Origin of the sequence: Pedobacter cryoconitis, assembly GCF_014200595.1 — a bacterium.
In the GTDB taxonomy this organism is placed as follows: Bacteria; Bacteroidota; Bacteroidia; order Sphingobacteriales; family Sphingobacteriaceae; genus Pedobacter; species Pedobacter cryoconitis_C.
In genome coordinates this window covers 692,059-749,729 of the sequence record NZ_JACHCG010000002.1, presented here as the reverse complement: position 1 = coordinate 749,729, position 57,671 = coordinate 692,059, and the positions used below count along the sequence as shown (strand labels likewise).

Here is a 57,671-nt window from a genome sequence, read left to right as displayed (position 1 = left end):
ATTTGTACCTATGTTTTAACGATGACAAGCTTTCTTAGCTTTGGAGGTTAGACAACACTGGCCCGCTCTTGTTACAAAAAACGAAATTACTTATCCAGTATTTTCGGGACAAGAAAAAAGTCTTCGTTGTGCAAGGCAGAATTTTTCAACCCTTCACTTACAGTAATGTCTTGCTGAACAACATCTTCTCTCCATACATTCACTTCAGGGTTCATATACACAAGCGGCGCTACAGCTGTAGTATCCAGCTCATTTAACTTCTCCATAAAAGTCAGAATTTTGTTCATATCAGCCTGCAAAGTTCCCACTTCCTGTTCCGCAATCTCTATTCTTGCAAGGTCTGCTACCTTATAAATCGTTTCTTTAGCTATGTTCATCTCTTTTAAAGCGTATTAATACCAATTTCTGCCTGTTAGGACAGGAATTCAAAAATACGCTTTTACAGGTAATATTCCACGCTAAAATACAGCGGCACCAATCCAGGTAATACACTTAGGTTTTCTAACATTATATGGGTCATACACAGTCTGTTCATACATAAAAATCAATTATTAAACCTTCGGATGAGTGTTTTTTCTTAATTTTGACCTTCAGAAACCTATACTGGCAGGAATCAGACCAGCCAATTAACATTAATCAATAAAGGTTTCAGCAAAAAAATCCAGCAAAATGAAAGAAACAGTAGTAAGCGGTATACGTCCAACAGGAAAATTACACCTGGGCAATTATTTTGGCGCAGTAGCCAACTTTATAAAGATGCAGCACGAGTATAATTGTTATTTTTTCATTGCTGATTTACACTCCTTAACTACTCACCCTACCCCTGGAGATCTGCACGGTTATGTTAGAAATGTACTGGTAGAATACCTGGCCTGCGGCATCGATCCGGAAACAGCAACTATCTATATCCAATCTGACGTCCCTGAAGTTACCGAACTTTATTTATACCTGAACATGAACGCTTATATGGGCGAACTGGAAAGAAGTACTTCTTTTAAGGATAAAGTCCGCTCTCAGCCAGACAACGTGAATGCCGGGTTATTAACCTACCCTGCTTTAATGGCAGCAGATATTCTGATCCACAAAGGGGTTAAAGTCCCTGTGGGTAAAGATCAGGAGCAACACCTGGAAATGACCCGTACTTTTGGCAACCGTTTTAACCGTTTATATAATTCAGATTATTTCCCTGAAGCTTTTGCATTCAACTATTCAGCGAACCTGGTTAAGGTACCTGGTCTGGATGGAAAAGGAAAAATGGGAAAATCAGAAGGCGATGCAAATTGCATTTACCTGGCTGATTCTCCGGAAATTATCCGCAAAAAAGTATTAAAAGCAGTATCTGATGGCGGCCCTACAGAAGAGAACCAGCCAAAACCAGAAGCGATTCAAAACTTGTTTGACCTGATGAAAATTGTTTCCACACCGGATACCATTGCACACTTTGATGAACTTTACAACAAATGCCAGATCCGCTATGGCGATTTCAAAAAACAACTGGCTGAAGATATGATTGTTTTTAACAGTCCGATCCGCGAGCGTATTGAAGAAATCTCTAAAGACAGTGATTATCTGCGTAAAATAGCTAATCTTGGTGCAGAAAAAGCAAGAGAAAGTGCAAGAAGAACAATAAAAGATGTCAGAGAACTGATTGGTTTCAAACCATTTTAATACATTTAGATTAATTTAAGCTCATCAGAGGAATCATATGCATATAGCAATAGTTGGCAATATAGGCGCCGGTAAAACTACTTTAACAAGCCTGTTGGCTAAAAATTATGGTTGGGAAGCTTTGTACGAAGAAGTAGACAACAACCCATATCTGGAAGATTTCTACAGCGATATGAAACGCTGGAGTTTCAATTTACAAATCTATTTCCTGAACAATCGTTTTCAGCAGATCGTAGATATCCAAACCAATAAACGCGATGTAATACAAGACAGAACCATTTATGAGGATGCACATATCTTTGCAGAAAACCTTCATGAAATGGGTTTAATGACGACAAGAGATCACCAGAACTACAGAGATATTTTTGAGAACATCACCTCTTTCATCAAACCACCAGACTTACTGGTTTATCTGCGTGCTTCGGTTCCTACTTTGGTGAATAACATCCAGCGCAGGGGACGCGATTATGAGGCAAGTATCCGTCTGGATTATTTGTCAAAACTAAACGAGAAGTATGAAGCATGGATTAAGAATTACTCTCTGGGTAAATTACTGATCCTGGATAAAGATAAATTGGATTTCACAAACAACCCTGAAGATCTGGGTACAGTGATACAAGCTATAGAAGCAGAAATACACGGACTTTTTTAAAATGGCTAAACTAGGAATTATTCCTGCCCGGTATGCATCAACGCGGTTTCCGGGCAAACCGCTGATTGATATCAACGGTAAAAGTATGATTCAGCGGGTTTATGAACAGGCTTGCAGCGCTGCAAGTCTTGATCAGGTGGTCATTGCTACAGATGACGAAAGGATTATCACTGAAATAAAGCGATTTAGCGGTGAATATGCAAAAACCAGGACTGACCATCAAAGTGGCACAGATCGTTGCGCTGAGGTGGCCACAAACTTTCCGGGTTTTGATGTAATCATCAATATCCAGGGAGACGAGCCCTATATTGATCCCGTTCAGATTGATTTATTGAGTTCCTGCTTCGAAGATCCGCAGGTAAAACTGGCTACATTAGTCAAAAAAATATATACAGACGAAGAGTTGTTCAATCAGAATATCCCTAAAGTTGTATTAAATGCAAATCAGGAAGCCATATATTTTAGCAGGCAGACTATTCCTTTCCAAAGAAATATAGCTCCGCAGGATTGGCTGAAGACTTTTCAATTCTATAAACACATTGGGATTTATGGTTATACGACTGAAACCCTGTTAAGAATCACGCAACTAAAGCCTTCTTCACTCGAACTTGCAGAAAGCCTGGAGCAACTCAGATGGCTGGAAAATGGTTACAAAATAAAAACAAAGGTAACTGATTTAGAGACATTTGCCGTAGACACGCCCGAAGATCTGGAGAAAATCATTAGGATCAAGGGCAATTAATTCCCTATCTTAGGGAGAAAATACCTCTGCATGAAAAGCGTTTATAGTTCCATTTTAATTTTAGGCCTGTTTTTAGCAGCTTGTAACTCCTCAGAACCAGCTCACTCCAAAGACGATGCATCCCATACAAAGATTGCTTTGCGTTCCTTTAGTGATACTACAAAACTGGATACTTTTAAAATTGTCCTGAACGGGGATCAGCCCAAAAACATGGAACTTGTTTTTACCATCACCAAACAAGGTGGTCAGCAAATTTACACTAAAACTCTGAAGGCCACAGCACTACTGGATAACTATAAAGAGAGCCTGGATTTAGGAAAAAAGAAAGAGCAGCTGCAATTTATGAGAGAAGAACTTTCTCTTTTCTTTGATGAGGAGAATTTTATTGAACCTGCGGTCACTGAATCAGAAAAACCTGACAACAACACACCTGATAAAAACTTTTTTGAAGAATTAAAAAAAACTGGCGTCAATGGTTTCAAATACCGTTTAGGCAAAGAAAGCAAGGTTTATATTGCCTGGTCTGAACAGGAAAAAAAGGTCAAAAACTACTATGAATGCTGCAAATAAGCTGACAATGTTAGTGTATGACAACTGCCTGGAATAATTAATTGTCCGCTCTCCGGTTTTTAATTCAAAATTGTCGATTGACGCTACATTCACATCTTAAAACGATAAATCAAAATAATCAACATAATTAATCTTACTGTAAATCAGTCAATTATAATTATATTTCATTATATTCGTGAATGTGTATACTAATTTCTAAAATTAATATTAGATTTACCTTAGTGTTACGGCCTCGTGTTTTAGCATTTATTTAACTACGCATATTCTAACCAAATATAAAACAGAAAAAGGCCGGGTATTTTATCTGGTCTTTTTTTTGAGGAATAGTGCCATCCAATCACAGTTATTCGATTAGATTCACAATTAGTTTCCCAATTCCACAATATTTCCGTAGCTTTGTATCCCGTACAAAAACAATAAAAACGCCCTTAAAAGCGCCTTTTATTTCACAAACTCACAAACATGACTAAGTATATTTTTGTTACGGGCGGTGTTACTTCCTCTTTAGGTAAGGGCATCATCTCCGCTTCATTGGCCAAACTTTTACAAGCAAGAGGTTACCGTGTAACCATTCAGAAATTCGATCCGTATATCAACATTGATCCGGGAACGTTGAATCCCTATGAGCATGGTGAATGCTACGTAACTGAAGACGGTGCTGAAACTGATTTAGATTTAGGCCATTATGAACGTTTCTTAAATGTACCTACCTCTCAGGCTAATAATATCACTACAGGCCGTATTTATCAGAATGTAATCAACAAGGAACGTCAGGGTGAATATTTAGGAAAAACTGTTCAGGTTGTTCCGCATATCACTGATGAGATTAAACGCAATATGCGTATCCTTGGTGAAACAGGTGACTATGATATCGTGATTACTGAACTTGGTGGAACTGTCGGAGATATCGAATCTCTTCCTTTCATTGAGGCCGTAAGACAATTTAAATGGGAAGCTGGCGCGAACAACGCAATTGTGATCCACTTAACACTGATCCCTTACCTTGCAGCAGCTGGTGAGCTTAAAACAAAACCAACACAACACTCGGTTAAAGCATTATTGGAATATGGTATTCAGCCAGATATCCTGGTTTGCCGTACAGAACAGCATATCAACATGGATATCCGTAAAAAGATCGCCTTGTTCTGTAATGTAAACGTTAACGCAGTTATTGAATCTATCGATGCTTCTTCTATTTATTCCGTTCCATTGTTAATGATGAAGGAACAACTGGATAAAACAGTATTGAGCAAACTTAAACTGGCGCAGAAAAATGAGCCTGATATGGAAAGCTGGAAAGACTTTTTAGGAAGGCTTAAAAACCCAACTTCTGAAGTTAGAATTGGCCTGGTAGGTAAATATGTTGAATTGCCGGATGCTTATAAATCAATTATTGAAGCTTTCATTCATGCAGGTGCTAAAAATGAATGTAAAGTAAGAGTAGAATATATCCCTTCTGAAGAGGTTAATGCAGAAAATGCCAAAGAGAAACTTAGTCATTTGGATGGTGTATTAGTTGCGCCAGGATTTGGTAGCCGTGGTATTGAAGGAAAAATCGATGCTATTCGTTACGTTCGTGAAAACAACGTTCCTTTCTTTGGTATCTGTTTAGGTATGCAGTGTGCGGTTATTGAGTTTGGCCGTAATGTACTGGGCTTAAAAACAGCAAATACAACTGAAATTGATGAATTAACTGTTGATCCTGTAATCAATATGATGGAAGATCAGAAAACAGTAACTACCAAAGGTGGTACAATGCGTCTTGGTTCTTACCCTTGTGATGTTAAAAAAGGAACTAAAGCATTTGGTGCTTATGGTAAACAACACATTAATGAGCGTCACAGACATCGTTATGAATTTAACAGTGCTTATTTAAGTCAATATGAAGAAGCTGGTATGATCGCTTCCGGTACTAATCCAGACAGCCATTTAGTGGAAATTGTAGAGCTTAAAAACCATCCTTTTTTCGTTGGTGGACAATTTCATCCGGAATTAAAATCAACAGTTGCTAATCCTCACCCACTTTTTGTTAAATTTGTCGCCGCTGCGATGGAGTATGCGAAGAAAAAAACAAACTAATACGCGTTTAAATAACAATAATGGATAAAAATACATTCACAGGATTGTTCCTGATCATGATCGTTTTGGCGGGTTCCTTCTATTTTTTCAAGCCAAGTGAGGCTGAAATGAAGAAAGAACGGGAGCGGATCTCTCTTGATTCCGCTAGTAAAGCTGGTGTTAAACATTCACCTGCTGCTCTTGCTGAAAATGCACCGGCTCCGCAATTAGACTCAGCAGCGCTGAAAGGTCCTTTCGGAACCAGTATTTCTGGTACGGCTACTACCAGCGTATTAGAAAATGAAGCTTTAAAATTAACTTTCACTAATAAAGGTGGTAAAATTAAAGCTGTAGAAGTAAAAGGTGAAAAAACTTACCTTGATAAACCGGTTGTATTGTTTGATGGTGACGAAAATATTTTCGGCTTAACCTTAAACGTTGGCGGTAAATTGGTAAAAACCAATGATCTTTATTTTACAGCAACAAAAACAGCTAACGCAATGGTGATGCGCGCTAATTACAGCGCGGATAAATACATTGAGTTTGTTTATGATTTACAGCCTAAATCTCATAATGTTGGTTTTAACATCAACTTAAAAGGGATGAACCAGGTTATTCAGAGAGATAGTATCACACTGGACTGGGAAACGGTATTACTTCAACAGGAAAAATCGTTGAAAAACGAACAGCAATATTCTGCGCCTTATTACAAGTATGTAGAAAAGAATCCTGATCACCTGAGCATTGCTAAAGATGAAACAGAGAGTCTGGCTAAAGCTAAAATTGAGTGGATTGCCTTTAAGCAACACTTTTTCTCAGCTGTGCTGATTCCTGCTGATCCTTTTAACAAGGTTAACCTTGCAGTAAGAATTCTGACTGAGCCAGGCCATGTAAAGGGGTATTCTGCAAAAGTAAACCTTCCTTTCAACCAGCTTGATGCACAGAACTACAAGATGAAGTTCTATTTCGGAACCAATCAGTTCAAAGTGCTGAAAGCTCAGGGACAAGAAATTGAGAAACTGGTAGAAATGGGTTACTGGCCATTGAAATACATCAACAGGTTTGTTGTACTGCCAGTGTTTAACTTCCTGGAAAGCTTTGGCTGGAACTATGGTCTGATCATCTTAGTCTTAACTATTGCCTTAAAGGTTGTATTATCACCATTGACTTACAAGTCTTACATCTCTATGGCTAAAATGAGAATCTTAAAACCAGAAATGGATGAGATTAAAGCCAAAGTAGGTGAAGACAATGCTACTTTATTACAACAGGAATATCTTAAGCTGTATAAACAGGTGGGTGTAAATCCACTGGGCGGTTGTTTACCGATGCTGCTTCAGTTACCTATTGTAATGGCCTTCTTCTTCTTCTTCCCGAATTTATTCGAATTAAGAGGACAGAGTTTCTTATGGATGCATGACCTTTCAACTTATGATGACTTCATTAAATTTGGATTTACAATTCCATTTATTGGTGACCACTTAAGTTTAATGTGTGTATTGATGACTATCTCTACCTTGATTTATACTTATTTCAATAACCAGGTATCAGGTGCTACCGGACAAATGAAATACATCGGTTATATTATGCCAGTTGTATTTTTAGGTGTACTGAACAGCTACCCTGCTGGTTTGAACTACTATTACTTCCTGGCGAACATGCTAACCTTTGGTCAGCAGTTCCTGATCAAGTCAATGGTTAACGATGAGAAAATTCACAATATTCTGAAGGAGAACAAAAAGAAACCTGAAGAACAAAAGAAAAAATCTAAGTTCCAGACTCGTTTAGACGATTACATGCGTCAGCAACAACAAGTTAAAACACAGGAAAAAAAGAATAAATAAGTATTCAAAAGATCTCAGTAAATGGCCGCTTTTCTCTAAGAAAGGTGGCCATTTCTGTTTTAATACCTTTTAGCAATGCCTTATTGTTTAGGAATTATGTAAAATTTAATATACAAATGGCATATATTGGTAAAAAATTACAATTTTTAAGGCTGAATTTAAATCCCAACCCCCCAATTATGCAGAAAAACCTTACTCTTCTTCTCTTATTCTTTGCGAGCGCTGCCTTCGCCCAGAAAAAACCATTAGACCATACGGTTTATGATTCATGGGAAAATGTCGGCGTTAAACAGTTATCAGACAACGGGCAATGGGCTGCTTATTCCATCGTTAAACAAGAAGGCGATGCCAACCTGTACCTGAATAACCTGACGAATACAACTAAAATACATGTACCAAGAGGCGAAAGACTAATGTTTAGTGCAGACTCAAAGTTTGCCGCTTTTTTAATTAAGCCCTTATTTGCGACTACACGCCAGGAAAAGATTAAAAAGAAAAAAGCAGATGAAATGACTAAAGACTCTTTAGGCTTTGTTAACCTGAATACTGCTGCTATTCTTAAAGTACCGAGAATAAAATCATTCAAAATACCTGCAAACGCAGGAAATTACCTGGCTTATCAGAAAGAAGCTCTTTTAGATACCACTAAGAAAGCGAAGTCTGCTGCTGAAGAAAAAGAAGACGGAGCAAATGATTTCTTAGCAAAAGATGAGAAAAAGGACGCAGCTAATAAAGCTGGTTCTGACCTGGTTTTAAGAAATCTGTTAACCGGTACCGAAAGAACTTTTAAATACGTTACTGAATATGAATTCAGTAAAAATGGTAAACAACTGATTTATAACTGCGTTGGATCCAAAAAAGATAAAACAGCAAAACCTGGCGTATTTTTATTAAATACTGAAAAAGGAACTGTTAAAACGCTGGTTAGTGCTAAAGGAAATTTCAAGAGTTTCATTTTCGATGAAGCAAGTGAGCAAGTAGCCTTTTTAGGCGAAACTTCTCCGGAGAAAAAAGAGATCAAAGATTACAGCATTTACTTTAATACGCTTACACTGGACACTGCACAAGCTTTAGTAGATTATGAAATTGACGGTATGCCTGCTAAATGGTCTGTTAGCGGAGACGGAAAACTGACTTTCAGTAAAGACGGAAACAAGTTGTTTTTCGGCATCGCTCCTGTTAAAAAAGAAAAAGATACAACACTGGTAGATTTTGAACATGCTAAACTAGACATCTGGGGTTATAAAGATGATTATCTGCAACCTATTCAGCTAAAAAACGCAGATAAAGAGGCTAAGAGAAGTTATCTTTCTGTCATCGACATCTTTAGCAGCGATCCTAAAATTGTTCCTTTAACAGACGTTAAACTTCCCGAGGCAAGCATCGTTAAAGAAGGTGATGCTAATTTTGTTTTAGCTTCTACTGATTATGGAAATCGTTTACAAGCACAATGGACAGGTTCAACGCTTAGAGATTATTACCTGGTTGACACTAAAACTGGTACAAAAAAGAAAGTCATATCAGGTTTAGATGGTCAGGCTTCTGTTTCTCCAGGTGGAAATTATGTACTTTTCTATAACAATAAAACAGGTATTTGGTCTACTTATACTGTAGTTACTGGAAAAACAACTGCATTAAATACCAACACTACTGTAAAGTTCGCTGACGAAGATAACGACGTACCGGATGATCCAAGAGTTTATGGTCTTGCAGGATGGACTGAAGAAGATAAGCAAATTTTAATTTACGATAAATATGATATCTGGAGCTTTACACCAGATGGAAAATCCGCTCCAAAAAACATGACTAATGGATTTGGAAGACAAAGTGGTATTACTTTCCGTTATGAAAAACTAGATACAACTGCACAGTTCATCAGCAAAAAAGATGATATGTGGTTGAGCGCTTATAACAACATCACTAAAGAAAAAGGATTCTATAAAACTAAAGCCGGAGATACTAAAAGCCCTGAGCTGGTAGTCATGGCTAAGTTCAAATACTCCCCATTAGTTAAAGCAAAATCGGCTGAACGTTTTATTTATGACAAAGCAAGCTATACAGCTTCCCCTAATGTTTACGTTTCTACTGATTTAAAAACTGAAACTAAATTAAGCAACACCAATCCGCAGCAACAGAATTATAACTGGGGAACGGCAGAGTTGGTTAAATGGACTACGCCAAAAGGATATAAAGCAGAAGGTATTTTATATAAACCGGAGAATTTTGACCCGGCTAAAAAATACCCGATGATCGCTTATTTCTATGAGAAACTAACTGACGGACTTTACAATTACCAGGCTCCTGCCCCTACTCCATCAAGATTGAATATTTCATTCTTTGTGAGTAATGGTTATTTGGTATTCGCACCAGATATTAGTTATGAAAAAGGATACCCGGGAAAATCTGCTGAAGAATATATCAATTCAGGTGTAGAATCATTGAAAAAGAATAGCTGGGTTGATGGAACGAAAATCGGTATCCAGGGTCAAAGCTGGGGTGGCTACCAGGTTGCACACTTAATTACAGCTACAAATATGTATGCTGCTGCATGGGCTGGTGCACCTGTAGTTAACATGACCTCTGCTTATGGCGGTATCCGCTGGGAGTCTGGAATGAACAGACAATTCCAATATGAGAAACAACAAAGCAGAATTGGTGCATCGTTATGGGAAAAACCAGAATTGTATATTGAGAACTCACCACTTTTCTCTTTGCCAAAGGTGACTACTCCGGTAGTAATCATGTCTAATGATGCAGATGGAGCCGTACCATGGTACCAGGGAATTGAAATGTTTACTGGTTTGAAAAGATTAGGTAAACCAGCATGGTTATTAAATTACAACAATGAAGCACATAACTTAGTACTTCGTCAAAACAGAAAAGATATTCAAATCCGCGAACAGCAGTTTTTTGATTATTACCTGAAAGGTGCTAAAGCACCAGTTTGGATGACTGGTGGAATTCCAGCTACAGAAAAAGGTAAAACATGGGGTTTTGAGCTGACCGACGAGAAGCCTTAACTCAAATTATTCGTTTTGATTATAAAAAAGGATCTGTATTCTGATGAATACAGATCCTTTTTTTTTACTTTCATAGCTTCAAACTAAAATATGGCATTAAATTATCTATGGATTGCGTTTTTTCTTATCGCATTCGTTGTTGCACTGATCAGATTAATCTTTTTCGGTGACACAGAAATATTCAAACTGATTGTAGATGGTACATTTGAATCTGCAAAGGTGGGTGTGATGGATATTGCGCTGCCATTGGTAGGTATAATGACCTTGTGGCTGGGCATTATGAATATCGGTGAAAAAGCCGGAGCAATCAATTTCCTGTCCCGTATTATCGGCCCTTTCTTTAGCCGGATCTTCCCTGAAGTACCGAAAAACCATCCTGCTACAGGACACATGGTGATGAATTTCTCTGCCAATTTACTCGGACTGGACAATGCCGCTACACCTTTTGGTTTAAAGGCCATGCAAAGTTTACAGGAAATTAATCCTGATAAGGATACTGCAAGCAATGCGCAGATTATGTTTTTGGTATTGCATACCTCAGGTCTTACCCTGATTCCACTAAGTATTATGGCCCAGAGAGCGATTTTGGGAGCTGCAGATCCTGCGGATATATTTATTCCATGTATGATTGCTACTTATGTAGCCACTTTGGTTGGCTTGGTAGCCGTTGCAATTAAGCAAAAGATTAACCTGTTCAACACTGTGGTCATTTCCTGGTTAGGCGGTATTACTGTGTTTCTGGTAGGAATGATCTATTATTTCACGAACTACCTTACTAAAGAACAGATTGAGGTCGTTTCCAGGGTCGCATCTAATTTCATCCTTTTCTCTATTATTATTGCTTTTATTCTGGGCGCTGTCCGTAAAAAGGTAAATGTATATGATGCCTTTATTGAGGGCGCCAAAAATGGTTTCACCACTTGTATTACAATTATTCCTTATTTAGTAGGAATGCTGGTTGCAATTGGCGTATTAAGAAATTCTGGAGTACTGGGCTATATCGTTGATGGTTTTACCTGGTGTTTTGTACACCTGGGGGTCAATACGGACTTTACTCCTGCCCTGCCGACAGCACTGATCAAACCACTGAGCGGAAGTGGTGCAAAAGCAATGATGGTAGATACGATGAAGACTTTTGGCCCTGATTCATTTGTAGGCCGTTTAGCTTGTGTTTTTAATGGTTCAGCTGATACTACTTTTTATATTGTAGCGCTGTATTTTGGTTCCGTGGGTATTAAGCGTACACGATATGCTATTCCATTTGGCTTAATTGCTGATTTAGCCGGAATCATTGCAGCTGTGTTTGTAGCTTACTTATTTTTTCACTAACCTTTTAAATCAGGCTGATTTATGACTGTTGAGATAGTTGATGATTTTTTCCAGTATTCCGGGTTCTACACTGGTATATCTGGAGGAACGCCAGGTAGAAGAAGGTTGATCAAGCCAGATGCAAAATGAATGGTAGCCTTCCACTATTACTGCATAGGTTTCATGAAAATCGTCTTGAATCTGAAGGCAAAAACCGCTGACAGGTTTGCCTTGTACATCAAACTGGAAGTTGAGATAATTACTTAACATAGTCATAATTGGTTAGTTGGTCTATCATAACAAATATGGTTATCAAATGTTTAACTAATTTTAAGCCGGCAACATTTTTCTGTTAAATTCCTGCTTATTTTAAGCTTAAATTTAACCACAAAAACACTTTATGGATAAGAAACAAATCACCGCAGTTACCGAACTGGATCGTTCACATTACCTGACTAAAGTTTATGCAGGCGGACATTTTATTTATGCAGACGAGCCTACAGATGTTGGCGGAACTGATGAAGGGATGAATCCAGGTGCGTTACTTTTAGCCAGTTTAGGGAGTTGTACCGCAATTACGATCAGAATGTATGCAGACAGAAAAGAAATGGCTCTGGATACCATTAAAATCCATCTGGCTATCTGTAATGAGCAAGAGATGTCTACTACAACCAAGATTACGCGTAAAATTGAATTTGGCGGAGACCTGTCTGAGGCAGAATTAGCCAGGTTAATGCAAATCGCAGATAAATGCCCTATTCATAAAATGTTGAGCAACCCCATACAAATAGAGACAACTCTGGCATAAATCTTCAAATATTCTGCTGTATTACTAAATTTATTAGCACATTTGTATATACCTATAGCTTAATAAATGTTGAGATACGCAGTAGTCGATATTGAAACTACCGGTGGTTTTGCCGCCGGTAATGGGATCACGGAAATCTCTATCCTGATTCATGATGGTTCAAAAGTCATAGACCGCTTTGAAACATTAATTAACCCGCAGCAGGATATACCGATCTATATCCAGACCTTAACCGGTATCAGCGATGAGATGGTTAGTAATGCTCCCCTATTCGAAGAAGTAGCACCTCAAATTTATGAACTCTTAAGGGATAAGATTTTTGTAGCGCACAATGTAAACTTCGATTACTCTTTTGTAAGGCATCAGCTTGCACAGTCTGGATTTGTGTTGCAATCTAAAAAGCTATGTACGGTAAGAATGAGCAGAAAAATCGTTCCAGGACTCTCTTCTTATAGTTTAGGCAAGCTCTGCGCATCGCTTGGTATTCCATTAAATGACCGTCACCGTGCTGGTGGTGATGCCGCAGCAACAGCTTTATTGCTTAAGCTGTTATTGGAAAAAGATGAAGCAGGAACTATTCCGCTTTCTTTATTGAAAAGTTCTAAGGAACAAGTACTGCCCCCAAACTTATCAAAGAATGGTATTGACGCTTTACCCGATCAGCCTGGCGTTTATTATTTCAAAGATCAAAAAGGAAAGATCATCTATGTTGGTAAAGCTATAAATATTAAGAAAAGGGTATACTCTCATTTCTCAGGAAATAAGACTAGTCAGCAAAGGCAGGATTTCCTTAAAGAAATTCATGAGGTAGATTTCACGATTTGCGGCACTGAGTTAATGGCACTGATCCTGGAAGCTTCAGAAATACAGAAACACTGGCCAGAAAAGAACAGAGCCTTAAAACGCTTTGAACAGAAATATGCTTTATATGATTTCGAAGATCAGAAAGGTTATATCCGTCTGGGAATTGATAAGTATAGGAAAAACAGCCATGCTTTATATACTTTTAATAGTTTGTTGTCTGGACAGAGTATGTTACGGGGAATGATTAACGAACATACTTTATGTGAAAAGTTATGCTTTATTCAGAAGAACAGACTAGCCTGTACTGCCCACGAGAAAGGAAATTGTCATGGAGCTTGCCTGGGAATAGAAGATCCGGCCGACTACAATACAAGGGTTAATGACGCAATCACTCATTTAAAAGTAGCACTTCCCTCCTTTGCTTTGATAGATTCGGGTAGAAATAAAGAAGAAAAGAGCTGTTTATGGGTGGAAGAGGGTAAGTTTTATGGGATGGGCTATATTTCTTTTGCTAGTGACATCACTGATCTGGAAAATCTAAAATCCTGTATAGTTCCTTATACGTCAAATGATTATATTTTAAATATGGTTCTTTCTTATGCAGAATCCCATCCTCAGCAAAGAATAGAGATCTCAAAATCTATGCAATTCTAGAATTATTTTAAAATAGATTTGCGTTTAAAGTACTTTAATCTTACCTTTGTCGTCCCTAACAAGGGGAAATGCATCCATAGCTCAGCTGGATAGAGCAACGGTTTTCTAAACCGTAGGTCATAGGTTCGAATCCTATTGGGTGTACAGGAGATTTATCTCTTAATTAAAGGCGACGTTGCTCCAGACGTTGCCTTTTTTTTATAAAAGGGTTTTTCATTATTAATGTCCTCTGAGATAACTTTTAAAGTTGGTCATCTAATATATTATTTACACAGAATAACAATTGGTAAGTGATATCTATACAGACACAAGCTTCTTCAATTCTTTAACTTAAACCAAAAAAATTCATGGCACCGTTGGCATAGGCATTAAAATTACCACCATTCCAATAATTTTTATTTGGTTGTGATGAACCTATAGCTGCATTGTATGTGAAGTTCTGGTAATCTTTCTCTGTTTACTCTGATAAAAAGGCATTATATAATTTGTACAATGCCTTTTATCAGATTAATCACCATACTCCCATTTTACCCGTTAATATTAATAAGGATTAAAAAGGAACCAAACTTCCAATCGAAATTAAAAATTTTAGCCCATAAAGATCTTAGCTCAGTCTTGTCCTCAATAATTTTCATGATTTTTTTCTTACCCAGGTTCTTGAGAAGGATATAGCTATTATTTTAATGAATTTTCAGTATTTGTGTGTATACCTAAGATAGAAAAGTTTTTGAGTTCACTCTTCCTTCCGGATGAAATTTTCAATGTATTCATGAAACTTTCTGGAAAAAATACATCCGTCATTACCGTTAATCCTTCATCGGCAAAAAGCTCTACCGATGCAACGTCTATCACTAAACTAAGCTTAATATTTTTGCTATCAGCTATTCTTAACGCCGTATGCTTTTTGGCAAAACCTTTTTCAAAATCAGATTTACCCGCATGCGTCCGGTCAATGTAGTAACTGTTAGTTCTACTGTCATAACCAATAATCAATTTTTGTGTTTCTTTATTGCTTAAAATTATTTTAACGCTTTCTCCCCTGTCGAAGCTTAAATTCAGTTTCATCTTTCCATTTAAATCTTTTACATAACTTGACAGCGTTATTTCTTTATTTACGGTAATTACTTCTTTTTTATAAACTGGTTTAAAAAAAGGCAAAATCTCTTTTACCGGAGCGGAACGAAGAAACAAGTCACCATTAACCTCACTTAAGTCCAGATCTCTGGCAAGGGTAGTTGCTCCCCGCCAGTTCTTTGTGGGTACCAGGTTTGCATATTGCCAGTTATTCATCCAGCCAATAAATATTTTGCGTTTACCTGTATTAGACCAGGTTACACCAGCATAATTATCAGTTCCATAATCTACCCATTTCTCTGCTTTTGAATCTGCGGTAAACTTATTTCCATCAAAATTACCTGTAAAATATTGAGTCGCTGATCCTCCATTTGGCCCTCCTGGATTTATACTCACTAAAAGCACCCAAACAGTTTTGCCATTGTGCACTAATGGAAAAAGATCAGGGCATTCCCATACCCCTCCATGCGCCCCAAGATTTGCACCAAAGTCGCTTTCTCTTTTCCAGTTCTTTAAATTCCCTGAGGAATAAAAAGTTATCCGGTCTTTTGTAGCTAAAGTCATAATCCATTTCTTCCCAGCCTCATACCACATCACTTTTGGATCTCTGAAATCGCTTATACCCGGATTTGGAAGAACCGGGTTTCCCTGGTATTTTGTCCAGTTTTTTCCTTCATCATTACTATATGCGATACTTTGATACTGGTGCAACCCTGTTTTAGCATCCTCTAGCTTTTGATTATGATGCGTAAATATGGCTACAAAAGCATTCTCTCCAAAACCTGCTGTATTATGCTGATCGACAACGACACTACCAGAAAAAATCATACCCAGACTATCCGGATAAAGTGCGATAGGTTTCTCCTCCCAATTCAAAAAATCAGCGGTGGTGGCGTGCCCCCAATGCATTGGGCCCCATGTGGTACCATTGGGATAATATTGAAAGAAAAGATGATAAATTCCATTATAATAAACCATTCCATTAGGATCATTCATCCAGTGGGCTTTTGGAGAAAAATGGAATTGTGGTCTGTATTTTTCTTGCTGAACAGATTGAGCTAAAGATTGAACTGAAATTATAGCAAAGGACAAAAATAGCAAGGGTAATATATATCTGATTTTCATATAATAAAGATTGATTTATGTAAATTAATTAAATGTTCAGCGCAATGTCTCTGAACATAAAGCGGGCTACCAGCCATTATTCTGTTTGTATACACCACCGCTAAAGTTAATCTGATTTAAAGGGATAGGAAAGTATTCATCCCTACCGGCTGTAAATCTGGCATCACCAAGGTGTGCAACCCTTGATTTTTCAATATTGAAATAGGCATTCATTGTCTGGGAAGCCATTCCCCATCTCACCAAATCAAAGAAATGATAACCCTCTGTGGCAAATTCCAGTCTTCTTTCAAACCTCAGGGCCTGTCGCGCATAATCAGGTGTCCAGTTACAGTTCACCCCTGGTTGGTAAAGCTGAATATTATAATTGGAAGTTGCATTTCCGCTGGCATTTTTTAGCAGGGTTGTGCTTGCATTAGCCCTGTTTCTAAGCTGATTGATCAGTGGTACAGCTTCAAAAGGCCTGTTTAGCTCTATGAGTGCTTCTGCCTTCCAAAGTAATACATCTGCATAACGGATAACCGCCCAGTTTTTAGAGCTGCCAATAAATGGTGGAACTTTTTGAAAGGATGGATCATCAGGCAGCACAGCTTCTTTCATACTCGCAAAGGCATCATAAATTGCAGGAGCGCGTGCCCAGGAACGCTGAAAAACAAAAGCAGGCTTATATTTAAACGGTGCACCTGGTTTTGCAACAGTATGATCTAAACGGGGATCAAATGAGCTGGTTTGAAAATCCAAAGCCGCAGCAGCATCTGTATTATTGTAAGTAGTGAACAACGGCAATCCATTGGGATCTGTTTTAAAGGCATTAATCAAATCATGACTTGGAATATTAAAACCACAACATCCGTATTCCTGATTCATTGGATAGTTCAAAGCATGCCCATAATCTAACCTGCCTTTTGGTGTGCCATCATCTTTTGAATACTGAATAGCAAATACAGATTCCGGTTTATTGTCACCTGCTGACAGAAAATTGCTGGCATAATCAGTATTCAAGCTGAATTTACCAGAAGCAATGACCTCATCACACAGTGTATTCACCTCATTTAATTTAGCAGCATCAATTCCACTCACGCCATTATTCTCCCCCTGTACATAAGCCTGATACAACAGAACTTTCGCCAAATAGGCCTTTGCTGCATTTTTGCTTACTCTTCCCTGATCTCCCTGATCCACAGGCAGGTCATTTGCCGCAGCTCTGAAGTCGTCAGCAATTTTGGTCCAGAGGGCATCATTGCTCAATGCCTTATTCGAGATGGTTGCATAGTCAGCTTTTTTTGTATTCTGGTCAATATAAGGTACGTATTTAAAAAGAATCTTCAACAGGAAATAAAAATGTCCCCTTAAAAATCGTAGTTCTGCCTGACGTTGTACTTTATTCGGATAAGCACTTTCGGCCACGGCATCCATTTTTATCAGGGCATCATTTGCTCTTCCAACGCCGATATACAACCTGAACCATAATTGATCAAGAAGTGCATTATCCGGTCTGTTCAATGAAAAGGTTTCGAACAAATGGAACTCAGAAAGATCTCCGGGGCCATCACCACCTTTGTAAGTATCGCCACCGCGTACACTTCCATAAGGCCACATACTAGAATAGGGTGAGGTATAATGGTCATTGCCAAGAGCGGAATAGGCCGCTATCACCATTTTATCAATATTTTCAGGAGTATTGAGATCCTCTCCTGAAACCACACCTTGTGCTGGTTCGTCCAGTGCTTTTTCACATGAAGAAAGTATCATGCAGGAAAAAACAAATAGGTAGAATATTTTCTTCATCTTCTTTATAGCTAAGATTTTATAATGTGATATTTAAGCCAATGGTTCCAACAATGGGTACAGGAAATCCGTAATTTGGAATTTCCGGGTCCGTTCCTGTAAATGACTTGCTTTTAATAGTCAATAAATTACTGCCCTGAATATATACCCTGAGATTCTGTATTTTCATATTCAGCGCCTTTTTCAGATTAAAACCAATCTGAAGATTTCTCAACTTCAGATAGGAACCGTTCTCAATGAAGTAAGTTGAAGATCTGCCCTCATTATTACGGTCTACCAGCGTTAAAGCAGGTATAGTAGAATTTGGATTAGCTGGCGTCCAGGCATCAAGCGTTCTGCTTCCCCAGTTGGTTCCGGTCCATAACGAAGAAAAATCAGTATAGGTCTTAAACTCGTTCATCACCTCTACGTTTACCGCCTGAAAGAAAAAACTCATGTCAAAGTTTTTATAGGTAAGTGACACGTTTAAACCGTAAGTGAATTTAGGACTGTTACTGCCAATGAAATCCCGGTCCAGATCATTAATTACGCCATCGCCATTCAGATCCTTATATTTGATTCGCCCCAATCCTTTTCCCGGCTGACTGGCATAGGCGTCCACTTCTGCCTGAGAGGTAAACAACCCATCTGCGACATAACCAAAGTAGGAATTGATGGGCCTTCCAAGCACATTTTTATCTGTACCATTTCCCGGATAGGAAGCTAAAATATCCTTTGGTAAATAAGTTACCTTATTTCTATAGAGAGAAAAATTGCCAGTCAGATTGAAACTGAAGTCACTTCCAATTTTATCTTCATAGGTAATGATAGCATCAAGCCCCTTATTTTGCAATGAAGCCCCGTTGCTATAGCTGTTACCACCGTCACCAAGTACAGCCAGATAAGACGGACTGATCAGGATATCTGATGTTTTTTTGATAAAATAATCAATTGAACCTGTAACCTTATTGTTCCAAAGGCCAAAGTCAACGCCAAAATTAGACTCTCTCAGTGATTCCCATTTCAGCTTGTCGTTCCCTTGCTGGATTGAAGTAAAGCCGGAAGGAAGCTGACCAGTACCTGCTCCTTTAATATCATATGCAGTCCCACGATCAAAATCCCATGTCGGATCGGTACCATAAATAGCTGAATACAGGGAAAGCGTTGCATTATTTGGTATTTCCTGATTTCCTGAACGGCCCCAGCCATATCTGAGTTTCAGATCAGAGAACAGACCAAGATCCTTTATAAATTTCTCCTCACTCAATCTCCAGCCCATCGAGAATGCAGGAAATATGCCATAACGGTTTTCTTTACCGAAACGCGAAGACCCATCTCTTCTTAAGGTAACAGACGCAATGTATCTATCGTTATAACTGTAATTGGCTTTTCCAAAATAGGACAATAACCTGTTTCCTGCACCACTTCCACCATTCAGCGTATTCGTTGTGCCTGCATTGAGATAGGCATAATCAATAGTTTCAAGTGCAAGGCCTTGTCTGCTTGCAGAAAATTCCTGGTTAATGTTTTTAATGTATTCCTGACCAAGCAAAACTTCAATATTATGTTTTTCATGGGTAACCTTATAATTTAAGGTATTCTGCCAGATCACATTACCCTGGTAGGCTTGAGAATTGCTCACCTGGTTAGCCGGATCAGATAAAAAGCCAGAAGTATAGGATTTTTTAAGTAACCTCTGGTAAGTACCGTTATAATCTACTCCAAAATTGGTTCTGAAGTTTAAACCAGGGATGAGCTGATAATCTGCATATGCATTTCCGAAAAGTCTGAAGAAGTTGAAGCTATTCTGTGTATTGTCCTCAATTAGCCTTACAGGATTCTGTCTATCGGTCATACCCGCAGCAGGACCTCCCCAACCACCTGTTACAGTATGTACAGGAACAACAGGCTGTTGAACAAGCGAGGCAAAAAGAATGTCACTCGATGGAATAAGTGCATTTTTAATGTAGCTGACCGAAAAATTCTCACCAATTTTCAGTTTGTTATCCAGGTAATTGTAATCAGAATTAAATCTGGCGGTATATTTCTGGCTTCTTGATTTCCTGACAATACCCTTGTTATCATAATAACCAATTGAAAAAAGGCTGTTTCCTTTTTCTCCGCCATTGGAAACTGTGGCATCATAAGACTGAATGATTGAGTTTTGGGAAATTTCATCAAACCAGTGCGTATCTGCAGACTTCATAGTTTTAGCAGCATCAATATATTCTGGAAAAATTACGCTGTTTAATACCGGGTTGTTAAAATTATTGTTCCAATCATATTGATAGATCTGATTATTATTAGGATTGACCTTATCATTGATAGAGGCTTGCCAGTAAGCTCTTCCCCTTTCTTCTGCATTCAGGGTTTTTAATTTCGTCGCATAATTCTGGATGGAAGCAGATGCATTAAAATCGACCTTCGAGTAGCCCTTCTTTGCCTTTTTTGTCGTAATAATAATTACTCCATTAGCAGCTCTAGAACCATATATGGTGGCTGATGATGCATCTTTAAGCACCTGGATAGATTCTATATCGCTTTGATTGAGCTGTTCCATACCATTTTTGGTTGGAACACCATCTATGACATACAATGGATCATTATTACCTAAAGTACCAATTCCACGAATTCTGACGGTTGCCTGCCCGGTTGGTGAACCATCTGTTGTAATCAGTACGCCAGGTACCCGGCCTTGAAGCGACTTCACTGCATTTCCGGATGGAATATCCTTTATTTTGGCAACATCAACAACGTTTACTGCACCGGTTATATCTTTCTTGCGTTCTTTTTGGTAACCGGTTACAACGACTTCGTTGAGCTTGTTGATCGAAATACCTAATTTGATCTTTAAATTGGCAGATTCTGCATTTATCTGGTAGATCAATGGATCGGCACCGATATAAATGAACCGTAAAGACTGCCCGGCAGCAACTTCGATTCTGAATGCTCCATTAGCATCGGTTCTGACAATTTTCTGTGTACCGGCTACAACAACGGTGACTGCTTCCAGAGGAACAGACTCACTATCGGTAACGACTCCGCTGATAGCCCTGGTCTGGCCCAATGCCAAGCCAATCGCCACCAGGACAAAGAGCCAGGTGAGGTAAAATATTCTCATAAGATTTATAATTTGGTTTAATTGTTTGGTTTAGTTGTTAATGCATTACAATTCCAGTTTCTATCTGCTCCAAAGACTGACCCTTTGTTTCAGGCATCATTCTCCAGACAAATATTAACTGTAATACCATCATCGCACAGAAGAAGAAAAAGATATTAGCGCCGCCAAAAGATTCTGCCAGATAAGGAAAGCAGAATGCAATCAACGCTGCCATGACCCAATGCGTAGAGCTTCCCAGAGTCTGTCCTTTTGCGCGTACCTGGTTTGGAAAGATCTCCGAAATGAAGACCCAGATAACGGCACCTTGCGAAAAAGCAAAAAAAGCAATAAAAAGCATCACATATACTGGAATCTGAAAGCCACTGGATTTCGTGCCCAGAAACGTAAATGCAATAAGAGCCAATGAAACAATAAGCCCGACAGACCCAATGAACATTAGTGTTTTTCTGCCCACTTTATCTATGATATTAATAGCCAGAAGTGTAAAGATGAAATTGACCATACCAATACCTACCGTGGAAAGAAGCGAAGAATGCGCACCCAGACCGGCCATTTCAAATATTCTTGGCGCATAGTAAATAATGGCATTAATGCCCGAAACCTGGTTGAAAAAGGCAAACAATACGGCGAGGATAACTGGTTTATTATACTTACCGGAAAAAAGCCCATCTGATGATTTATTTTGCTGCATGTCTAAACCGGATTTCTGGATTGAAGCGAGCTCTTCCTTACAGTTCAGCGGGTTGATAATCCTGAGAATCTCCAGCGCCCTTTCTGTAGCCCCTCTTTTAAGGATTAACCAGCGGGGACTTTCCGGAATAAAATAAATCAACACCAAAAATACAATTGAAGGGAACGCCTGCACACCAAGCATCCATCTCCACGATGCTTCTCCTCCCTGGCTTAAAAGATAGTTTGAAAGATAAGAGATCAGGATTCCAAGTACGACATTGAACTGGAACAAGCCTACCAGTCTGCCTCTGCGGTCTGCGGGAGAAACTTCCGATATATATATGGGTGCAGTAACTGAAGAGATCCCTACTCCCAATCCTCCCAGAAACCTAAATGCCAAAAACACATGCCAGTTATCTGCTAAGGCAGTTCCCAGCGAAGAAAGCAGATAAGCTGCCGCAACAAAGTATAAAGTATTTTTTCTCCCAAAATGATCTGAAGGTTTCGAACCAATCAGAGAACCAATAACAGTTCCTATAAGTGCAATAGAGATAGTAAGACCGTGGGCAAAAGCAGAAAGATTCCAGAATTGCTGAATTGATTTCTCTGCACCAGAAATCACAGCAGTATCAAATCCGAACAGAAAGCCACCAAGGGCTACGACCATGGACCAAGCCAGGACGGAATGTTTTTTCATAAAGAGTTTATTATTGGTTGTGGAGTGTAAGTTGCCTAAAACCACAGGTCATTAACATCAAATTTGTTTCAAAAACATACAAATTATCAACAACAATCAAAATGCTGATATTCAAATATTTAACAACTCATTAGTGTTAAATAAAATTCATACTTATGTTTTTGAAACATTGATTTTATACTTTTGATACATCACCCTCTAATTGTTCTCCTGTGTCACCGCCACTTATCTTCTACAGCACTTCTATTTTTTCTATCTTTAATAGAAATTGTTAAAAGCAGGATCTAACCAAATAAATTTTGCTCAGGTAAATCCAGTTCATATCAACTGATAACTATGGTTCAAAAACATCTCTTGCTTACCAGAATATTTATTTTAGTATTACTCAGTACCCTCCTTTTATCTTGTGGAAAACAGAAAAAGAAAGATGCTCAATATGTCATCGCATTTTCTCAATGTGTAGGCTCTGATCTATGGCGAAGAACCATGCTGGAAGAAATGAAAATGGAGCTTTCACTTCATCCCGATGCTAAATTAATTTACAGGGATGCGAACAATAGCAGTGAAAGGCAAATTTCACAGGTTAAAGAAATGCTTGACAAAGGAATCGACATCCTCATTATCTCTCCGAATGAAGCCAACCCTCTTACACCTATTGTAGAACAGACCTATAATAAAGGTATTCCGGTGATTATCATTGACCGTAAAATATCTTCATCCTCCTATACCGCCTATGTTGGTGCGGATAATTATCAGATCGGTAAGATGGCTGGTCAATATGTGGGTTCTTTACTTGCCGGAAAGGGAAATATTATTGAAATTATGGGGCTTCCCGGATCTTCTCCTGCAATTGAGCGGCAAAAAGGATTTTCAAATGGACTGGAAAGATTCAAAGGGATAAAAATCTCTGCACAAATTTATGGAGACTGGCTAAAGCCCAACTCAGAAAGGCAACTCTTAAAATTTAAAGAAGCACTTACACATACAGCTCTTATTTTTGCTCATAATGACCAAATGGCCTCAGGAGCAAAAGAGGTACTTCATCAACTTCGCTTAACAAAGAAAATTAAAATTATTGGTATAGATGCATTGCCCGGAGCAGGTGGCGGACTTCAGATGATTGAAAGTAAAGTAATTAATGCAAGCATGTTATATCCTACCGGAGGTAAAGAGGCTATTTCAACCGCTTTCAAAATACTGAACAAAACATCTTTTGATAAAGAAAACATACTGCCTTCATTGGTTATTGATTCATCAAATGTTCAACTGATGAAAATGCAGTGGAATAAATTCAGCAGCCAACAGCAGGATATTGAACGCCAACAGACATTATTAGAAGAGCAACGGTCACTTTTTGATAACCAGCAGTTTATTTTAAACATCATAGTGATTGCGCTGGTACTTTCTTTCGTATTTGGTGGTTTAGCTTTCTTCTCTCTTCAGGAAAACAGGAAGATCAACAAAAAACTGGAAGCCAATAACCTGGAAATTTTAAATCAGCGTAACCAACTGATAGAGATGTCAGAAAAAGCAAAAACAGCTACTGAAGCCAAACTCAATTTCTTTACGAATATTTCGCATGAATTCCGTACTCCATTAACATTGATACTTTCGCCTCTGGAAGATCTGATTAAAAATGAAAAAATAAATGCACTGGCAGGACAAAATCTGAAACTGATTCATAAAAATGTATTCAGACTGCTCAGACTCATTAATCAGCTGATCGAATATCGAAAAATAGAACTTGATAAAATGAGCATAAAGGCATCGGCAAACAATCTGGTTGACTTTATCAATGAAATTCTGGAAAGTTTTCAGCACAGCGCAAAAAAAAGAAATATAGATCTCAGGCTTATTTCAACGGAAAAAGACATCGTTGTATGGTTTGATGCAAATATGTTAGACAAGGTCATCTTTAATCTATTATCCAACGCCCTTAAATTTACCACTGCAAATGGAACAATACATTTAACGATCAAGCGTCAGGATCGTTTTATAGCCATAGAAGTTAAAGATAATGGAACCGGAATGGAGCCCGAAGAGGTGAATCATATATTTGAACATTTTTATCAGGCCGAGTCGAATTCTGCAAGAGGCTCCGGATTAGGCCTCTCCTTATCCAAAGAACTAATGAAACTTCACCACGGAGATTTAATGGTAGAAAGTAAAAAATGGTATGGTACAATCTTTACTATCAAATTATTAATGGGTGAAGATCATTTCAGCGCAAAAGAAAAATCCGTTCAACCGTTACTCAAAGAGGAACTTCACGAAAATGCAAGAATTTATACAACAGATTTAGAGGAGCGTAAAGAACAAAAAAACAGTGACGCGCTCAGACCGTTGAAAGAACAATCTATATTGATTATTGAGGACAATTCCGACCTGCTATATTATCTGGGAGATAAATTTGACGATGAATATGAGATATTTATCGCTAACACAGGAGAAAGCGGTATTACTTCGGCATATGAGCAAGTACCAGATCTGATTATCTGTGATGTTGTTCTTCCCGATCTTTCAGGAAGACAAATTTCAGAAAAACTTAAATCCGATGTCCGTACCTCACATATCCCTATAATTCTGTTAACGGCCCAGGATAGCCTGGAACAGCAGATAAATGGTATTGAAAGCATGGCAGACACCTATATTATAAAGCCATTTAATTATAATTATCTCCTGGCTAATGTCAGAAACCTGCTAAAAAACCGATTGTTGTTAAAGTCTCACTATACAAGCGATATCAGTTCAATTGCTAAACAGCCAATTTCCAAAAGTCTGGATAAGAAATTTATCAATGATTTTTCTGGTCTTGTGGAACAAAACCTAAGCAATGAAAACTTCAGCGTTGAGCAGATTAGTAAGACTTTAGGTGTTTCGAGAGTTCAGCTATATAGAAAAATAAAAGCTTTACTAGATTGCAGTGTAAATGATTATATACTGAATAGAAGGTTGAAAAAGGCAAGATACTTATTGACCAATGAAAGATATAGTATAGCAGAAATCACTTATATGGTTGGCTTTTCTTCCCCAAGTTATTTTTCTACAGTCTTTAAATCAAAGTATGGAATGAAGCCAAGTGAATTCAAAAGAAATCAAACAACAAATACATAAAATATGATTCAATGATCTTTAATTTGAAACACAATTTCTGTCAGTTACGTCTGTATTACAGTGATTCTTACAAAGACAAAGTAATCGCCGAAACAGCCATTCAAAAAGTACACTGAATTGGGCTATTGTTAGAGCTGCAGGCTTAGCTCACGCCAAGTCTACTGGACAATATATAGCAGGTATCAAGACCAAAATGTCTTTCAAATTGTTGCCATATACTGAGTGTGTAAGATAAGTCATTACACATATAGTCGCTGTTCATCGGTATAATATGCCTTTGTGCCCGATATAACATTCATTTTAATAACTCCACCAGTTGGGCTCTTCTTTTTGCCTGTATGATGAATCATCAATAAATCAGCATGTGTCTGATTAAATTCTAATGTGTTTATTTTCCTTGTTTGTTTGATGGCATCCAGCAAAACATATTTAGTAGTTTTAAAAAGTCCTTTGACCTTATCCGTAGGAATTTTACTTGCTATTGAAAAAGGAGAAATTCCTGCATACCAAAGAATTTCATCTGCGTATGCCTCCCCCATTCCCCTAATCAGGTTTTGATCCATCAATATATGTTTAACTTGTTCTTCACTATTAGAAAACAGATCAATTAAGTAATTAATAGTCATCGCCTTACTTAATACGTCTGGAACAGCTGTATGAATAGGATTCAAACGAAAAGTGCTTAACTTCCGGGTATCTTTAACAGAAAGAATTGCACCCCCACTAAAATAAAGGCTTAATAATCCAGAACCAGCTTCCTGGTTTTGTTCTATTATCCGAAACTCCGCAGCAGGCGATAAGCTCATTTCTAACTCAGCATGATTCTTGAATTGAAACATCAGGGATAAACCTTCGCGCCATACTTTTTTCAATTCATGTTCCATCAGATTTTCAATTAGCTCTGCTTTAGAAACATTTAAGCATTTTTCATACCGAAGATCGATCTTTTGCAAAACCCTATTCTTAAATCTCTTTTCGAAGATTTCGGCACAACTCTCTAAATAAGGTAGTTCAAACATAATTTTCTCAGGAACTTGATGCTATTTATTTTAAAGATACAATGACTTCAGGCCTTCTCTTCTATCTACAGACAATTCAGCTTTGATCTAAATCAATTTTAGACAAGTTCCTCGAGAAGTGCATTTACTATTTAATTAATCCAGATTTATTGATTCATGCCAACTTCAAAAAGTCTTCAGATTTTAACATTATATTTAATAATGAAATTTCTAATAGTTGAGGATGAAGAAAGCCTGAGAAACAGTATTAATCAATATCTGACAGTTGAGGGAAACATTTGTGATCATGCCTCGACCTATGAACAAGGTTACCAAAAGCTATCCATTTATGATTATGATTGCATTTTACTGGATTTAACTTTGCCTGATGGAGAAGGCCTTCAACTATTAAAATATCTAAAAAAAATAAATAAAGCAGACGGTGTACTGATTATTTCTGCACGCAATTCTTTAGATCAGAAAATTGAAGGATTAAGTCTGGGTGCTGATGATTACCTGATCAAACCCTTCCATTTGTCTGAGCTTTACGCCAGGGTACAATCCATAGTAAGACGCCGGCATTTCAATGGAAATAGTATATTTCATTTCAATGAAATAGAAATTGATACTACTGCTAAAGAAACGAAAGTAAACGGAAAACCTGTATACCTGACCAGAAAAGAATTTGAACTCCTATTGTATTTTGTAGTCAACAAAAATAAAGTAATCTCCAAAGCCGCAGCAGTAGTTCACATTTGGGGCGATGATGCTGATATGGCCGATAGTTTCGATTTCATTTATACCCATATTAAAAATGTGAGAAAAAAACTAACAGATTCAGGCTGCAAAGACTATTTTCATTCGGTTTATGGAGTAGGTTATAAATTTACCGATTCATGAAATTATTCAGCAGCTATAACAGGATCTTAGCTATCATCACGTTTACAGGCCTGATTATTATAGGGTTTCTCTTTTATAAAACGCTCGGACAATATATCAATAAACAGATTGATGATCATCTTTACGAAGAGGTTCTTGAAGTACAGGACTTTGCACATGTTAAAAACATTCTCCCTTCCCCGGATGGTTTTGATGACGTTATTGTTGACTACAAGAAAATACACGGACTATCGGATAAAAATAGATTTTTTGCAGATACAACATTCTACAATCCTAAGAAGAAACACGACGAATCAGCAAGGTATCTGAAAACAGAATTAATATTAAACGGACAGCCCTACGAAGTGATCATCATGGCTTCTAAATTTGAGTGGCAAGAACAGATTAAAAGTATTATTCTTATTATTTTATTACCAGTAATTGTTTTGTTATTGATTTTATGGCTGGTCAACAGAATTCTGATTAAAAGAATGTGGCAGCCATTCCGCCAATTGTTAATCAATATCAAAGCATTCAACATTAATCAGGAGAAAGTATTTGAGCCGGTTCAAACCAATATTGAAGAATTCAGAGAACTGAATAATACCGTTCTTGAAGTATCGCTAAAAGTAAAATCAGATTACAAAGAAATTAAGCTGTTTACTGAAAACGCATCCCATGAAATGATGACACCCCTTGCAGTCATCAACTCCAAACTTGATACTATGCTACAATCCAATACACTTGATAAAGAAGAGAGTGAAATTCTGGACGATCTGTATAAAGCTACCTCAAAATTAACGAAGTTGAATCAATCACTCCTGCTGCTGGTTAAAATCGACAATAATCAACTTCAGGATAAAGAAGAAATCGATCTTAAAGCATTAGTTAATGAGAAGATCAGCTATTTCCAGGAACTTATTCAAAAAAGAGAGCTGCAAGTTAAAACAAATATCAGCCCATTCTCTGTTTTTGCAAACCGTTCTTTAATAGAGATATTAATCAATAATCTTTTCAGCAATGCCATAAGACACAATAACGATGGTGGCTCAATTTTGATTACCATAACGAATGACAACCTTATCTTTTCAAACACCAGCTCACATACCGCACTTCATCCTCAAAAGATTTTTGAAAGATTCTATAAAGACAATGCTTCAGATGGTACAGGTCTGGGTCTCGCCATCCTGAAACAAGTCTGTTTAAAACAAAATTATGTACTGAGTTACAGTTATGAGAAGGAATATCACCAATTCATCATCAATTTTAAAAGCTCCGATAATAAAATCAGATGACAATGCTTTAACATTTTTTAACAGACAACTTCACAATGTCTTCAGAATTGGCCTTGATATTAGATGAAATATTAAGGACAGACAGATGAAACTATTACTAATCACACTATTATCAATTCTTCCTGGTTCATTAAGCTGGATGAGCAATTTTACCCAGGCACAGCAGCGGGCTAAAAGCACTCATCAACAAATTCTTATAAATTTCTCAGGGTCAGATTGGTGTGGCCCCTGCATCCGTTTAAGAAAAGAAATCCTCGAATCAGAGGTTTTTGAAACTTATGCTAAAGCTCATTTAGTATTGTTACGTGCAGATTTCCCACGCCAAAAGAAAAACCAGCTGTCTGCTGAACAGATTAAACTCAATGAAGCATTGGCAGAAAAATATAACCCTGATGGTAAATTCCCTTACACCCTGCTCGTAGATGAAAATGGGGAAGTTTTAAAATCATGGGACGGCTACCCCAATGAAACTCCTGAAAAATTTGTTCAGGAAATCACAAGCATTGAATCTGGTAAATAAATAATAAAATGGAGAACGCAACTTACAATCGGGTATTAAAACTCATGGGTAACCGCTTTGAGTTTACGGTAATTGCGGATCATGAAACTGCCGGCGAAAAAGCAATTGATGCAGCTATAGCAGAGGTTAGCAGGATCGAAGAATTACTAAGTACATTCAAAGAGACCAGCCAAACCAGCCTTATCAATCAATATGCAGGTATAATGCCCGTTAAAGTTGATCCAGAAGTGATTGAGCTCATTCAGCGTGCAGTAAAAATATCAGACATTACCCAGGGTGCCTTCGACATTAGCTATGGCTCCATCGATAAAAGCCTTTGGAACTTTGATATCAATATGACCTCACTGCCAGATTTTGAAACAGCACGTCAATCGGTCAGCCTGATCAACTACCAGAATGTAATTATAGATCCTGAAAATTCTACGGTCATGCTCAAACAACAAGGCATGCGGATCGGATTTGGTGGCATAGGAAAGGGTTATGCAGCCGACAGGGCCAAACAGGTATTGCAGCGTATAGGAATCGAACACGGAATAGTAAATGCAGCAGGTGATCTGATTACCTGGGGTAATCAATCAGCAGGCAAGCCCTGGACAATAGGCATCGCCGATCCCGATCAAAGCAGTCGCCCTTTTTCTGCGCTAAACATTAGCAATATGGCTATTGCAACATCTGGCGATTATGAAAAGTATGCCACTATAAACGGCCGCAGGTACTCCCATACGATTGATCCTAAGACCGGTTTGCCGGTTAGTGGAATTAAAAGTGTAAGTATCATTTGTCCAAGCGCTGAACTAGCCGATGCACTCGCTACACCTGTAATCGTAATGGGTGTGCAAATAGGCCTTGATTTGATTAATCAGTTAAAACATGTGGCCTGTATCATTATAGATGACCAGGATCAGCTGTATACTTCGAAAAATATTAATGTAAAACAATGATATGAAAAAGTCCATTCCAATAGCAGTACTACTCGGCTCTGCCATCTTTGCACTTAGCCTGCTGAGCGCATGCGCAACAGTAAAACCGTATCAGAAAAACAAGCTCAATGACTCCGAAATGGCTTTATCCTCTCGAACGGCGCAGAAATTTGAACAGAGTTTCCAGTTATACCGTGAAGGTGGTTCTGGTGCCAATGGTGGCAAAAGCGGTGGTGGTTGTGGTTGTAACTAAATAAAAATCATGAGAAAGATTTATCTGCATGTACTGCTGTTGTTCCTCGGTGTTTTAGGTGCCCATGGACAAATTAAGAATAAACCCGCTGCTGCCGACAGCAGTAATTATCAAAGCAGGAAACTTAAATTAGACGAAATCAACCTGGTCTCGGCATACTACCACCAAAACGGTAATAATTCAGCCGTTACAGGTGGTATTGGAACTGAAAAACTGACAGATTTCGCTAATACGATCGATTTACAAATGTCTAAATTCAATAAAGCAGGCAAGAAAAATACCTTTTTGTTTGAACTGGGCGTAGATCATTATACTTCTGCTTCTTCTGATAAAATTGATCCAAGTACGATCTCTTCAGCATCCATGGCTGATACCCGTATTTATCCATCTTTAAACTGGACACAAAGCAATGAAAAAACCGGAAATGCTTTTGGTTTTACAGGTTCTTTCTCCAAGGAATATGATTACCAGTCACTAGGTGCAGGATTTAACCTGACACGCTTGTCGAAAGATAAAAATACCCAGTTTGATTTTAAACTACAGGCATTTTTAGATACATGGAAAGTCATTTTACCTATTGAACTGCGGCCTGCAACAAGTGGCGGCAACGGTCGTGAATCGAGAAGTGAAGGCTCTAGCCCAAGAAATTCATTCAGCACCTCTTTTTCTATTTCACAGGTTATCAATCCAAAACTTCAGGCACTGCTCATTATTGAGCCTGCTTATCAAAAGGGCTTGCTAGCCACCAAGTACCAACGTGATTATTTTACAGATGGTTCTTTAAGAGCAGAAACGCTACCCGATAAAAGATATAAATTACCTATTGCCGCAAGGTTAAATTACTTTGCCACTGACCAGGTAATTATACGGACTTATTACCGTTACTTTATGGATAACTGGGGCATCAGGGCACATACCGCAGAAATAGAAGTTCCAGTGAAACTCACTTCATTTATCTCCTTAAGTCCATTTTACCGCTATAATCAACAAACAGGAACCCGATATTTTGCACCCTATGGCCAACATGATCCTTCTGCTACCTATTTTACCAGTGACTATGATCTGTCGACCCTGAACAGTGATTTTTATGGGGCTGGAATCCGGCTTGCACCACCACATGGTGTATTTGGCTGGCAGCATCTCAATATGCTGGAACTTAGATACGGACATTATAGCAGATCTACAGGACTGGTTTCCGATATTATTACTTTAAATTTAAAAGTAAAATAAAAACGCATTGCATCTGGAACATGAAATCCAGATGCATTAAAACGCAATCAACATGGCTATCATTGAACCATTGAGGAACGACATTGATCATCCTGCTAAATTGAAAAAGCATAGCAGATCTATTAGACTATGGCATTGGCTAAATCTACTGGTCATTACCGGATCACTACTCACAGTGCTGTTAAATTCAACTTTGTTTGATGTAAAAAGTAATACCAACTTTATACTACAGCAATCCGGTACCTCAATAACTGCTCAACAAGCTAAAAATATAGCTAATGGAATGGAAGATCAGATTTGGAATATCCATATTTACTTTGGTTATGTACTTGCTGCATTATTCTTGTTCAGGCTGCTCTCTGTATTTTCTCTGTCTGGAAGGCAAGGTTTTTTCGGTAACTTAAAAAGTGCTTATCAGGCTTACCGCAAACATAGTAAAGAATCTCATGCAGCCTTACACGAGTTTACGGTTAAATGCTTGTACCTCATTTTCTATTTATTACTTGCCATCATGGTCTTAACAGGTTTATCTATGGCATTCGATCAGGAATTAAGTATCAGTAAAACTACAAGTCACAGCATTAAAGGATTTCATGGTTTTTGTATGTATTTAATATTGATCTTTATCTTGGTACATATCGTTGGTGTACTACTGGCAGAACGAAAACAAAGCAAGGGTATAGTATCTGACATGATTAACGGAGGAAAAGCATAATATGGAACTTGAAGAACATTACACCAATAGAAGCGGTTGGTTAAGAGCCGCCGTTTTAGGCGCAAATGACGGTATTCTTTCTACAACCAGTCTGGCCATTGGTATTGCAGCAGCAAGTACCACAAGAGAACCAATTGTATTGGCTGCCTTAGCAGGACTGGTTGCCGGAGCCTTATCTATGGCTGCCGGAGAATACGTTTCTGTGAGTTCACAATCGGACATTGAAGTTGCCGATCTGGAAAGAGAAAAAGGAGAATTGGAAAAGATACCCGAAATTGAACTGAAGGAGCTAGCCAAACTTTACCAGCAAAGAGGACTGGAAGAAAACCTGGCGTTACAGGTTGCTAAACAGCTCACTGCACATGACGCTTTAGGTGCACATGCGAAGGATGAACTGGGCATCAATGAGATTACCCAGGCAAAACCAATGCAAGCTGCTTTAGCTTCGGCAGGCTCATTTATCACAGGCGGCATGCTTCCGATGTTGGTATCCATTTTCGCACCACTTCACCTGATGGTCATTTGTCAATATAGTTTCTCGATCGTATTTTTAGCCATTTCTGCAATTGTAGCGGCTAAAGCTGGTGGGTCAGCTATAGATAAAGCTGTTATCCGGATTTGTTTCTGGGGAACAGCAGCCATGCTAATGACTGCTGCTGTAGGCTATATCTTCGGTGTTAAAACGACATAGTTTTTACCCAATAGCGCCGCCATTTAAAATAAACGAAATAAAAATACCTCAATTTTTAAAATAATTTTATTATATTTAAGAATAACCTCTTAAATTTTAATAAAATGATTAATCCTCTTTCTCCTCCTCCTCTTTAGGTCTCCCTGGTTCATTCAGAGATTATGTTTTCCGGAATTTGGAATTCAACATCCATGATTTGGAATTTCAATTATCAAAAACAGCTCCTGAATCAAAATGAGCGCGTTCTTTAGCTTTGGCATAGGTTTAGAATACAGCTCAGCAAAACCTAAACATCATGGAAGCAAGTCAAAAATTCAAAATATTCCTGATAGACGACGATATCTTTTGTCTGAACCTCTATAAGATATATCTGGAAAACGAAAATTATCAAGACATTACGATTTTTGAAAGTGAAACAACGTGTCTTAATCGTTTAACTGAAAACCCAGATGTCATCTTTCTGGATTATGGATTAAACAACTTAAGTGGCATCGAGGTACTCAAAAAAATAAAACGGTTTAACCCCGACATTTTTGTCGTTTTCTTATCCGGGCAGGCAAATATAGCAACCGCTGTAAATGCCCTGAAATTTGGTGCCTTTGATTATATCGTAAAGGGTCCTGATGAATTAACACAGATCATTAAAGTCCTGAGCAAGATTAAAGAAATACAAGAAGCTATGAAACAGAAAGCTCCTGGTCTTATTCGTAAAATATTTTCATTATTCTAACTAATTGTAAAATTTATGAAAACGTCAGTCCCTTGTGTAATTATAGTATTAGCAATGCTATTGTTATCATCCTGCACAACTCAGAATTTAATGTCTGTAACCAAAAAAAAATCACAAGTAACAGATAGTATTTTTGCCTTCAATCCTAATTATGAATATAGACTTGAGAAAGATGACAAGATAAATATTAGTATATGGGATCATGATGACCTTAGTGTTGGATCAATTTATGGGATTTACAATTCTAACGAAGTGTACGGAAAATGGCTGATGTTAAACGCAGAAGGTACCGTAACCGTTCCAAAATTAGGCGAAGTGAATTTACTAGGCTTAACAATTCCGCAGGCAAAAGAAAAACTAACTAAAGAATTTAAAAAGTGGATTGTCAATCCTATAATTGAAATAAAGGTTTTGAATAAAGAAGTTTCCATATTGGGAGAGCTTAAAACCCCAGGTAAATACTTACTGGAAAAAAGCAACAATACGTTAATCGATATCATTAGCCGCGCAGGAGATTTCGACTTTTATGCAAATAAAAAGGAAATTCAGATCATCAGGATAGTCAACAATAAACCTGTAACACATATTTCGGATCTTACAAAGATGGATAATTACCTCGCCTCAAATATACAATTGCATCCGGGCGATGTAATTTATGTTCCAAGCAGAAAAGGTAAACATTGGGACAAAAGAGTTGGCTCTACGATTGTCCCTCTCGCCTCAGCAATTAGCTCAATAGTCTTGATTTGGGGGATTTTAAAATAAAGATCATGAATAACTCAAAAAATAGCCTGGATGCACTACGTCCTTTATACCGGGGATTGCCTATCATTTTACTAACCGTATTTTCGGCAGTTTTTGTCGCAAAAAAATACTTAAAATATACGACCCCTGAATATGAAAGTACAGCCAAAATAAAATTAGCTGATATCCATGAGGGGGTAAATAACAGTAATCTTTTTAAAGACTTTGATGTCTTTGCAACCAGCAATAAAATCGGGGCAGAAGTCGAGTTGCTAAAATCTAAAGTACTGGCCATAAAAGTAATCGAAAAATTACCGCTAAAAACATCGATTTACCGGGTGGGTGAACTTCATAAAACAGAACTATATAACCGCTCCCCTTTTATCGTCAGCACAGTTATAAGAAACAAAAAATGGCTCGACGATAACTTTAGTTTACATATTCATGCTGATTCTTTATTTACCCTGGTAACTCCTACGGGAGAAACCATTGACGGAATTCTTAACCACCTTATAACGAACAAGATGGCAGACATTATGATTTCCAGAAATGATTATCTATTAAAAAGCAGACCAGGCTTACAGGTAAATGATAATTACGCGTTTATTGTACACTCAGATGAAAAGCTGGCTGATGATCTTATTGCCGGATTAGATGTAATGGCAGTGGATAAAGACATTCCTGTATTAAGAATCAGTTACAAATGTCCTGTAGCACAAAAATCTGCTGATGTGGTCAATACACTTTCCGCAGCCTATATTGCCGACTACATAGAACAAAAATATAAATCGGCAGATACAACAGAAGATTTTCTGAACAAACAACTTCATACTTATAGTAAAAAATTGTCTTCCAGTGAAAATGCGATACAGCAATACCGGGATCAGCATGCCATCATTAATATCCCTCAGGAAACAGAAACAGATCTCAGAAAAATTGCTGACCTGAAAAAACAACTGGCCAGTGTAAAAATGAACTTAAATGCGGTAGACAGCCTGGATCAGTATATGAAGAATGGAAAAGAAAAATTTCTTCAGCTAGCACCCAATTTCGAGGCATTCACGGATCTGCTAAGCACAGAACTGGTAAAAAAAGCAAAAGAATTGCAACAAGAAAGAAGTGATCTGCTTTTGAGGTTTACGCCTGAGCATGAGAAAGTAAAGGTGATTGATGAAAAGCTTAAAGATATCAGCGATTATATGCTGGAAAGTATTAAAAACACGCAAAGTAATCTCAGCATTAAATACAGGGACCTCGATCAAAGCATCCAGGAATCTGAAAAAGTTTTTTCCGGCCTTCCGGGAAGAGAGAAAAACATGACTGTTTTAGAAAGAAATTTTGGACTCAATGATCAGGTATACAGATTTCTACAAGGAAAAAGAACAGAAGCTGAGATAGCAAAGGCAGCAACTATTTCTTTTCACAGGATAATTTCAGCAGGAGAAGTTTCAGATAAACCCGTATCCCCTAACGTCACTATTATTATGATCCTTTCCTTTATCCTGGGCGTAGTGGGAGGAATTGCACTTGTATATATTGTTCATGCTTTAAAATCAAGAGTAAATAATGAGAATACGATTAACCGTTTATCAGATTTACCTGTTATCGCAGCCATACCCTATCTAAAAAGCCCTATCGAAAGGGAGCATTTTTTCAAAAATTGGGTACTGCAAATGGAACTGAAAGATATGCTCAAAAAAGGAACGGTAATGGTTATTTCTTCATTTACACATCACGAAGGAAAGTCCTTTATTACAGCAGCAATAAGTCATGAATTAAAGGTTTTAAATCATAATTTTCTTTTCATTGATGCAGAGAAGGAGGCAATTGTGGAAATGAGCAGACCTGCTTCCTGGAAAGAATACCTGGAAAAAGCCAAAACAACATATGATATTATTTTAATCAGAAACTTTCCGCTAAAAGAAAATCCTACAGGTTTGTTATTGATGGCCACAGCAGATCTGAACTTATTTGTATTAGATAGCCGCAGAACTAAAAAAGAAAGTATCATAGCCGCAGATTTAATTCATGAAGACCTAAATATCCCTGACATTCAGTTTGTCTTAAATAGAGCTGGTTATACCCCAAGTTTATTTAGCCAGCTGAAGGAAATGACAATGCTTATCCTGAAAAAAAGAGCATCATGAATTTATATAAAACTATAGGCGAAAAATACTGGGTACTGGCAGACCAGATAGTGGTAAGTGGTTCTGCATTTCTAACGAATCTCTTGCTTGCAAAAGCGATGGGTTTACCGGAATATGGTAAATTTTCGATCATAGTCATGATTCAGCTGTTCATTTTATCCTTAAGCATGGCATTTAGTTCACAGGTCTACCAGGTAACCTACCCTTCGTTACCTGTCGCTGAGCAACAAAAGCTAACTCCAGGTATGTTAGGGCTCCAATTTATTGCCGCAATAGCTATATTATCTGGTGCATTTGGAGCCTGGTTTATATGGCAAATTTCAGGCTTCAAATCTATCTATTTCACCAACATTACGCTGATGATGGCAGCGATATCAACTGTTCTGTATGTGTTGCAGGATTTCATTCGCCGTGTTTTCATCACCAAAGTTCAGGGCAGGCATGCCTTTTTAATCGACACCTTAACCAATGCTATTCAGCTCATTGCTTTGCTTATAGCATGGTATTTCAATTTGTTAGGACAGCGTATGGCCTGGAGTATTATCGGATTAAGTTTTCTTCCTTCGGTCATTACAGGCATTATTTTGTTGAAACCCGGAAAGATCACTTTTGAAGTTATCAGGTTTTCCTGGAAGCTCCAAATTGTAAAAGGAGGATGGCTCATCGGTTCTTCTCTGCTACAATGGGGCTCAGGATATTTCTTTGTTATAGCAGCCGGATGGTGGCTTGGAGCTTCTGCTCTGGGAGCTTTGAGACTTGCGCAGTACATTTTTGGATTATTGAATCTGCTTTTGCAGGCTATAGAAAATTATGTTTTACCCAAAGTTGCGGCAATTAAAGGTGACATGTCTGTTTATTGGTGGAGACTTATGCAGAAATCATTATTAATGATCGTTCCCATACTTTGTCTGTTAAGCTTATTTGCAAAAGATATTTTCAGAATTATAGGTGGTCACGCCTATGAACAATACACCTTTGTCATCTACGGATTAAGCCTGGTATATCTGTTAATTACTATTGGTTATCCGATAAGAATAGCCATCCGCTCTTTAGAACTCAACAGAGATTATTTTATAGGTTATATTTTATCAGTAACCACAGGTTTAATGCTCGCACCATGGCTAATTAAAACATGGGCATTACATGGGGTACTTGCAGGAATTTTTATCACCCAGCTGATCATGATTTGCTATTGGTCGATCACTCTTCAGCGTAAATATGCAATATTATGGAAATCATACATTTAATATTAGGTAAAGCAAATCCTGAAAGGATGAACGGAGTAAATAAAGTTGTCCATGAAATGGCTACCAGACAATGTGAATCAGGAGAAAATGTTGAAGTCTGGGGAATTACAAATCATCCTGTTCATGATTATCCAGTAAGGTCTTTTACCACCAGACTGTTTCAATCAGAAAGAAATATATTCTGGCTTAGTGATGTATTAAAAAAAGAGATCAGTGCGAAACAAAAGGGAACCATATTCCACTTGCACGGAGGCTTTATTCCTCAAATGTACAGCGCTTCGATGTGGATGAAAAAGAATAAGATCCCCTTCATTATTACGCCTCATGGCAGTTACAATAAGATTGCGATGTTAAAAAACAAGTTCCTTAAACAACTTTATTTCCATTTTTTTGAGCGAAAAATGCTCAGTGCTGCAAACTCAATTCACTCCCTTGGACAGTCTGAAATTGATGGATTACAATCTGTTTTTCCTAATGATAAATCTGTACTCATTCCTTATGGACTAGAAAGTTTGAAAGAGCTGGTTCAATGGAAAAATACAGGAGAATTTATTGTAGGCTATTGTGGAAGACTTGATCTTTATACCAAAGGTTTGATAGAGCTTTTACAGGGGTTTGCACTTTTCAGACAAGAGCAGACCGGGGCAAAACTATGGATCATAGGTGATGGAAAAGATCAGGACAAAGAAAAACTGATTAAAGTTGCCACCGCTATGAACATACAAAATTCAATTGTGTTTTTTGGATCACGTTATGGAGAAGAAAAAAACATACTCTTACTCCATATAAATGTGCTGGCAGTACCCAGCAGAAATGAAGGTCTGCCAACTGTCGTTCTTGAGGCTGCTGCCATGGGCATTCCATGTCTGGTCACCAGAGCCACAAATACTGGCGATTATATCAATCGTTATATTGCCGGAATCGTCATAGAACATACCGATCCCAACGAAATACACTATGGGCTGAAACGGCTATATTATGCCATGCAAACAGAAATCGGAACTCAGGCCATCAGAGCAAATGCCAGACGTATGATAAAAGAGGCTTTTGACTGGAAACTTATCTTAGGCAGGTTTCATAAATTATACGAGGCATGAAAGCCTTTAAAGATACAGACAATCATACACGCTTCCTGAAAAAAACAGAATGGTTGTTATTAGCTATCCTGTTTTTAATGGTTGCAGGTTTTTTCACCTGGAGCGAAAACATTGGAATTACCAGGGTAATCAAAGTTTTCAGCAGAATAGGGATGACCACCGCCGCCTTTCTACTCCATCAAATGATTGTGAAGAAGGGTGCAATCGGGGCTTTTGAATGGAAAAATCAATGGTCTCCTTTTCTGTATTTCGGTTACCTTGGCCTTGGGTTCATCTCGTTTTTATGGAGCACAGATGTTTTTTATAGTTCACTCCAATGGCTAATGGATCTGGAAAGCCTCATTTTCGCCTTCTACTTCATGAAATCTCTGATGCTTCTGGATGTCTACTTCCCAGATAATACGATTAGGTTTTATAACCTGATGGGTAATACTGTTTTCCTGTTAATGCTCATTTTTGTAGTTGGTATGTGGCTTAATCCCGGAGATTTCATGCGTTTGGTTGAAGGTGGAGAAGATCAAAGACTTGGGGGTTACATTATGAATCCAAACGAGCTGGGTATGCTTTGCGGCCTTGGAATATCCTGTCTCATTTTTGATCTTTACCGAAACCATCAGCGCTGGTGGACTATTCTTAAAATAGCCATTCTTGCCTATGCATTGATTATGACCAAGTCCAGATCTTCTTTGGTAGGATTACTCATCATTGTTTACTTTCATTTACGCCGGTCAGAATCTAAAATATTAAAATATGCCATCTATGCTGCTATACTTGCGGTAATCCCGGTAGCTGTTGAAAAATTAATTTTACGAAAGGGGGGAATTGATGACTTGCTTTCTATGACCGGCAGGATGCCATTTTGGAAAGCACTCATTAACGAAGGTTTACCCAGAGAACCATGGTTTGGCTTCGGTTTTATGCGAATTGATTATAAAGATCATTTCGAAAGTGTCCACACTTATGCAGGCCATATGACTCACAATACCTTTATGCAGGTACTTATGAATCTTGGTTTTGTAGGGTTTACACTCGCAATCATACAGCTATCTTTTACCATACGCGGCTTTTTAAAAGAACCGGAAGAGAAGAAATTAATGCTTCTGGGTATCCTCATTCCGGTCATTATTAATTCCTTTACAGAGTTTGGAATTTTCGGAGAAACGAATTATGGTATTCTATTTTATCAAATGCTGATTTTTTCTATCAGTCTGAAAAAATTTGATAGGTTCACCATAAGTGAACGCCTTTACTTAAAGAGAAGACGACCAGATTTCTTTTCATAATCGGATAAATCTCCCAATTCCATAATTTGGAATCCCCTTCCTTATTCTGGAGTATAAAGCAATAATATAAATAGATAAAACACTATAAAACAACAAGTTAAAAAGAAAAAGAAAGACTGGCACCATTGTGGGATTTAGCTTAGAAAATTAAAGCTATGCATCCTGATATAGAAGTTTTCATCCAATCATTAAGACAGTTAGGGGTATCCGTAAATTTAAACGCTAACCTACTGACTTCAAGACAAGTGTCTTGTTATTACATCTGCAACACAGATGGCAGCATCCGGTGGATTTGGCCGGCAACGAGCAGACATGCTGATTTCATAAAATTCTATCACCATAACAATTTCAGGACTATACTCTTTGTGACCGTTGCCATAGTTCTGGCAAAGACAGGAATGCTGTCTTATTTAACACGGGGTAGTTTCAGCCTGTACACCACTCCACAGCATGCCTCTAACAACAGGTGGGCCTGGTTTTCAGGTACTATTGGCCCTGGTAGAAAAGCTATTTTATGGCATTTGATGCAGGGATCAAAAACCGGCTCTTTTTTTAAGATCCCAATCGGTCCTTTGGCTTCAGATAATATACGCACAGAAGCAAAGCAACTAAAATATCTCGGAAATCTTTACCAAAGTGATATTGTTTTACCACAATCAGCAATGATCACCAACAGCATTTTAAAAATTACAGATATAGGTTGTGGAACCTATCGGACCAACAGATTCAACGAATTACCATTCCATCCGGTAAAAAACTGGCTGCAAACAGATTTAACAGTACAGCGGTATCAGGGATCTGCATTACAGGTTAAACTCAACGAAATGATTTCAAAATTAAGTACGCTTAATGACCATAGAATTCCAAATCAAATCCTGGGTAAAATAGAGATTTTGATAAAGAACATATCCATCCCGTTGCAATTCGTTAATAGCCATTCTCATGGTGATTTCACCCCATGGAACGTCATGATCAAAGACAAAAAACTTCATATCATCGACCTTGAACTTAGCTGCAGCAACATGCCGGTCTTATTTGACTTATTTCATTTTGTATATCAGTCTAATATATTAATTGGAAATAATGGATATGCTTCTATAAGAAAAGAACTGGATCTTTTGTTTATCAATCCTTTATGGAATGCTTTTTTACAGGAACATCAAATTAATTCCGATACAGCAGAAACTTTATATCTTTTATATACAGTCGCTTATTATCTTAATGTGTATGCGCAACAACCGAAATGGCATACACAAGTGAACTGGTTATTAAGAACCTGGGACCAGGCGCTAAGTCTGCAATTACAAAAACACAGAATTTCCTCTGCCAGAAAAATAATGCTGAAAGATCTGGGGCAATTGCTAAGCACAAAAAAATATGCCGTTTTAAAATGGATGTACGAGGAAATTGAAACATTGCCTGAAGATTCGGACATTGATATCTGTATAACCAGAAATGGAGCGAATGAACTCATTAATGAATTAAAAAGTCACCCACTGATTTCTAAAATAATCATTGTGAAAAAGAGTTTCATGGCTCAGCTGGAAATTGTATGTCTGGATGGAAGTTTGATCCATGTTGATCTGATTCACACTTTCAAAAGGAAAGCATTCGTTTTTTTAAGTGCCACAGCTTTACTTGATAATACAAAAACACATCGTGGAGGCCTGAAAATTCCCAGCCCGGAAGAAGATGCCGAGTATATCAGATTATTCTATCTGCTGAACCACACAGAAATTCCTGAACGTTACCAGCCATTTTTCGATATCAATTTTTCATTTCCAGTAAAAAATTACAGTAAAGAATTTCAAAGAGGTTCGCAAAACAAGGGTTGGAAAAAATGTCTGCATCTATTTAATTATTATATGGACACGCTGAAAAGTTCCTTTTCAAATAATGGCTTTATCATCACTTTTAGTGGAGTTGATGGTGCTGGAAAGAGTACTGTAATTGCAAATATGCATCGGTTGATCGATAAAAAACTGAGACGGAAAGTCATTATCATTCGCCACAGACCAGGATTGCTTCCCATTATAAGTTCCTGGAAATACGGCAAAGTGCAAGCAGAGCACAGAGCATCCAATACCTTACCCAGATTAGGTAAAAATTATAAAAAGTGGTCTTCCATTTTACGGTTTAGCTATTACTATATAGATTATTTAATTGGTCAGTGGTATATACAATTACGCTATGTTTCTCAAGGATATATTGTATTGTATGACCGTTACTATTTCGATTTCATCAATGACGCAAAAAGAAGTAATATAGTTCTATCCTCCTCTTTTACCGGATGGTGGTATAAATTCCTGATCCAGCCAAAACTTAATTTTTTTCTGTATGCAGATGAAAAACTAATTCTGGAGAGAAAACAAGAACTCGATGGGCCAACAATTCGCCGGCTCACAAAAAGCTACCTGAAGTTATTTAGCAGGCTAAAAAGAAATTCTGCCAGCTCGCTTTACATACCATTGGAAAATTTACAGCTGAGCAATACCCTTTCAGAAATATTTACCTACATCAAACTCAAACACGATGAAAGCTATAATTGAAAAATTGATCAGATTCAGAAATCCCTCTTTTCGTTTCGATCACAATTTAACACTCGGGATTGTACTTCATTTTGCTTTAAAACAGTTTGCAGCGCTTACCAGAGGACTTCGTATGTGTTTCTACTTAAGAAATCCCAAAAAGATGATGTTAGGGCATGAGGTACAGTTTTTTGTTCTTTCCCGCATACATTGGGGAAAGTATGTTAAACTTGGTGATCATGTTGTACTGAGTGCTGTTGGAGAAAAGGGGATTACACTTGGAAACAATGTAGGTATCGGTGCATTTAGCAGATTGATCCTGGCTACTTCGTTCAATCATATTGGAAAACATATCGAAATTGGAAATAACGTTGGTATCGGTGAATTTGCCTATTTAGGTGGTGCAGGTGGTTTACATATTGGGGATGATTGTATTGTTGGACAATATTTTAGTTGCCATCCTGAAAATCATCTTTATGATGAACTGACAATTCCTATACGCAATCAGGGAGTAACCAGAAAGGGTATTTATATCGGGGAGAACTGCTGGATAGGCAGCAAGGTGACCGTACTCGATGGGGTAAATATAGGACAAGGAAGTATCATTGCGGCAGGTGCCGTAGTAACAAAATCATTTCCTGAAAACTCTGTCATAGCCGGAGTACCTGCACGTCTGCTCAAAAAAAGAGACCAACTCGTTGAAAATGAAATTCCCGGTTATCATAAAGTTTTACACTTATGAAAAAGATACTTATCACTGCTTATGCCGTAAATCCTTATAAAGGTTCGGAAGATGCTATGGGATGGAATATGATCATGCAGGCAGGACGCTATCAGGAAGTGATCGTTGTAACACGCAAAAATAACCGTGGAGCGATTGAGCAGTATATAACAGAACATAAAGAGCTTAATATAATATTTTCAAGATTATCATTTCTATTTTTTGACTGGCCGGAATGGACCATCCGCTGGAAAAAAGGGCCTGTTTTAAGCATGCTTTATTACTATGGATGGCAGCTTACTGTTGCTTTGTGGTTAAAATGGAAAAAATATGATGCAGATATCGTTCACAACTTAAATTTCCATAATGACTGGACTCCCTCCTTTCTCTGGATACTGGGAAAGCCAATGGTATGGGGACATGTAGGCCATCATCCTAAAACACCAAAAGTCTATCTATTGCCTGTTTATGGCAAGGCAGCTTACTATAAAGACAGAGCTTTATGGATTTTAAAAAACATATTCTGGTACTTTGACCCCTTTCTTTATCTGTGTAAGACAAAAGCAGATATGATTATCTGTATGAATTCCGAAGCTGTCAAACACCTCCGGTTAAAAGAAAATTTCATCATTCACCCATCCGTTGCAGCCGAACAAGAACAAGCGTCTCTCTTTGAAAAAAATAACAGATCATTCCACGTAATTTCTGTGGGAAGATTTGTACCGCTTAAAGGCTTTGATTTAACGATCAGGAGTTTCGCTGAGTTCTATAAGCATTTAACTCTTTCTGATCGCAAAAAAGCAAAACTTACCTTAATTGGTACAGGACCTCTAAAAAAAATGCTACAAGATCTGGTCATTGCTGAAAAAATCGGACAAGTGGTGACATTTGTAGAGTGGTTACCACGAGAAAATTTAAAAGAAATTTATGCGTCGGCATCAGTATTCTTGTTCCCTTCGCATGAAGGCGCAGGAATGGTTATTCCCGAAGCAATGAGTTATGGGTTACCAGTAGTTTGCTTACAAAACTGCGGCCCGGGCGAATTAGTACCGCCGTTATCAAAGTTGATTGTTCCTTATGGGGATTATAGCGATACGGTACAAAGACTTGCAGGTCACTTAGCCTCACTAATGGTTGATCCTACGTTTATGGCATCAGAAAGAGAACTCGTAAACAGACGTTACGAAAGTCTGCTTAACTGGAATATACGCGGTGAAATGCTAAAAGATGTTTATTCCAAAGTATTAAATATAAAAACCGTTAATCTTAAAACTTACAGCAATGAATACACCTAAAAAAAGAATTATCGCAGTTCATATGCTCAATGACTTTAGTGGTAGTCCAATGGTACTCAGACAAGCACTTGAAGTTTTAAAGCAAAATTTCGAAGTTCACTTATACACTGCCACACCATCTGGAAATGGCATATTGAGTAACATAGAAGGCATCACTACACATTCCATTTTCTACAAGTGGCATCGCAATAAGTTCATTACGCTGACTTTTTATATATGGGCACAACTTAGTCTTTTTAGCCGCCTGTTGTTATTTTTAAGAAGAGAAGACACGGTATATATCAATACGTTACTCCCCTTTGGGGCAGCACTTGCTGGTGTATTTGCACGTACAAAGGTGGTTTACCATGTGCATGAGGTAAGCATTACTCCTGCCCTATTTAAAACACTATTAGTTAAGGCAGCCAAATTCTCCGCTGATGAATTGTTGTTTGTTTCCAATTATGTAAAAACTCAATTTGATTTTGCAGAGGAAAAAACAACCGTAATTTACAATGCTTTACCCGACACATTTCTGAAAAACGCGGCATTAAGAACTAAGGAACGCCCCGAACGTAAATTTACAATACTTATGCTTTGCTCTGCAAAAGCATACAAAGGCATATATGAATTTGTTAAGATTGCTGAGAAACTTTATTTCTTAGAGTTCAGGTTAGTTTTAAATGCATCTGTGGAAGAAACTAATGCTTTTAAATTAGCAATAGATGTTCCTCCAAATTGCCTGATATACCCTGTTCAGAAAGATACCAGCAACTTTTATTTAAATGCAGACCTAATTGTCAACTTATCAAGGCCTCAACAGTGGGTAGAAACCTTTGGAATGACAATTCTTGAAGGCATGGTCTATGGCTTGCCCTCAATCGTTCCTCCTATTGGCGGAATTACTGAAGTTGTAGAAAACGAAATAGAGGGTTTACAAATTGATGTTGCCAATATTCATGAGGTCGTTTGGGCAATAGTAAAGCTCTCCTCTAATCAAAGTTATTACAATAAATTAGCTGAAGCGGCCAGAAAAAAAGCAGAAAAATTCTCTCAACAAGCTTTCAGTAACCAGATCAGCCTTTGCTTTTACGTTGTTAAAAAAACAACAGAGGTAACATCAGATGGAATATTAGTCCAAAAAATGGAATTCCAAGTCACAAAATAATGCTCAAAACACTAATAAACGGCACATTATAGATTTGGCCCGGAAAATGAAAAGTATTTAGAAACAGTACACCATGAAAAATAAAAAAATTGCCATAATCGGTACAGTAGGCTTACCTGCAAAATATGGTGGCTTTGAAACTCTTGCAGAACACCTGGTAGAGCATTTAGGAAGCAAATGGGACATTTCGGTTTATTGCTCCTCTAAATCATATCCTAAACAAGAGCGGGTAAAAATATATAAAAATGCCAGGCTGTTATATTTACCTTTTAAAGCAAATGGAATTCAGAGCATAATATATGACTGCATCAGTATTTTACATGCAATATTTTATGCCGATGTACTGTTAATTCTGGGTGTTAGCGGGGGATTTATACTTCCGTTTGTCAGATTTTTCACCAACAAAAAGATTTTGATTTCCATTGATGGTATAGAATGGAAACGTAATAAATGGAGTAAAATAGGCCGTTTATATCTTTGGATGGCTGAATGGATTGCAGTTAAATCCTCCCACGCAGATATTGCAGATAATGAATCTATTCAGGATTATACTGCCATCCGGTACAAAACCTTAAGTAATATCATAGAATACGGTGCAGATCATACCATCAATATAAATTCGACGGATGCGGACAAAAAGAATTATCCGTTTTTAAAAATGCCTTATGCATTTAAGGTTTGTAGAATTGAACCTGAAAACAACATAGATATGGTACTTAAAGCCTTTTCTATGCTCCCAAAACATATACTGGTCATAGTTGGAAACTGGAATAACAGCGACTACGGCATAGAGATGAAAAATCAATATGGCAATTTTCCGAACATCATTTTGCTTGACCCTATTTATGAGCAGCAGGCACTGGATGTTTTAAGAAGTAACTGCTATGTTTACATACATGGGCACAGCGCTGGCGGTACAAATCCATCACTTGTTGAAGCCATGTTTCTGGGTTTGCCGGTAATCGCATACGGAGTAGCTTATAATAAAACCACTACAGAAGGTAAAGCAATGTACTTCAGCACTATGAATGAACTCATCACGCTGATTAAAGGGAAAACCATAAAGGACCTTAAACAGTCCGCGCTTGTAATGAAAGAGATTGCAAACAGGAGATATACCTGGAAACTGATTGCGGATAAATATGAATATATGATTATTGAAGTAATCCGGACTTCTGAGAAAAAGAAATTAACATCCAGTTTTACAACATTACTGAACAAAAAAAGATTGCTTGAACTTGAATTGGGTCATTTGCAGTCCACAGTGCACTTTTATGAAAAAAGATAATTTAAATTAATCCTCATCTCATGAAAACTATCCTTTTAGATTTTGTCCCGGTTATTTTGCTATCTATTGCCTCAGCAATCTTATTCTTTCCGGCTATGATTAAATTGAGCCCATATCTTGGTCTGGTTGACAAACCTAATAACAGGAAGGTGCACACCAGTCCTGTTCCTGCAATAGGTGGATTTGTTATTGTACTTTGCCTGCTTATGCCTGCGTTATTTTCCGGGATATTATGGTCCTTCATCATCACGCATAAGATGATATACATTACACTGATTATACTTATGGTTACTGGCCTTTTAGATGACCGCTGGGACTTGCCAGTTAAACTCCGCTTAATTGTGCAGCTGGGTTGTGCAATTGTAATTGCTCTGGCAGGGATAAGACTGACATCACTTTATGGATTTATGGGAATACATGAGCTACCGGAATCAGCCCAATATTTTTTAACTGTACTGATCATTATGGGTGTGGTCAATGCTTTTAACCTTATTGATGGCATTGACGGGTTAGTGGGAAGTTTAGGGATAATTAATATACTGGTACTTATTGTAATGAGTATAGTATCCCATCACGAAGAATGGCTGCTGCTTTTATTGCCACTTGCTGCCGCATTATCGGTATTCTTAAAATATAACTGGAAACCTGCCAAAGTATTTATGGGTGACAGCGGGTCATTAACAATCGGATTTATCGTTTCAACATCAGGGATTTATTTCATACAATCTGCGCAATCAGAAACACTTCACCTGGCTCCTGTTTTTATTGTGCTGATCACCGCCTGCTGCATGGTTCCGGTATTAGATTCAATAAGGGTCTATCTGACCAGAATGTGGAAAGGAAAATCTGCATTTTCTGCCGATAAAACACACCTTCACCACCTGTTGATTCATCACCACCTCATGCATTCCAATGCGACTACAAAAATCATAAGACTTCAGCTCGTCCTCATCCTGTTCTCAACTGCTGCAATTTGTTTATTCAGCATCGCCTGGGTCATTATAAGTCAGGTCTTTATAGTCATCATTTATATTTACACCTTACAATTAATGACTCATTTTTACCGTTGGTACCGTTTCATAAAAAAAATGGAAATTGCCAATTAAAACAAATTGTTGCCTGACCTCATAGTTTAAGATAAATTCTGTAATTTAGAGAAAAGCTCTTATGGAAAATTATCGAATTTTCGTCGTGGAAGATGATCCCTGGTATGGAGAAATCCTGGATTATCATCTCTCTCTCAATCCGGACTATCAGGTGACCAGATTTTTAACGGGAGAAGATTGTATTAAAAACTTACATCTAAACCCGGATTTGATTAGTATTGACTTTTCTTTGCCCGATACTACCGGAGATAAATTTTATAAAAATATACGTAGAATTCTGCCAGATGTCCCTGTCATCGTGATCAGTTCGCAGGAAAATATTACTACAGCTGTTGATCTTCTTAAAATGGGTGTTTCAGATTACCTGGTAAAAGATGAATCTACCAAAGATCTGTTATGGAACAGTATTATCAGGATCCGTGAAAATCAATCTTTGAAAAAAGAGGTACAATACCTGAGGGAAGAACTGGGGCAAAAATTTTCATTTGAAAAAACTATTATCGGTCAAAGTACTGCCATCAAAAACATATTTGGTTTAATGGAAAAGGCGACCAAAACAAATATCAATATTTCCATTACCGGAGAAACAGGCACTGGAAAAGAAGTCGTTGCAAAAGCAATCCATTATAACAGCCTTCGGAGTAAGAGAAAATTTGTTGCCGTTAATATGGCAGCCATACCCCGGGAGCTTGTAGAGAGTGAATTGTTTGGCTATGAGAAAGGTGCTTTTACCGGGGCGAATGCCCGTAAAGCGGGTAAATTCGAAGAAGCAGATGGCGGAACGATCTTCCTTGACGAAATCGCAGAACTTGACCTGAATGTGCAAAGTAAAATATTAAGGGTAATTCAGGAAAGAGAAGTTACACGTGTTGGAGGAAATGAAACGATTAAATTTGATGCCCGTCTGATCATTGCCACACATAAAAATTTAGCAGAGGAAGTAAAGAAAGGAAATTTTCGTGAGGATCTTTATTATCGGATCATGGGTTTGCCAATAGAGCTACCTCCATTGAGATTCCGTGATAATGACGTGTTGATTCTGGCTAAATATTTTATCGATGAATTTTCAACAGCCAACAAATTGGGTAATATTAATATGTCAAATTCTGCAAAGGACAAATTACTAAAATATACTTATCCTGGAAATGTGCGGGAACTTAAAGCAATTATTGACCTTGCTGTAGTTATGTGCAGTCAAAATGAAATCAAACCGGAAGATATCACATTTAATACCATACGCAGAGATGATATTTTAATTACCGAAGAAAAAACTTTAAAAGATCATAACCAGGATATTATACGTTTTTATTTAAAAAAATATAACCACGATGTGATCGTTACAGCAAAAGTTCTGGACATTGGCAAAAGCACTATTTATAATATGATTAAAGCGGGAGAACTGGAATAAATTCCATTTTTTGGAATTTAGCACAAGAAACAAATTCAACAAAACACTGAAAACAAGATAATTAGCCACAAAAAACCCCTTTGGCATAATAATCGTATTTATCTAAGGAAATAGCAACATCATGAATGCATCATCGTTTCAGTTTTTAGATAATAAATGGCAACAGCATCCATCCTATCCTATCGTTAAACCTAATCAGATACGACTTGTGTTATGTTTTGCAGGTAAAGAAAGGATTGAGGAAACGAATATTTATCAAAGTTTGCACATTGAGTTTCCTAATGCTGAGCTTATGATATGCAGTACCGCCGGAGAAATATATCAGCAAAACGTCCAGGATCAATCTATAATATGTGTTGCACTGGAATTTGAAAACACCGTGCTCAAAACATCCTCAGTATCCATTCAGGATTTCCCGGATAGTTACAGTGCTGCTGCAAAATTAATTGATAATCTTCCAAAAGAAGAGCTTTGTTATCTTATGGTTTTTTCTGATGGTAGCCTGGTTAACGGAAGTGAACTCGTGAAAGGACTTAACAAAGCCACAGGAAATAAAGTACTGATTACCGGCGGTCTGGCGGGTGATGGACCCAATTTTAAATCCACCTTGCTTGGGTTAAATAAATCACCATCAGAAGGCCAGATTGTTGTTATTGGCTTCTACGGAAAAAACTTATTAGTTACTCACGGCTCAGAAGGGGGGTGGGATATGTTTGGACTTGAGAAAGAAATCACCAAATCTAAAGCAAATGTTTTGTATGAAATTGATCATGAAAATGCACTTGAATTATATAAAAAGTATTTAGGTCCCGAAATAGAAAATCTTCCTGGCGCATCTCTGCTATTTCCACTTTCAGTAACTATACCTGGAATTGAGAAACCCGTTGTCCGAACTATTTTATCAATTGATGAAACCCTCAAAAGCATGACATTTGCCGGAGATGTACCTGTCGGATCAAAAGTAAAGTTTATGAGAGGTAATTTTGATAAATTGACCGCGGCGGCAGCTATTGCTGCTCAAAAAACCATCCCTTTCGGAAAACCCAATCCCGACTTCTCTTTGCTGATCAGCTGTGTTGGCCGTAAGCTGATTCTGGGTTCCCGTGCAGAAGAGGAAGTGGAGGCTGTAAGTGAAATATTTGAAAATAAGACTCCTATTGCAGGTTTTTATGCCTATGGAGAAATATCGCCATTTAATGAAGGTGGGGATTGTCAATTACATAACCAGACCATGACTATAACTTCTTTTTATGAATTACCATAAACTGTTATCCCGTCAAATAAAAAAATACCTGCCTGAAGAATTATCTTCTAACCCAGCCATACTTATCTTCCTATCTATCATCAACGACTCCTATACAACTTTAGAAAGAGAAACAGAATTAGCTGAACGGGCTTTTCATATTAGTGAAGAGCAGTATGTAACACTAAACAGCAAATTGAAACATGAACTCGAAGTAAAAAAATTATCTGTCGAAAAATTAAAGTCTGCCGTAGGTTTTTTTGGTTCAGAAACAGAAAAAGATTCCGATGATCTGTTAATGATAGCGCAGCAACTTCATGATGAGATTAACCAGAGAAAGAAGAGTGAAGCGGCATTAAAATCAAGCGAAGGCTTATGGCAATTTGCTTTAGAAGGTGCAGGTGACGGCGTATGGGAATATAACTTTCAAAATCAGGAAGTTTTTTTTTCCAAACAATACAAAAAAATGTTAGGCTATACAGATGAGGAATTTAAAAATGAGACTTCTGAGTGGTTTAATCGCATTCATCCTGATGACCTCGAGCTCGTTAATAAAATCGATCAGGATTATGCGGAAGGAAAAATATTAAGTCATCAGCGTGAGTTCAGGTTAAGACATAAAGATGGGCACTATTTATGGATATTAGACCGGGGTATGGTCATTGCTTTTACAAAAGATAAATCTCCTGAACGAATTGTTGGTACCCATACAGACATTACTGAAAGAAAGCTTGCCGAACAGGCCTTAAAGATTAATGAAGAAAAATATAGAGGAATAATCGCCAATATGAACCTTGGGTTAATCGAAGTAGACAACAATGAGATTATACAATATGCCAATGATAGTTTCTGCTCCATGAGTGGCTTCACTCAGACAGAATTAATGAAAAGAAAAGCTTCAGATGTATTAATTCTAAATGAAGAAACGAAAAGAAAAATTCAACAAAAAAATGAACTTAGAAAACAGGGCATCTCGGATACCTATGAAGTTTCAGTAAATCATAAAAACGGAAAAAAAAGATGGTGGCTGATCAGTGCCGCTCCCAGATATAATGACAATGCAGTCTTAGTGGGTTCAATTGGGATACACCTCGATATTACACAACAAAAGGGACTTGAACTTGAGCTGATCAATGCTAAGGAGCAGGCCGAAGCTTCCACCCAGGCAAAGGAAATGTTTCTGGCCAATATGAGCCACGAAATACGAACACCTATGAATGCGATTCTAGGAATGTCTAATCAACTTAGAAAAACCCATTTAGATCGGGAACAATCATTTTTCTTAAACACGATAAAAGCAGCAGCAGATAATTTACTGGTAATCATTAATGATATTTTAGATCTCAGTAAAATCGATGCAGGTAAGCTTACAATTGAAAATATTGGTTTTGAAATACAGCCACTTATCATGAGAGTAATACAAGTCATGAACCATAAGGCAGAAGAAAAAGGGATTGTAATAACGAGTTCATTCTGGGATCCACAATTACAAAATGTATTAATTGGTGATCCATACAGAATAAATCAGGTTCTTCTTAACCTGGTAAGTAACTCGATCAAATTTACCAGTAAAGGAAGTGTCGATCTGACTTGCAAACTAATCAAAGAAAATACAGTAAATCAATGGATAAAAATCACTGTACAAGATACCGGAGTAGGTATGGACCAGTCATTTATAGAAAGACTTTTCGATAATTTCTCTCAGGAGGATGCTACTGTTACAAGAAAGTATGGTGGTACTGGTCTTGGAATGAGTATTACAAAAAGATTGATAGAATTGATGGATGGTAAGATCGAAGTAGATAGTAAAAAAAATGCGGGCACTAAGATTTCTATCCTGCTGAAATTAAACAAAGGGAAACTTGAAGATTTACCTCAAAGCGAGATTACTGAAACTGATCCTGGAATTCTTAAAGGAAAAGTGATTCTGATAACAGACGACAATGAGATCAATCGTTTACTTGCCTCCACTATTTTACAAGCCTATGGAGCTGAAATATTGGAAGCAACAAATGGTTTGGAAGCAATTGAACAGACGATAAATTGTACTCCCGACCTAATCTTAATGGACATTCAGATGCCAGTAATGGATGGTATGGAGGCTATCAGAGAAATACGAAAAAAAATGAGCGTAAGCATACCAGCTATTGCCTTAACGGCCTTGGCACTGAAAGGAGACAATCAAAAATGCCTGGAGGCAGGATTCAATGATTATCTATCAAAGCCATTCGAAGAGATGCAGCTTTTGAATATTGTCTCAGTTTGGCTTGGTAAAAAAGTAAATCAATTAACAGCGCCTAATATCAGTACAGTAATTGAGACTCCTTTATACGATCTGACACAACTGAATACCATTGCCAGGGGTAATATGGATTTTATTAAAAAAATGAAATGTCTTTTCAAAGAACAGGCACCTGATTCAGTTAATGAAATGAAGGCTGCCTATTTAAAAAATGATTACGTTCTTATGGCAAAGATTGCACATAGAATGAAGCCTTCAGTTGATACTATGGGGATCATTTCCCTGAAAGAAGTACTGAAAGAAATTGAGGAGTCAGCTCATGCTGAGGGTACATCATTAAGGATGGACAATCTCCTGTGGAACCTCGAAAATACGATATCAAAAGTGATCATTAAATTATAGGAGGTAATTTAAGATGAGAAAAAAAATCATTGTCGAGGATAGACATAGTTTAGTCGAAAAATTAATTGATCCGGAAATAAAAGAAACTAACACATTGAAACAATTTTTCAACTTATCACAAGATTTAATCTGCATTGTAGGGACTGATGGATATTTTAAAAAAGTTAATCCGGCTTTCCAGACAGTCCTGGGATGGGATGTGGTATCACTTCTCAGCAGATCACTATTTGATTTTATACATCCAGATGATGTCGGGATTACTTTAGCTGAACTTGAGCAGTTAAAATCAGGCAAAAACACAGTTAATTTTACACATCGGTTCAAAACAAATACCGGACAAGATAAAGTAATTCAGTGGACAGCTACTCCTGAGCTATCCAGCGGACATATTTTTGCTATTGGCAGAAATATTACTGAAGAAGTTGAGAATAAACATCAGCTGGAAATTAGTGAAGAAAAATTAAAAAGATTTTTTGAAAACTCACAGGGACTAATGTGTACTCATGATTTAAATGGAAAATTTCTCTCCGTAAATGATGCTGGCGCATCTGTTTTGGGTTATTCCAGAAAGGAAGTCAACCTGATGACCTTGTTTGATGTCGTTCCTGAAAATTACCATCTTGGAATAAAGGAATACTTAAAAACAATTAATAAGCTAGGAAAAGCAAGTGGAAAAATCCTGATTAAAGATAAAACAGGAAATAAAAGAGTCTGGATTTTCAGTAATGTTCTGGAAAAAAACCTTCATGATGAACCCTATATTTTAGGTAATGCAGTAGACATTACTGAACAATATTATCTGGAACAGGATTTAAAAGCTGCAAAAATACAGGCGGAAAAAGCCAGCATGGCAAAATCAGAATTTCTGGCCAATATGAGTCATGAAATTCGGACACCATTAAACGGGATTATTGGTTTTACAGATTTAGTATTAAAAACGAAGCTTAACAAAGTTCAACATCAACATCTGAGTATTGTAAATCAATCTGCAAATGTTCTTTTAGAAATCATCAACGATATATTGGATTTTTCCAAAATAGAGGCCGGCAAACTTGAACTGGATATCGAAAGGTGCGATCTTTATGAAGTCTGTTCTCAAGCAACAGATATCATTAATTACCAGACTCAAAGGAAAAAGCTAAAGATGCTGTTGAATATAGCTCCTGAATTGCCAAGATTTATCTGGACAGATGCTATTCGTCTGAAACAAATCCTTGTCAACTTATTAAGTAATGCAACAAAATTCACTAATGAAGGTGAAATTGAACTCAAAGTTGAATCTTTGATTGCGGTTCAAAATCAAACAAACATTCGTTTCGGAGTCAGGGATACTGGTATAGGTATTAAACTAGAAAAACACACTAAAATTTTTGAAGCTTTTTCCCAGGAGGATAATTCCACTACAAAAAAATATGGAGGAACAGGGCTTGGGCTAACCATTTCCAATAAGCTGTTAAACATGATGGACAGCAAACTTCAGTTGACTAGCAAAGTTGGTGAAGGCAGTCTTTTCTATTTTGATCTTAACCTAAAAACGGAAGTTGGTGAAGTACCTTCTGCCAGTCAAAAATCATCGCATTCAATTCCTTTACATCCAATTGTAAAGCCCTATTTAAACAATATTCATAAAATTATGATAGTCGAAGATAACGAGATAAACATGTTTCTTCTCAAAACTATCATTCTGAAAATTATGCCAAAATCAATAATTATTGAGGCATACAATGGAGATGAATGCCTGAAAAAATTAAAAAATGAAGTAGTAGATCTGATCTTTATGGATGTACAGATGCCCGAAATCAATGGATATCAAGCCACTGCTAAAATAAGAGAGATGGAAAATTCCAGTCACGTTCCTATAATTGCACTAACCGCAGGAAACGTTAAGGGAGAAAAAGAGAAGTGCATTGAAGCTGGAATGAATGATTTTATTTTAAAACCAATCGTAGAAGAAACTATCATTGATGCGATAGAAAAGTGGTTACTGAACACCTTAATTCCCCATAAATCCAACAACGAATCTAACATAGATCAGCCTTTACATCTTAGTCTTGAAACATTAAAAATGTATTATGAAAATGATGAGGAAAGTATGAGCGAAATATTGCAGATGATTAAACAACAACTCGTAGAATCTCTATCAAACTTTGAGCAGTATGTAAAACAAAAGGATCTCAAATCGATAAACAGCTTTGGCCATAAACTTTACGGTACGGCAACGGCAGCAGGCATGGGCATTTTAGCCCAGATTGCTACACAATTACAGAATATGGATACTTTTTTAGCTTTCGATATTGAAATCCTATTAGCAAAAACCAGGTCAGAGATAGGTATTATTCTCACGTTGTTGTAACCATTTCCAATTCTTTATTTCAGGTATATCATCCAGCTGATGAAAATGAGATACACTTTTTACGGCTTCCATTGCCAAATGATAATGACTCATCTGATTCAGCACGACCATTTCGAATGGCGTAATTGTCGTTCCTTCTTCCATATACCCCTAGCATGAAACCTTGCCGGATCTGGCCGTCCATGTACCAGATTAATACGTACATAACCATGAAAGGCGAAAATTACCGGAGTAATATTAGAAAATAGTGATTCAAAGACTTCTTCAGCAACTGTTTAAAGTGTAGAAACGTCGCCTGCACAGCCTAGTATTACACCGGTTTAAAGAAAGGTGGTACAATTTTCACCTTTCAATTGGCAACAAGTAAGTTTGAGAACAGAGGAAGAAAAGTTTTCACCTGCTTTATTCATGAACTAACCAATGAAAAATTAGAAAATAAAACACAGACAGAATATCAACAGCATGTCTGCAAGCCTACCAGTTAGCGATGTTAACTTAGTCAGATACCTCTTTTCAGTATTTTAAAATTCACAAGCTTATTATACTAACTCCAGAGCTACAGCTATGACTGAGCAAGTACTTTCTTTCTAGTCAAGTATGTTAAAAAACAAGGTTAATTTGCCACGGCAGAGATTGATCTGGAAAATTTGCTGAGTAGAAAACCTATTTCAGTGAAAGCGCAATAGACAGAAATATATGCGCCAAAAAATTAATTTGAGGCAACATCTGAAACGACGTTGCCTTTTTTCTTAAACAGAAGTAGTAAGCGCCGGGTATTTTTTAAGCATGGTTGGATTTTCTGCTTCCTCTAGTAAAAAAGACGCCACATCTGCTCTTGATATCTTCCCGATTTTGATGCCTTTATAAAGACCTGGCAGTACTTTATACTTCTTCGTTAAGGGGCCATCACTAAGTATCCCTGGCCGAACAATCTCCCAGTTCAGTTCACTATTTGCAATAATTTCCTCCATCAGTGTTTTATTGATATACTGATGTTTCAGGAAAAACCTGATCACTGTTTTCATAAAAAAGCCTAAAAACATACTACTATCACCTGTACCAAATCCGGTAATGATTAACACAGGTGCTTTAAAATTCAATGCTGTACCAGCTTTAACCAGCGCATTAGCAGTATCAGAGAACAAAGTATTAGGCTTTTTATTTTTGGTACCAATGGTTATAATTACCGCGTCAGCACCAAACATAACCTTCTTCAGATCGCTGACAGAAGTTGCACTGCCGTTAACTTTAGTTAAATGTGCATGGGGAGGTATACTTTCTGTATGCGTAGACAAAGCTGTCACCCTGTGTCCCTTTGCTAAGGCCCGCTCTACCGTGGCAAGCCCTATACCAGCAGCTGCACCTATAATCGTAATATTCATCTGAATTTAATTAAGAACCTGTTTTATTGTTGAACTTACCTGCAATTCCCGGTGCAGAAACAGCCAGACTTTCATCTCCCCATTTCCAGCTATCACCATGAGCATTCAATAT

General features: G+C 37.6%; 45 protein-coding genes, 1 tRNA gene and 1 pseudogene (2 of these 47 only partly in view). 36 read left to right on the top strand and 11 right to left on the bottom strand.

Features of this window, described 5'->3' with window-relative positions; genetic code table 11:
• Together HDE70_RS17205 and gatC are read right to left on the bottom strand one after the other, a co-directional pair.
• Nucleotides 1–2, bottom strand: a 2-nt sliver of a protein-coding gene (locus tag HDE70_RS17205; protein WP_068396348.1) for an ABC transporter ATP-binding protein. The gene continues 763 nt to the left of window position 1, outside the view; a 2-nt sliver of its 765-nt coding sequence is all that appears in the window; its start codon straddles the left edge of the window (only 2 of its three bases are visible, at nt 1–2); its stop codon lies off the left edge, out of view.
• Nucleotides 3–86: 84 nt separating this feature from the next.
• A complete protein-coding gene (gatC, locus tag HDE70_RS17200) occupies nt 87–377 on the bottom strand; it encodes an Asp-tRNA(Asn)/Glu-tRNA(Gln) amidotransferase subunit GatC (RefSeq protein WP_183866419.1) in 291 nt (96 codons plus the stop codon).
• Between the two features lie 292 nt (nt 378–669).
• On the opposite strand from gatC, the gene trpS reads away from it, so the two are divergent.
• From trpS to HDE70_RS17160, 8 genes are all read left to right on the top strand, one after another.
• Entirely contained in the window at nt 670–1,668 is a 999-nt protein-coding gene (trpS, locus tag HDE70_RS17195; RefSeq protein ID WP_183891361.1) for a tryptophan--tRNA ligase, read from the top strand.
• A gap of 37 nt (nt 1,669–1,705) precedes the next feature.
• On the top strand, nt 1,706–2,320 hold the full coding sequence (locus HDE70_RS17190) for a deoxynucleoside kinase (RefSeq protein ID WP_183866417.1): 615 nt from the start codon (nt 1,706–1,708) through the stop codon (nt 2,318–2,320).
• 1 nt (nt 2,321) lies between these two features.
• Entirely contained in the window at nt 2,322–3,062 is a 741-nt protein-coding gene (kdsB, locus tag HDE70_RS17185; RefSeq protein ID WP_183891360.1) for a 3-deoxy-manno-octulosonate cytidylyltransferase, read from the top strand.
• 30 nt (nt 3,063–3,092) lie between these two features.
• Nucleotides 3,093–3,632, top strand: a complete 540-nt coding sequence (locus HDE70_RS17180) for a hypothetical protein (protein WP_183891359.1) — start codon at nt 3,093–3,095, stop codon at nt 3,630–3,632.
• A 462-nt stretch (nt 3,633–4,094) separates the two neighbouring features.
• A complete protein-coding gene (locus HDE70_RS17175) occupies nt 4,095–5,711 on the top strand; it encodes a CTP synthase (RefSeq protein ID WP_183866414.1) in 1,617 nt (538 codons plus the stop codon).
• 20 nt (nt 5,712–5,731) lie between these two features.
• Nucleotides 5,732–7,534 (top strand): membrane protein insertase YidC, encoded by a 1,803-nt coding sequence (gene yidC / locus HDE70_RS17170; RefSeq protein ID WP_183891358.1) that lies wholly within the window; start codon nt 5,732–5,734, stop codon nt 7,532–7,534.
• A gap of 179 nt (nt 7,535–7,713) precedes the next feature.
• The gene (locus HDE70_RS17165; protein ID WP_183891357.1) at nt 7,714–10,554 is read left to right on the top strand and encodes a prolyl oligopeptidase family serine peptidase; all 2,841 of its coding nucleotides are present in this window, start codon (nt 7,714–7,716) and stop codon (nt 10,552–10,554) included.
• A gap of 90 nt (nt 10,555–10,644) precedes the next feature.
• On the top strand, nt 10,645–11,883 hold the full coding sequence (locus tag HDE70_RS17160; protein ID WP_068396322.1) for a nucleoside recognition domain-containing protein: 1,239 nt from the start codon (nt 10,645–10,647) through the stop codon (nt 11,881–11,883).
• A 9-nt stretch (nt 11,884–11,892) separates the two neighbouring features.
• On the opposite strand, the gene HDE70_RS17155 is transcribed toward HDE70_RS17160, so the two are convergent.
• Nucleotides 11,893–12,132, bottom strand: coding sequence for a hypothetical protein (locus tag HDE70_RS17155; RefSeq protein ID WP_183866411.1), 240 nt, complete (start codon nt 12,130–12,132; stop codon nt 11,893–11,895).
• A gap of 130 nt (nt 12,133–12,262) precedes the next feature.
• On the opposite strand from HDE70_RS17155, the gene HDE70_RS17150 reads away from it, so the two are divergent.
• From HDE70_RS17150 to HDE70_RS17140, 3 genes are all read left to right on the top strand, one after another.
• Entirely contained in the window at nt 12,263–12,670 is a 408-nt protein-coding gene (locus HDE70_RS17150) for an OsmC family protein (RefSeq protein ID WP_183891356.1), read from the top strand.
• Between the two features lie 66 nt (nt 12,671–12,736).
• A complete protein-coding gene (locus HDE70_RS17145) occupies nt 12,737–14,128 on the top strand; it encodes an exonuclease domain-containing protein (protein WP_183891355.1) in 1,392 nt (463 codons plus the stop codon).
• Nucleotides 14,129–14,198: 70 nt separating this feature from the next.
• Nucleotides 14,199–14,272, top strand: a tRNA-Arg gene (locus HDE70_RS17140).
• 531 nt (nt 14,273–14,803) lie between these two features.
• Here HDE70_RS17140 and HDE70_RS17135 read toward each other — a convergent pair.
• The 4 genes from HDE70_RS17135 to HDE70_RS17120 form a co-directional block, all read right to left on the bottom strand.
• Nucleotides 14,804–16,327: a glycoside hydrolase family 32 protein gene (locus tag HDE70_RS17135; protein ID WP_183891354.1), complete on the bottom strand. Its 1,524-nt coding sequence runs from the start codon at nt 16,325–16,327 to the stop codon at nt 14,804–14,806.
• Between the two features lie 66 nt (nt 16,328–16,393).
• Nucleotides 16,394–18,112, bottom strand: a complete 1,719-nt coding sequence (locus tag HDE70_RS17130) for a RagB/SusD family nutrient uptake outer membrane protein (protein WP_183891353.1) — start codon at nt 18,110–18,112, stop codon at nt 16,394–16,396.
• A 19-nt stretch (nt 18,113–18,131) separates the two neighbouring features.
• Complete coding sequence (locus tag HDE70_RS17125; RefSeq protein WP_183891352.1) at nt 18,132–21,212, bottom strand: SusC/RagA family TonB-linked outer membrane protein; 3,081 nt, start codon at nt 21,210–21,212, stop codon at nt 18,132–18,134.
• Between the two features lie 37 nt (nt 21,213–21,249).
• Nucleotides 21,250–22,581, bottom strand: a complete 1,332-nt coding sequence (locus HDE70_RS17120; protein ID WP_183891351.1) for a sugar porter family MFS transporter — start codon at nt 22,579–22,581, stop codon at nt 21,250–21,252.
• A gap of 336 nt (nt 22,582–22,917) precedes the next feature.
• Here HDE70_RS17120 and HDE70_RS17115 point away from each other — a divergent pair, with 336 nt between their 5' ends.
• Entirely contained in the window at nt 22,918–25,695 is a 2,778-nt protein-coding gene (locus tag HDE70_RS17115) for a substrate-binding domain-containing protein (RefSeq protein ID WP_183891350.1), read from the top strand.
• Nucleotides 25,696–25,934: 239 nt separating this feature from the next.
• On the opposite strand, the gene HDE70_RS17110 is transcribed toward HDE70_RS17115, so the two are convergent.
• The gene (locus tag HDE70_RS17110; protein WP_183891349.1) at nt 25,935–26,714 is read right to left on the bottom strand and encodes a DNA-formamidopyrimidine glycosylase family protein; all 780 of its coding nucleotides are present in this window, start codon (nt 26,712–26,714) and stop codon (nt 25,935–25,937) included.
• Between the two features lie 201 nt (nt 26,715–26,915).
• Between HDE70_RS17110 and HDE70_RS17105 the strand changes: the two genes are divergently transcribed.
• The 24 genes from HDE70_RS17105 to HDE70_RS16990 all read left to right on the top strand — a co-directional run bounded on the left by HDE70_RS17105 (nt 26,916) and on the right by HDE70_RS16990 (nt 56,177).
• Nucleotides 26,916–27,593: a response regulator transcription factor gene (locus HDE70_RS17105; RefSeq protein ID WP_111636085.1), complete on the top strand. Its 678-nt coding sequence runs from the start codon at nt 26,916–26,918 to the stop codon at nt 27,591–27,593.
• Nucleotides 27,590–28,867 carry a sensor histidine kinase gene (locus HDE70_RS17100; protein WP_221302094.1) on the top strand — a complete coding sequence of 426 codons (1,278 nt, stop codon included), beginning with the start codon at nt 27,590–27,592 and terminating at the stop codon, nt 28,865–28,867. Before HDE70_RS17105 ends, HDE70_RS17100 begins: the two co-directional genes overlap by 4 nt.
• 85 nt (nt 28,868–28,952) lie before the next feature.
• Entirely contained in the window at nt 28,953–29,387 is a 435-nt protein-coding gene (locus tag HDE70_RS17095; protein WP_183891348.1) for a thioredoxin family protein, read from the top strand.
• Between the two features lie 8 nt (nt 29,388–29,395).
• Nucleotides 29,396–30,328 (top strand): FAD:protein FMN transferase, encoded by a 933-nt coding sequence (locus tag HDE70_RS17090; RefSeq protein WP_260161058.1) that lies wholly within the window; start codon nt 29,396–29,398, stop codon nt 30,326–30,328.
• Between the two features lies 1 nt (nt 30,329).
• Nucleotides 30,330–30,560, top strand: a complete 231-nt coding sequence (locus tag HDE70_RS17085; protein ID WP_183891347.1) for a DUF4266 domain-containing protein — start codon at nt 30,330–30,332, stop codon at nt 30,558–30,560.
• 9 nt (nt 30,561–30,569) lie between these two features.
• On the top strand, nt 30,570–31,790 hold the full coding sequence (locus HDE70_RS17080) for a DUF3570 domain-containing protein (RefSeq protein WP_183891346.1): 1,221 nt from the start codon (nt 30,570–30,572) through the stop codon (nt 31,788–31,790).
• Between the two features lie 52 nt (nt 31,791–31,842).
• The gene (locus HDE70_RS17075) at nt 31,843–32,505 is read left to right on the top strand and encodes a cytochrome b/b6 domain-containing protein (protein WP_183891345.1); all 663 of its coding nucleotides are present in this window, start codon (nt 31,843–31,845) and stop codon (nt 32,503–32,505) included.
• A 1-nt stretch (nt 32,506) separates the two neighbouring features.
• Nucleotides 32,507–33,196: a VIT family protein gene (locus HDE70_RS17070; RefSeq protein ID WP_183891344.1), complete on the top strand. Its 690-nt coding sequence runs from the start codon at nt 32,507–32,509 to the stop codon at nt 33,194–33,196.
• A gap of 295 nt (nt 33,197–33,491) precedes the next feature.
• Complete coding sequence (locus HDE70_RS17065) at nt 33,492–33,926, top strand: response regulator (RefSeq protein WP_183891343.1); 435 nt, start codon at nt 33,492–33,494, stop codon at nt 33,924–33,926.
• 15 nt (nt 33,927–33,941) lie between these two features.
• A complete protein-coding gene (locus tag HDE70_RS17060; RefSeq protein ID WP_183891342.1) occupies nt 33,942–34,691 on the top strand; it encodes a polysaccharide biosynthesis/export family protein in 750 nt (249 codons plus the stop codon).
• A 5-nt stretch (nt 34,692–34,696) separates the two neighbouring features.
• Nucleotides 34,697–36,817, top strand: coding sequence for an exopolysaccharide transport family protein (locus HDE70_RS17055; RefSeq protein WP_183891341.1), 2,121 nt, complete (start codon nt 34,697–34,699; stop codon nt 36,815–36,817).
• Nucleotides 36,814–38,064 carry a lipopolysaccharide biosynthesis protein gene (locus HDE70_RS17050; RefSeq protein ID WP_183891340.1) on the top strand — a complete coding sequence of 417 codons (1,251 nt, stop codon included), beginning with the start codon at nt 36,814–36,816 and terminating at the stop codon, nt 38,062–38,064. The genes HDE70_RS17055 and HDE70_RS17050 overlap by 4 nt, the downstream gene beginning before the upstream one ends.
• The gene (locus tag HDE70_RS17045) at nt 38,046–39,161 is read left to right on the top strand and encodes a glycosyltransferase family 4 protein (protein ID WP_183891339.1); all 1,116 of its coding nucleotides are present in this window, start codon (nt 38,046–38,048) and stop codon (nt 39,159–39,161) included. The genes HDE70_RS17050 and HDE70_RS17045 overlap by 19 nt, the downstream gene beginning before the upstream one ends.
• Entirely contained in the window at nt 39,158–40,444 is a 1,287-nt protein-coding gene (locus HDE70_RS17040) for an O-antigen ligase family protein (RefSeq protein ID WP_183891338.1), read from the top strand. The genes HDE70_RS17045 and HDE70_RS17040 overlap by 4 nt, the downstream gene beginning before the upstream one ends.
• A gap of 155 nt (nt 40,445–40,599) precedes the next feature.
• Nucleotides 40,600–42,993, top strand: a complete 2,394-nt coding sequence (locus tag HDE70_RS17035; protein ID WP_183891337.1) for a hypothetical protein — start codon at nt 40,600–40,602, stop codon at nt 42,991–42,993.
• Entirely contained in the window at nt 42,977–43,714 is a 738-nt protein-coding gene (locus tag HDE70_RS17030) for an acyltransferase (RefSeq protein ID WP_183891336.1), read from the top strand. The genes HDE70_RS17035 and HDE70_RS17030 overlap by 17 nt, the downstream gene beginning before the upstream one ends.
• Nucleotides 43,711–44,988: a glycosyltransferase family 4 protein gene (locus tag HDE70_RS17025; RefSeq protein ID WP_183891335.1), complete on the top strand. Its 1,278-nt coding sequence runs from the start codon at nt 43,711–43,713 to the stop codon at nt 44,986–44,988. The genes HDE70_RS17030 and HDE70_RS17025 overlap by 4 nt, the downstream gene beginning before the upstream one ends.
• Nucleotides 44,975–46,135 (top strand): glycosyltransferase family 4 protein, encoded by a 1,161-nt coding sequence (locus HDE70_RS17020; protein WP_183891334.1) that lies wholly within the window; start codon nt 44,975–44,977, stop codon nt 46,133–46,135. The genes HDE70_RS17025 and HDE70_RS17020 overlap by 14 nt, the downstream gene beginning before the upstream one ends.
• A 73-nt stretch (nt 46,136–46,208) precedes the next feature.
• Entirely contained in the window at nt 46,209–47,423 is a 1,215-nt protein-coding gene (locus HDE70_RS17015) for a DUF1972 domain-containing protein (protein WP_183891333.1), read from the top strand.
• A 20-nt stretch (nt 47,424–47,443) separates the two neighbouring features.
• Nucleotides 47,444–48,529, top strand: coding sequence for a glycosyltransferase family 4 protein (locus HDE70_RS17010; protein WP_183891332.1), 1,086 nt, complete (start codon nt 47,444–47,446; stop codon nt 48,527–48,529).
• A 61-nt stretch (nt 48,530–48,590) separates the two neighbouring features.
• Nucleotides 48,591–49,937, top strand: coding sequence for a sigma-54-dependent transcriptional regulator (locus HDE70_RS17005; RefSeq protein WP_183891331.1), 1,347 nt, complete (start codon nt 48,591–48,593; stop codon nt 49,935–49,937).
• A 121-nt stretch (nt 49,938–50,058) separates the two neighbouring features.
• A complete protein-coding gene (locus HDE70_RS17000; protein ID WP_183891330.1) occupies nt 50,059–51,201 on the top strand; it encodes an FIST signal transduction protein in 1,143 nt (380 codons plus the stop codon).
• Nucleotides 51,188–53,824, top strand: a complete 2,637-nt coding sequence (locus tag HDE70_RS16995; RefSeq protein ID WP_183891329.1) for a PAS domain-containing hybrid sensor histidine kinase/response regulator — start codon at nt 51,188–51,190, stop codon at nt 53,822–53,824. The genes HDE70_RS17000 and HDE70_RS16995 overlap by 14 nt, the downstream gene beginning before the upstream one ends.
• 13 nt (nt 53,825–53,837) lie before the next feature.
• A complete protein-coding gene (locus HDE70_RS16990) occupies nt 53,838–56,177 on the top strand; it encodes a PAS domain S-box protein (protein ID WP_183891328.1) in 2,340 nt (779 codons plus the stop codon).
• Here HDE70_RS16990 and HDE70_RS16985 read toward each other — a convergent pair.
• The 3 genes and pseudogenes from HDE70_RS16985 to HDE70_RS16975 form a co-directional block, all read right to left on the bottom strand.
• Nucleotides 56,145–56,401 (bottom strand): annotated as a pseudogene (locus HDE70_RS16985) (hypothetical protein). The gene HDE70_RS16990 and the pseudogene HDE70_RS16985 overlap by 33 nt on opposite strands.
• Before the next feature lie 525 nt (nt 56,402–56,926).
• The gene (locus tag HDE70_RS16980) at nt 56,927–57,559 is read right to left on the bottom strand and encodes an NAD(P)-dependent oxidoreductase (protein ID WP_183891327.1); all 633 of its coding nucleotides are present in this window, start codon (nt 57,557–57,559) and stop codon (nt 56,927–56,929) included.
• A gap of 10 nt (nt 57,560–57,569) precedes the next feature.
• Nucleotides 57,570–57,671, bottom strand: the 3' end of a protein-coding gene (locus HDE70_RS16975) for an inositol monophosphatase family protein (RefSeq protein ID WP_183891326.1). The gene runs 702 nt beyond the window's last position; the window shows 102 of its 804 coding nt (coding positions 703–804); its start codon lies off the right edge, out of view; the stop codon is at nt 57,570–57,572.

Excerpts from the sequence above, each read along its gene's own strand:
- HDE70_RS17190 (WP_183866417.1), top strand. The coding sequence starts at position 1,706 with ATGCATATAGCAATAGTTGGCAATATAGGCGCCGGTAAAACTACTTTA.
- HDE70_RS17030 (WP_183891336.1), top strand. The coding sequence starts at position 42,977 with ATGAAAGCTATAATTGAAAAATTGATCAGATTCAGAAATCCCTCTTTT.
- HDE70_RS17010 (WP_183891332.1), top strand. The coding sequence starts at position 47,444 with ATGAAAACTATCCTTTTAGATTTTGTCCCGGTTATTTTGCTATCTATT.
- HDE70_RS17180 (WP_183891359.1), top strand. The coding sequence starts at position 3,093 with ATGAAAAGCGTTTATAGTTCCATTTTAATTTTAGGCCTGTTTTTAGCA.
- HDE70_RS17145 (WP_183891355.1), top strand. The coding sequence starts at position 12,737 with ATGTTGAGATACGCAGTAGTCGATATTGAAACTACCGGTGGTTTTGCC.
- HDE70_RS17040 (WP_183891338.1), top strand. The coding sequence starts at position 39,158 with ATGAAAGCCTTTAAAGATACAGACAATCATACACGCTTCCTGAAAAAA.
- HDE70_RS17130 (WP_183891353.1), bottom strand. The coding sequence starts at position 18,112 with ATGAAGAAAATATTCTACCTATTTGTTTTTTCCTGCATGATACTTTCT.
- yidC (WP_183891358.1), top strand. The coding sequence starts at position 5,732 with ATGGATAAAAATACATTCACAGGATTGTTCCTGATCATGATCGTTTTG.
- HDE70_RS17115 (WP_183891350.1), top strand. The coding sequence starts at position 22,918 with ATGGTTCAAAAACATCTCTTGCTTACCAGAATATTTATTTTAGTATTA.
- HDE70_RS17000 (WP_183891330.1), top strand. The coding sequence starts at position 50,059 with ATGAATGCATCATCGTTTCAGTTTTTAGATAATAAATGGCAACAGCAT.
- HDE70_RS17135 (WP_183891354.1), bottom strand. The coding sequence starts at position 16,327 with ATGAAAATCAGATATATATTACCCTTGCTATTTTTGTCCTTTGCTATA.
- HDE70_RS16995 (WP_183891329.1), top strand. The coding sequence starts at position 51,188 with ATGAATTACCATAAACTGTTATCCCGTCAAATAAAAAAATACCTGCCT.
- HDE70_RS17085 (WP_183891347.1), top strand. The coding sequence starts at position 30,330 with ATGAAAAAGTCCATTCCAATAGCAGTACTACTCGGCTCTGCCATCTTT.
- HDE70_RS17055 (WP_183891341.1), top strand. The coding sequence starts at position 34,697 with ATGAATAACTCAAAAAATAGCCTGGATGCACTACGTCCTTTATACCGG.
- HDE70_RS17165 (WP_183891357.1), top strand. The coding sequence starts at position 7,714 with ATGCAGAAAAACCTTACTCTTCTTCTCTTATTCTTTGCGAGCGCTGCC.
- HDE70_RS17005 (WP_183891331.1), top strand. The coding sequence starts at position 48,591 with ATGGAAAATTATCGAATTTTCGTCGTGGAAGATGATCCCTGGTATGGA.
- HDE70_RS17065 (WP_183891343.1), top strand. The coding sequence starts at position 33,492 with ATGGAAGCAAGTCAAAAATTCAAAATATTCCTGATAGACGACGATATC.
- HDE70_RS17070 (WP_183891344.1), top strand. The coding sequence starts at position 32,507 with ATGGAACTTGAAGAACATTACACCAATAGAAGCGGTTGGTTAAGAGCC.
- HDE70_RS17060 (WP_183891342.1), top strand. The coding sequence starts at position 33,942 with ATGAAAACGTCAGTCCCTTGTGTAATTATAGTATTAGCAATGCTATTG.
- HDE70_RS17020 (WP_183891334.1), top strand. The coding sequence starts at position 44,975 with ATGAATACACCTAAAAAAAGAATTATCGCAGTTCATATGCTCAATGAC.
- HDE70_RS16980 (WP_183891327.1), bottom strand. The coding sequence starts at position 57,559 with ATGAATATTACGATTATAGGTGCAGCTGCTGGTATAGGGCTTGCCACG.
- HDE70_RS17160 (WP_068396322.1), top strand. The coding sequence starts at position 10,645 with ATGGCATTAAATTATCTATGGATTGCGTTTTTTCTTATCGCATTCGTT.
- HDE70_RS17175 (WP_183866414.1), top strand. The coding sequence starts at position 4,095 with ATGACTAAGTATATTTTTGTTACGGGCGGTGTTACTTCCTCTTTAGGT.
- HDE70_RS17155 (WP_183866411.1), bottom strand. The coding sequence starts at position 12,132 with ATGTTAAGTAATTATCTCAACTTCCAGTTTGATGTACAAGGCAAACCT.
- HDE70_RS17025 (WP_183891335.1), top strand. The coding sequence starts at position 43,711 with ATGAAAAAGATACTTATCACTGCTTATGCCGTAAATCCTTATAAAGGT.
- trpS (WP_183891361.1), top strand. The coding sequence starts at position 670 with ATGAAAGAAACAGTAGTAAGCGGTATACGTCCAACAGGAAAATTACAC.
- HDE70_RS17105 (WP_111636085.1), top strand. The coding sequence starts at position 26,916 with ATGAAATTTCTAATAGTTGAGGATGAAGAAAGCCTGAGAAACAGTATT.
- HDE70_RS17080 (WP_183891346.1), top strand. The coding sequence starts at position 30,570 with ATGAGAAAGATTTATCTGCATGTACTGCTGTTGTTCCTCGGTGTTTTA.
- HDE70_RS17015 (WP_183891333.1), top strand. The coding sequence starts at position 46,209 with ATGAAAAATAAAAAAATTGCCATAATCGGTACAGTAGGCTTACCTGCA.
- HDE70_RS17110 (WP_183891349.1), bottom strand. The coding sequence starts at position 26,714 with ATGTTTGAACTACCTTATTTAGAGAGTTGTGCCGAAATCTTCGAAAAG.
- HDE70_RS17035 (WP_183891337.1), top strand. The coding sequence starts at position 40,600 with ATGCATCCTGATATAGAAGTTTTCATCCAATCATTAAGACAGTTAGGG.
- HDE70_RS17100 (WP_221302094.1), top strand. The coding sequence starts at position 27,590 with ATGAAATTATTCAGCAGCTATAACAGGATCTTAGCTATCATCACGTTT.
- HDE70_RS17050 (WP_183891340.1), top strand. The coding sequence starts at position 36,814 with ATGAATTTATATAAAACTATAGGCGAAAAATACTGGGTACTGGCAGAC.
- gatC (WP_183866419.1), bottom strand. The coding sequence starts at position 377 with ATGAACATAGCTAAAGAAACGATTTATAAGGTAGCAGACCTTGCAAGA.
- HDE70_RS17090 (WP_260161058.1), top strand. The coding sequence starts at position 29,396 with ATGGAGAACGCAACTTACAATCGGGTATTAAAACTCATGGGTAACCGC.
- HDE70_RS17095 (WP_183891348.1), top strand. The coding sequence starts at position 28,953 with ATGAAACTATTACTAATCACACTATTATCAATTCTTCCTGGTTCATTA.
- HDE70_RS17150 (WP_183891356.1), top strand. The coding sequence starts at position 12,263 with ATGGATAAGAAACAAATCACCGCAGTTACCGAACTGGATCGTTCACAT.
- HDE70_RS17075 (WP_183891345.1), top strand. The coding sequence starts at position 31,843 with ATGGCTATCATTGAACCATTGAGGAACGACATTGATCATCCTGCTAAA.
- HDE70_RS16990 (WP_183891328.1), top strand. The coding sequence starts at position 53,838 with ATGAGAAAAAAAATCATTGTCGAGGATAGACATAGTTTAGTCGAAAAA.
- HDE70_RS17120 (WP_183891351.1), bottom strand. The coding sequence starts at position 22,581 with ATGAAAAAACATTCCGTCCTGGCTTGGTCCATGGTCGTAGCCCTTGGT.
- HDE70_RS17125 (WP_183891352.1), bottom strand. The coding sequence starts at position 21,212 with ATGAGAATATTTTACCTCACCTGGCTCTTTGTCCTGGTGGCGATTGGC.
- kdsB (WP_183891360.1), top strand. The coding sequence starts at position 2,322 with ATGGCTAAACTAGGAATTATTCCTGCCCGGTATGCATCAACGCGGTTT.
- HDE70_RS17045 (WP_183891339.1), top strand. The coding sequence starts at position 38,046 with ATGGAAATCATACATTTAATATTAGGTAAAGCAAATCCTGAAAGGATG.